Raw genomic sequence first — 52963 nt, 5'->3', positions numbered from 1 at the left:
AATCCGCACGTCCATAGTAGTTCCTCTCTCAATGAACCACCAGCATACACAGACACCCCCAGGTTTTGCCCACTCCCGTCAGCGAGGCCGTCGATGCTATTCGCGGTGATATCCAGCTTGCCCGACGGCTGGACGAACATCATCTGCCAAACTGGCGCGACGATGCCGAGTTCTCGGACATGATCCAGACCCTTATTGCTGCCATGCCACTGGAAAAGAAGTCCAACCTGAAGGTCAAATCTCTCAAGCAGGTCTTGGCACTGACCGGTGGGGTGACCTCGCGCATCTTCGCTCTGGTCAAGGATCTTTCCATCGACGCCATTATCACAGGCGAGGAATGCATCACCGATGACGCAATCGCAAAATGGACGCCGGTTTGGTCGCGCCATGCGAACCCCCATCGGCGGCTCCAGAAGTCCCGGGTGTGAAGCCGCACCCGCTGCCCAAGACTGTCGCGCCGCTGCCAGACGAGTTGTTGTCAGGTTGGTTGTCTCGGCTGGCGGCGGCCAACTACTGTGATGATGCGGAACTACTGGCTCATCTCAGAATCGATACCGCGCATGGCACCGCCTTGGACTTCAACGTCGACGCGGCTGCGGCGGCGAAGATTGCCAACGCCGCACGGGTTAACCCAGATGTTGTTCGATCTTTGACCTTTCCGGCAATGACGCTACGAGAAGCCTCGCTGACGGCTCAGATGCCATTCCAGCATTGCATGCAATGCGCCAGAGAGGGTCTTTCGCTCAGGCATTGGAGGCGGGCCTGGGCATTTGACTGCCAAGTTTGCGGGACGAGACTTGTGCAGACCCTTGGCAAACTCCGTGAGGAACAAATATCTGGAAAACTGATATACCGAGCGCGCCGCGGGGCAGAGATGCTTGAGTGCGCCGCGCGCTCGCGCGGCCCCAAGCAACTTCGGCGCGCAATGCGCGCAGTCACCTTTGCCATGTCACTCAAAACCTTCCGCGGGGATCCGTCGTTCGCTGTCCAGAACCCCAGATCGGAAGTTAGGCTGTTCTGCCTCGCCGCAATCGCCGCCGCTCGATCTCATCCCTTGGCTAAGGCAGCCATCGTCAGCAAAAGCATCGACGACTATGCAAGGGTTGCTCTCTTGCGCGCCTTCGAGAAGGAGCCTCGATTGCTTGCCGCGGTTGATCACATCGCGCAAAGGTGCGCGAGAAACAGGGGCCCCATGACAGCCGTATCTCACAATTAAGGGCAAAAATTGTCGCCAAACGCGTCGCGTCTCAGATTAAAGGGCAACGCGACACAAGCGATGATGCGCGCTGACGATTGTGGCAGTGGTCGATACCCTGTTCGTGTTTTATGCGTAGATTTTTTTGCCTGCTTGCCGGTCTCGGGACCCAGCACCTCATCTACATCATCGCGCGCAAAAAGTGCGCGCGCGAATGTCCGATGCTCTTCGCTTGAACGCGTCTCAAACCGGCGGGCTGGCCCGGTCACCTTCAAATCCATGCCGATGTCTGGTCTACGGCCCGGGCAGGATCCCGGCCGCGAACCCCATAAGAAGCGTGACAAGCACGGTGACTACGACTGTTCCTTGGGCCAGAACAGCGCCCACCTCTGATGGGTGCTCTGTCGAAGAAGTTCGATACATCGGCACCACCAGCCGCAGATAAACCCCGAGCGCCAGCACCGAGTTCAGGATGCCGATGATCGCAAGCCACAGATACCCGGCCTCGACCGCTGCCGAGAGCAGGTAGAACTTGCCCACGAAACCGAAAAGCGGCGGGATGCCGGTCAGTGACAGCAGGAACACCACCATCGCCGCGCCGAGCCACGGATGGGTGCGACCAAAGCCTTCAAGATCGCCCAGATTGCGCCCGGCCAGCAGGACAACCGCAAAGGCGCCGAGGTTCATCGCCACGTAGGCGGCGGCAAAGACCAGAATGCCCGGAACGGCAAAGTCGCTGGCCCCAAGGGCCACGACGCCCATCAGGAAATATCCCGACTGTGCCACCGAGGAATAAGCGATGAGGCGCACAAGGTAGGTCTGCACCAGTGCGGCGAGATAGCCATAGGTCATTGTCGCCGCCGCGATCACCGCCAGTGCCAGAGGCCAGCCACCGTCACGGGGCAGGTCGCGCAGGACCTGTGCGAAGGCGAAAAAGGCGGCCGCCTTGGTGATGACGGACAGGTAGGCCGCGATCGAGACGGGCGCCCCCTGATAGGCGTCCGGTGCCCAGAAATGGAACGGCACCAGAGCTCCCTTGTAACCCAGACCGACGATGATGGCGATCAGCCCGGTGATGATCACAAGTGTCTGGCCCTGCAACTGGCCAAGTTTCGAAAACAGCGTCGAACCGGAGCCCCCAAACCAGAAGGTCAGCCCGTAGATCATCACCGATCCGGTGACCGCCCCGAAGACGAGGTATTTCATCGCCGCTTCGGTGGCCGCATCGTCGCGCGGCCAGGCCACAAGCGCGAAAGAGCCCAGACCGGTGAGCACGACACCGATCACCACCACCATCATGTCGCCCGCCCCCGACAGCATCAGCGCGCCGAGGGTCACCAGCACGACGAGGGATTGAACGCTGCCCTCGCGCCGGCGGCCAGCAATCTCGGCCCGGACCAGCAGCAGGGACAGTGCGGTGCCGGGCAGCAGGATCAGCTTGGCCCAGCCCGAAATCAGGTCGATCCGGTAGGTGCCGCCGAAGACGGTGGCGTCGACGCTCAGCATCGGCAGCGTCAGGATCGTCGCCGCCGCAAGCCCGGCCAGCCCGATGGCCAGCACCAGCCGCGCCGCGCGAAACATCTCCGCAACGATCATCAGCATCGCCGCGGCGGCCAGCGTCAGCTCCGGCGCCAGAAGGGCAAGATCGCGGCCCATCTCCATCAGTTGCCGAGGCCCATCATAGTGGTGTGGATCATGTCAATCAGCCAGCCGGGCGCGACACCGATCAGAACGGTCAGGACGAGAAGCGGCAGGATCACTAGCTTTTCACGCCTATCCAGATCCGGCATGTCGGCCCATTTGTCGTTCATCTCGCCCAGGAAGACGCCGGCGATGGCGCGCAGGTAGAGTGCTGCGGTGATCACGATGGCCAGGATCGCGATCAACCCCCAGGGCATGCCGTTCAGCGTGGCAAGGAAGATCTGGAATTCGGCCGGGAAGTGTGCGAGCCCCGGCAGCCCGAGAGAGGCGAAAGCCGACAGGATGAAGGCCCAGCCAAGCCACGGCACACGGCCCAGCAGCCCGCCGAAATCGCCGATTCCGCGGGTATGGGCCCGGTCCTGCAACATCCCCACAAGGAAAAAGAGCGCGCCCGTGACCAGACCGTGGCTGACCATTTGCAGGGTTGCGCCATCCAATGCGATGGTCCGGATGCGCGGCTCTGTCGCCAGTGCAGCAATGGCGACGCCCATCACCACGTACCCCATATGGTTAACGGACGTGTAGGCGATCATCTTTTTCAGGTCGCTCTGCGCCAGTGCCGCGAAGGCCCCGTATAGCGCGCTGACCACCCCGAAGGCGAGGATCACCTGTCCGGCCTGTGCGAAGGCCTCGGGCGTCATCTGGTAGGCAAAGCGCACAAGCCCGTAGGTACCGAATTTCAGCATCACGCCGGCCAGGATCACGCTGCCCGCCGTGGGCGCCTGCACATGCGCCGCCGGAAGCCAGGTGTGGACCGGGAAGGCCGGGATCTTGACCGCGAAGGTCACGAGCATCGCGATCAGCGCCAGCATGGCAGGAAGCCCGCCCAGTGCGGTGCCCTCGACCCAGACACGCATGTCGAAGGTGCCCGATCCGAGGTAAAGCCCGATGATCGCCAGCAGGAGCGGCAGCGAGCCCAGAAGCGTGTAGAGAAAGAACATGAGTGCGGCCCGCTGACGCTCTTCATAGCCCCAGCCTGCGATCATGAAGTACATGCCGACCAGCGAGACCTCGAAGAAGACGTAGAAGAGCAGGCCGTCAAGCGCCATGAACGTGCCGAGCGAGGCGGTTTCCAGCATCAGCATGAGCACCACATAGGAGGCCGCCCGCTCCCCGATCCGCGCCGAATACAACGCCGACAGGAAAAACAGAAGCGAGGTCAGCAGCACCAGAGGCAGGCTCAATCCGTCCACGCCCAGCCGGTAGGCCGCGCCGATGGCGGGGATCCAGGCGATTTCCTCGACCTGGGCGAAGTCTCCGGCCACGATGCCGCGCGCCCAGATTGCCAGTGTGATCAGGAACACGGCCCCCGTGGCGGCGATGGACACCGCATGTGCCGTTCGCGTGGACCGGTCGGGCAGCGCCATGAGCGCGAGACCGGCAAGGATGGGCAGGAAGGTGGCAATGGTCAGAAGCGGCATGGGCGCGATCCTCAGAAGTAGAACGGGGCGGCGAGGAGTACGCCGGTGACGAGAGCGATTCCGGCGACGGTCAGCGCCATTTCGCGGTGGATAAGGCCGCTTTGCAGACGGCGGGCGCGGGTGCCGAGAGCGATTGTGCGATCGACAAGGCCAAAGATCGCACGATCGATGGTGTCGCGGTCAAAACGCAGGCTGGCCAGCCCGAGGGACAGGTTGAGCCTGCCCACCGCGTTGAGCAGCGCCAGAAGACTGTCTTCGGCGCGTTCGATCCGGCGTGACAATGCTTGTGTACCTGCGACGATGCCGCCCAGCACGACACGGCGGATGATCCAGGCATCCAGGCGGTCGCAGAGCCGTGCCAGGGCCAGCGTCGGGCGGACCACGAGGGCGTCCATGCCACCTGCGAGCGGGAAGCCGTTTCGTGCTGGCGCAAGCAGCGGACCCAGAAGGCGGGCGGGGGCCAGCAGCCAGCCAAGCGCCAGCCCGGCCAGACCCACCGCCAGCCCCATGGCCGGGACGATCCAGCCGGGCTCGGCCAGATGCGCGCCCAGCATCGCCTCCAGCGGTTTGAAAGCGAAGCCCAGAGTCGCGGCGAGTATCACGAGAACGCCCATGCCGACGGCCATGAGCGGCACCTTATCGCGGGGCTTCTCCGGCGTGCCGGACCACAGCACCTTCAATGCCCGGCCCATATAAGCCCCGGTCAGCACCGACCCAGCAAGGGCCAGCGGCAGAAACCACGCGGCAGAGGGGCTATCGAGAGCCGCGGCGAGGATTGCGTCCTTGGAATAGAAGGCGGCGAGCGGTGGCAGCCCGGCCAGCGCCAGCGCGGCCAGTGCAAAGCCCGCAAAAATGCCGGGCCGGGCGCGGCCCGCGCCGGCAAGCGTGTCCAGATCGGTGCTCTCGCGGTCGTGCTGAAAGACGCCTGCGCCGAGAAAGAGCGCCGATTTGATCGCGGCATGCGCGATCAGATGCAAAAGCGCGGCAACGGGCGCGCCGGCCCCCACCGCGATCAGCATCAGCCCGTACTGGCTGGCGGTCGAGGCGGCGAGCAGACGCTTGAGGTCTGTTGCGGCCAGTGCCATCAGCCCGGCAATCACCGCCGTCGCCCCGCCGACAATCCCGATGGCCAGAAGCGCGCCGCCGGGCAGCATCGGCGCGGTCCGGATCAGCAGGATCGCCCCCGCCGCCACCAGCGTGGCCGAGTGGAGCAGGGCAGACACCGGCGTTGGCCCCGCCATCGCCCGCATCAGCCAGTCCTGCATCGGCACCTGCGCCGACTTCCCCATCGCCGCAAACAAGAGCAGCAGCCCTGCGATCAGCGCCGGGGTGCCGGTGGTGGAAAGCGTGGCCGAAATCTCGGAGGTTCCGGCGATACCGATCAGCAGGAAGGCCGCGAGGTAGAGGCCCAGATCGGCCGTCCGGGTATAGAGGAATGCCCGCATGGCCGCTCCGGGCACGCCCTTTCGCCTATGCCAGAAGCCGATCAGAAGGTAGGAGGCAAAACCAATCATCTCCCACGCGGCCAGCAGGGTGATCCAGTCCCCCGACAGCACCAGAAGCTGCATCGCGGCCACGAACATCAGCATGGTGCCGAAAAAGCGGGGGCGCTCGGGGTCATGGGACATGTAACCCGCCGCATAGGTCAGGACCATCGCCGCGACGGTCGCGACGACCAGCGCCAGCGTTGCCGTCAGCGGGTTGGCCACCAGCCGGATCGGCAGGTCCGGCAGGAAGGGCAGGGTGGCCGTGACATCCGCACCGCCCGCCACCCCGGCCAACAGAGCAATCGCCCCGGCAAGGCCCAAGGCCGCACCGGTCAGCGCAATCGCCTCGGGCATGCGCCGGAGCGCAAGTGTCGTCAGGCCCGCGCCCAAAGGCGCGAGGATCGTCAGCGAAAGCCAGATCACCCCCTGAGCTCCCGCGCTTCTTCCATCTCGACCGACCCGCGCGAGCGGAACCGGGCGATGGCGATGCCGAAACCCACGGCCATCTCGACCGCCATCACCGCCATGACGATCAGCACGAACATCTTCGCCGCTGTCACATCGGGGTGCAGATAGCGCCAGAACGCCACGAGATTGAGCAGTGCCGCGGCAAGGATCAACTCGACCCCCATGATGATCATCACAAGGTTGGTCTGGCTGAGCGCACCATAGAGGCCAACGCCGAAAAGCGCCGCACCGACGCTGAGCGCGATCATGAGTTCCGGGATCATTGGCTATCCTTTTCTTGCGGGGCGATCGCGACCATGGTCGCCGCGATCATCGCGGTCAGGATCATCAGCGCCGCGCTTTCAAAAATGAACATGGAGCGGCCCAGCAGTTCGCGGCCCAGCAAGCGCGCCTGTTCATCGGCCCCGGGCACGTCGGGCACGGGGCCTTGCCAGCCGGCGGTCCAGATCACCACCAGTGCGGCGACCAAGCCAATCCCGCCCGCCCAGAGCGACAGGCGTTTCTGGTGCGTCATGTCCATCTTGCCCATGCCGCCGGGGTCCATCATGAACATGACCATGAAAATCGCCATGACGCTCATCTCCGTGGCCATCATCATGATCTGGAGCACGCCCAGAAATTCGGCCTGCATGACAAGGAACATCGCCCCGATGGCGGTCTGACTGAACAGGAGCGCAATGGCCGAACGCACCATCGAATGTGTGCGAAAGACGACCACCCCGAACCAGATCGCGGCGGTGCCGAAAAAGGCGAGAAACAGAGCGGTGGCAAGGCTCATATCGGCACCACGAGGGCGATGACGCCCACAAGGAAGATATTGGCCAGCGCCAGGGTGATGCCGAGCTTCCAGCTCAGTTCCAGATACTTCGCCTCGCGCAGGCGCGGCAGGCGCGGCCCGAGCATCAGCATCGCGGCCGCTACACCAAGTGTCTTGAGCGCAGTCCAGGCCCAGCCCGGCAGCCACGGTCCAAGCCAGCCGCCGAGGTAGAAGGTAACGGTCGCGCTGGCCAGTGCGACGATGATCACAAGCCGCGCCAGTCGCAGGACGGCCAGCCGCGCGCCGGTGTATTCGGCCTCGACTCCACCCGCCAGATCGCCGCCGCCGGTGGGCAGGTCGATGGGCGGCAGCCAGGCGACACCCATCGCCGCGATGACGAACAGGACGAAGCCGATGGGCTGATAGGCGACGTTCCACAAGGCCGCCTGCGACAGGACGATCTGCGTGGTGGAGAGCGACTCGGCCCGCATCGCAACTGCCGTTATGGGCATCACGATCAGCATGGCATAGGCGACGAACTGGCCCAGAAAGCGCCAGCCGCCGATCATCCCGTAGGCCCCGTTCGGCCCCCAGCCGGCCATGATAAGCGCAACCAGCACGTAAGCCAGCGCGGCGTTCAGAAACAACGCGCCGATGGCCAGATCGGTGATGATCAGCCCCGGTGCCAGTGGGATAACGGCGACTGACAACAGGCCCGCGACCAGCAAGAGGACCGGGCCAGCCTCGAAAAACAGCCTGTCAGATGTGCGCGGCAGGATCTGTTCGCGGCCCAGCAGCGCTAGCGCCGAGGTCGCCGGCCGTGTGAGGCTGAGGCGTCCATGGACGGCCCAGCCTTCCAGAACGGCCACGGCGTAGCAGCCGATCGCGAGAGCGAGGATAATCACCGCGATGCTCATTGGGTCGCGCTCCAGGGATCGAGATCGAGCGAGGCGATTGCGGTCAGTGCGTCGGCAAGTTCCATCTGCTTTATCAGGTCGGGCACATGCGCGGCGAGGTCGGAGAACGGCGTCTTCAGATGGGCCGAGGCGACTGTACCGCCCTTTAATGTCAGGTGCAGCGTTGCGGGTCCGCGCGGTGTTTCCAACGTTGCCGTGCCGTGGCCGTCGCCTGTTGCACGCGGCATCTCTGGCATCGCGGTCGCGCCCGCCGCCGATATCAGGTGAAGGCTTTGCCCGATTTCTGCGCAGCGCTGGCGGAGCCGCGCCATGGCGTCGCCTTCATCCTGCGTGATCGGTTCGAAACCTAATTCGTCGTAGACCCCGTCGCCGTGTCTGGCATCGGACGCATGGTCCGCCGCACGTGCCACAGGACCTTCCGATGCTCCCTGAAGCGTCCCGATCCCGGTCAGTTTTGGTCCCATAAGTGATCGGTTGAGTGCACCGTACAGAAGGCTCGTTATAGAAGTTGCTTGCTCTGCCACCTCATCCGCTTTAGCCGTCCGGACGCGGTGTTCCATGGCCGCCGCCCGGCGCCCCAGCGGTGCAAGGCCCGCTTGTCGAGCCAACCCGGCCAGCCAGTTGAGATGGCTTGCAATCCGTTCGCGTTCCACTGCTGCGGCGCGGGCGGCCAGAGTGTCCTTGGGTGCAGTTTGTCCGGTAGCCTTCTCGGCAGCACGGCAAGCCAGTTCGCGCATTGCCACCGGCGACAAGGGCACCGCGTCCGCAAGATGATCAGCGAAGTCTTCGAGAGCAACGCCTGATGGCAGCGCCGCCATCTTCATCCCTCTGACCGCGGTGCCCGCGACGCTGTCTCCATCGAGGGTCAGGTCCAGGTGCAGACCGCCCGGAAGACCCGGGAAGAAGGGGCCAAAGGGCGCGTCTATCCATTCCATGACCAATCCGTCGGGGCTGACCGGTTTGCCTTCGGTGAGTTCGACCATTGACATGAAATGCGGTTCGATCCCCGGGATGTCTGGCGCCGCGCCGTGGCCTGTGTGGCCATGATGCGCGCCATGCGCATCCTGCTGTTCGTGGGCGCCATGCGCGGCGTGCTCTCCTTGGCCCTCTTGCGCTGGCATGTCCTTGTGGTGCTTGTGACCGCCATGTCCACCATGCGCATGCTTTCCGGCCTCGGCCTGCTGGACGAGGTCCATGCCACACTTGGGGCAGGAACCCGGTGTGTCGGAGGCGACATCCGGGTGCATGGGGCAGGTGTAGGGGCCTGTCGGCTCCGTGGCCGGTTCGGCGTGATGGCCGTGGCCGTGGTCCGCATGTTTCCCGGCCTCGGCCTGCGGGACGAGGTCCATGCCGCACTTAGGGCAGGACCCGGGTGTGTCGGAAGTCACCTCCGGGTGCATCGGGCAGATGTAGGGGCCTTTCGGCTCTGCGGCCGGTTCGGCGTGATGGCCATGTTCGTGATGCGCGTGTTCCCCGGCCTCGGCCTGCGGGACGAGGTCCATGCCGCATTTCGGGCAGGAGCCGGGCGTGTCAGAGGTGACCTCCGGGTGCATGGGGCAGGTATAGGGGCCTGTCGGCTCCGTGGCCGGTTCGGCGTGATGGCCGTGGTGCACGTGCTCTCCGGCCTCGGCCTGCGGGACGAGGTCCATGCCGCATTTTGGACAGGAACCGGGCGTGTCCGAGGTCACTTCCGGGTGCATCGGGCAAACATAGGAGGCGGACGTCTCGGCGCTTGTCACAGCATCCGACTGATGATGGGCTTTTTCTGCTTGCGTGGAAACCGCGGACGATTTTTCATGGCCCTCATGGCCCTCATGGCCCTCATGGCCCTCATGGCCCTCATGGCCCTCATGGCCCTCATGGCCCTCATGGCCCTCATGGCCCTCATGGCCCTCATGGCCCTCATGGCCGTGCGACGCCGCGCCGGAAACGCGGCGTTCCACAAGGAACATCCCGCATTTCGGGCATTTGCCGGGTTCGTCCGAAATGACTTCCGGATGCATGGGGCAGGTGTATTCGATCCGCTCCGACAGGGCAGGCGCATCAAATTCCGCGATGTCTGGTGCAAAAGCCCCATTGCAGAGCAGTTTGCGCAGATCCTCCAGTCCGGAGATCAGGCCCGCCTGCGACATCTCCGCCGTCACGTCGGCAGTGGGCAGAGGGCCAAGATCGGCCTCACCAAGCGCGAGAATGCACCGGGGTCGCGGCATCTGGGCCCAGACGACGCTGGCCGCATCGGCCAGCGCAGTGGGCAAGGGCCCCGCGATCAGCAAGACGTTCGCGTGGCGCGGCGTCACCGCGCGGATCAGCCCTGCGGCGTCCAGATCGAGACCAAGCGCATTCGCGACGTCCTCTCCAGGCACCACGAACGCGCGCAAATCCCGCGCCATGGCCCCGGCGACCAACCCGCGGAAACCGCGCAACAGACCCTGACGTGCCCCGGACAAATCCATCATTGCCGCCTCAGCGCGCCCTGGCTCCATCCATAGAGCAGGCCGAGAAACAGGATCGCGAGAAAAACGCCCATGTCGAGCAGGGCGACCAGCCCCTCTTCGCGGTAAACGACCGCCCAGGGGTACATGAAGGCCATCTCCATATCGAAGGCCAGAAACAGGAGCGCATAGCCGTAATACTTGGCGTGGTATCGGACCCAGACCGGATCGCGCGCCAAAGTGCCGGCGGTTGCGGGCACATCCTTGGCCGGTTCCGCCCGCGCCCGCCCGATCGCACGGGCGAGGGCATAGAGGCTCAGGACCAGCCCGACCGTGCCAAGCGTCAGGCCGAGCAGAATGGCGTATTGCGTCAGTTCACTCATGTCCGCCCTGGCTCCTGTCGTGCTTGGCCGGTTTTTCCCGTTCGGGTGCTGCGCCCCAATCAGGTGCGCGCCGTCCGTTTTTGACCACGTTTAGTCGAAGACGCCCAAAAAGAAAAACGATTACAAGAAATTTCTTCTCGAAGCTGAAGATGTTAGGGTCAGGACTCATTCTCTCGTCATAGCCAGAACATGACGGTTGCGGCGAGGGCGACGGCGGAGAGGAAGACCTTCGGGCACCTGTCGTAGCGCGTGGCAACCCTGCGCCAGTCCTTCAGGCGGCCGAACATGATCTCGATCCTGTTGCGGCGTTTGTAGCGGCGCTTATCGTATTTGACAGGCTTGCCGCGCGACTTCCTGCCCGGGATGCAGGGCTTTATCCCCTTGTCTTTCAACGCATCTCTGAACCAGTCGGCATCATAGCCGCGGTCGGCGAGCAGCCATTCTGCAGATGGCAAGCTATCCAGCAGGGCCGCAGCACCCGTGTAGTCGCTGACCTGGCCTGCGGTCATGAAGAAGCGGATCGGACGTCCATCGGCATCGGTAACGGCGTGCAGTTTGGTGTTCATGCCGCCCTTGGTCCGGCCGATCAAACGACCCCTCTGATCGCTTGGCCCCCCTTTTTCGACCGCAGGCTGGTCGCCGTGCGGTGCGCCTTCAGATAGGTCGCGTCGATCATCACCGTCCTCGGAACGGCCGCCTCGGAGGCCAGCCCCTCCATCATCCGGGCAAAGACACCCTTGTCGCCCCATCGCTTCCAACGGTTGTAGAGGGTCTTGGGTGGACCATACTCCTTCGGTGCATCACACCACCGCAAGCCATTGCGATTGATGAAGATAATGCCGCTCAGCACTCGCCGGTCATCGACACGCGGCTTGCCATGGCTCTTGGGAAAGAATGGTTCCAGACGGGCCATCTGCGCATCCGTCAGCCAGAAAAGGTTGCTCATTGATCGGTCTCCTTGCGGAGGCTGAATCATGCCGAAAAAGGAAGATCAATGGGTCCTGACCCTAGCCAATTCGTGAAATCGAAGGGCTTGAAGTACGATCCGTCAAAAATCCCGTTGCGGTTGTGAAACGCATGCCAGACAGCGAGTATTCCGGAAAGAATGTAAAGTGAGCGGAAGATCGACCAGAAACTTGGCGATTGAATGCGTTTGAAGCGCGAGAGCGGCAGTTTGTCTGCATCTGCGCCATAGAGCAATTGCTGGAGTATGCTCCGCTCAATCTCCTGCCTGGTCACTGTGCGTTGTTCATCGCCTGCTTCGGGCAAAAAGGCGGCAAGCGAGATGTGCAAGGCCTTGCGGGGATAGGATTTCAGGAACGAACGGATGATGCTGCTTTTGCCAGAACCATAAGGCCCAGTAAGAGCGATGTTTGAAACGTCAGGGCTCTCAGTCGCGAACGCCAAGGCGGCCGAATACACCCCTCCTTGGTCTGCTTCATCGGTGGGGGCAAGATCGACGAACTTCGCGGGCCCCTTTCCAGATGCAGATATTCGGCGCAACGTCTCGGCTAATTTGAAGAGCTTATCGGAGATCCAGAGGAAGATTTTGGCGCGACTTATATACATGAAAAACAGTCTACCATGTCCACAAAATTTTCCCAGCCAAGTTATGGACTTAGTCGACAACGCTAGTGAAATTCTGAAGCTTGGCGCGGCCGCAGCGAAATCGCGCTTCGTCCCGAGTCTGTGAGTTCGCTCATCTCCAGATTTCGCACGCGCGGCAAATGGCCGGTAAGCGGGCTGCGGATGCAGCATCTTGACTGGTCGGTGAACGTAAGCATTGGGCCGACCACGTCTGGCGTACGGCTTCAGTCCAGATCGACGCCGCCAAGGCGCGGCGCATGTACATGCGTTCGGATTAGGAACGCAGCGCCCGCGCCCGCGATGGCGCCGAAGAGATGTGCCTCCCACGACACGCCGGGTTGGCCCGGAAGAACGCCCCAGAGAATAGAGCCATAGAGGACACCGACCACCAGTGCCGCGCCCAGCGTGATCGGGGAGCGATCCACAAGACCGCGCGCGATGAGGAAGCCAAACCAGCCGAAGATCAGCCCCGACGCACCGATATGGATCGCCGAGCCGCCGAACAACCACACGAGACCGCCCCCAAGGCCGATCACCACGGCGTTCAGGGACAGCAAGGCTCGCGTGGTTGTTGCCACCAGCAGTCCACCCATCACCAGGAGCGGCGGCGTGTTGGCCATCAGGTGCGAGAAGCTCCCATGCAGGAGGGGCATGGCGATGACACCATCCAATCCGCTGACATGCCGGGGGATCAGGCCGAAGGCCGGGTTCAGGCCGTAACCGAAGATCCAATTGACGACCTGGACCGCCCAGAGCAGCGCTACAAAGGCGACAAGCGCCGCGGTGCGCCCAAAGAAGACGCGCATGTGATCCCGGTTCATCATGTTGGCGACAGTAGACGTCACCACAGTGCCTTCAATGGTTTTCGCGCGCAGCACAGGGTGCCACCTCCGGGAAAGGGGGTCGCGGCGGCCAACCTCGGTAGGGCTCAAGCCAAGAGAATGGCTCCGATCTTAAACGGTGTTCCCAGGCCGCCGCGGCATGATTTCACGCTCGGGGCGCTTCAGGGCTTCGGCGTATTTACGGGCATTGTCGTCAATCGTGCTGTGCCAGAGCTTTGAGACAAAGGCCTGGGCGTCTTGAACGGTCATGTCTTTCAGCGAAGAGGACAGCACCATGAATAGCTCATCTTCGCTAATCGAGGCGGCGCGGTGCATGGCATCCGCGTAAAATGACGGGTCGTTGAGAACCTGCTCGCGCAGCGGCATCCGCGCGAGATTCTCCTCCGGGATCGCCATGAAGATCGTGTCCTGCAGGTCGGTCAGATACGCACGCCGCGATGTGGACACCGGCTTTCCCGCAGCCTTGGCCTCCAGAACTGCCTGCCTTGTCCTGTCGAGCTTTGCCCTTGCATGGGTCATGAGGACATCACGCTGTCGTTCAGGCAGCGCAAATCCGGTGCAACGCTCGATATGAGCAAGAAGCTCTGCAACCTCTGCGTCTACATCAAAGCTCTCGAACCACGGAGCTTTTCCCAGTCTCGCCACCATGCGCCTACCCTCGTCCATTCAATAATATATTATCGTATATCATAGTCAGCAGATCGCAAGCGGGTGGCGTCCTTGACGCAAACGGACATGGGAAAAGGGGAACCGTGGTCCCACGGCTCCCCTTTCGGTACGTATCGTCTAACTGCGTGCGCTAACTACGCGACCAGCGACAGCCCCGCGCCCGCGTCCTGCGGCTGCTCACCGCTGTCGATGAACGGGATGATCGAGAAGGTCTGCCCGCCGCGCTGCTCTTCGTTCTGCACGGCGTTGACGCGCAGGTCCCCATCAGGCGTGTTGATCAGCAGCGACAAGTAGTCATTGCCCGTGCGGCTGCTCTTGGCCATCCAGGCCGAGCCGACGCGGATCGGCGTGCCCCGGGGCGAGCTGACCTCGATCCGGTAGTCGGGGTGGGTCTCCTCGGTCTTGTAGCTGTTCTCGATCAGGATGAACTCCAGATCGAACATCATGTTGGCGATGTAGCCGGTGAAGGCGTTGTCGGCGTCCATGGCGGTGAGCTCGCCCGAGAGCGAGCCGGATTTCATCAGGCCGTTCGAGACCAGAGGGATGATCTCGAACGCGCCACTCTGGGCCGCGCGCGCCTCTTTCGTCTGCACCGCGTTGACCCGGAACGGGCCGAGGCCCACATCGATCTGCATCGAGATATAGGGGTTTCCGCTGGTATTGCCCGTCTCGTTCCAGGCCGTGCCGATGCGGACCTTGCGGCCCGATTTGTTGACGGCCGTCACGTCGTAATCCGGACTGCGCGCGGACATCTTGGCCCGTGCCTCAAGCTGGATGGCGATGTCAAAGCGTGACGAGTGGATCATGCCGGTGTACTCGGCGGCTGCGGTTTCGGCATTGCGGGTGAGGTTTCCTGCGAACATGGGATGGTTCCTTTTGGATTGGCCGGTGCCTGACGTCCTTGCCAGCGCATCCGGGATTGCTTTCTCGACCCCTTGAGGGATCACAAATCAGAAAGCTTGCTTTCCCTTTATGCCCCGCCCCCGGCTTCGCGATGCCGTCTGAGTAGGTGTGCCGCCGCGCCCCCGGGTGCTGCGCCCCTCTCCTGCCCGTCTGATCTTGATTGGCGGCCCGGATTTTCCGCAGCGTCCTTCGATTGCGCGATGAAGAACTCCGCCTCTTTGCCATTCAACTGTTGCCCTTCCCGGTCGGTCAGACCGATGCAGCTGCCGTTCGGCAGAAAGCTAATCAGGTACTGACCGAGCCGGTCCTTATGGACAACGTAGCCGGTATTGGCCCAGTGCACAGTCTGGCCGGCATCGACGGCCGCCTTGATTTCATCGAGTGTCATGTGACCCTCCTCAAGTAGAATGGTGGGGAAACGACGCAAGAAGCCCGATCTTCCAACCGGGCTTCCGTGCGGCATTCAATTGGCAAAAAGCCGGGTCCTGTCAGGCACTCTGCGCCACTTGCATCGCGCGCGCCGCCATCCAATCTTTCAGGCCAAGAACCGTTCTGCCGGCGGCGACTTCAGATGCCCAGGCGGCCCTTGGGTCGCCGCAGGGCTCATCGCCGGAATGCCGGTCGATGTGGCCATTGGCCATCCATGGCTCGGGCTGGATCCGCCGCAGCCAGTCCGCCATGCTCGGGATACGGCCTTGGCAGTCTTCACGGATATGCTGCTCGCCGATCCAGCGCACGGGGATGTCCCGACCTGCGCTATTGGTCAGGGTCAGACCGAAGACACGTTCAGCATCGAACAGACCTTGGGTATGGTGGCGCAAGGCCCGGTGCGTGAAAAGCGCGAGGTGCTCTTTCGAGGCGTCAAACCAATCGTGGACGGCCTGATAGTCAGACGGCACCCCGCCGAACTTCCGGGCAGAGCTTTCGGCATGATGAAGCGGATGGGCCATCTCAAAGCCCCTCGTCATAGCTGTGCGAGCATTCGACATAGCGGTCGGCGTGATCGAGGGTGATGCTGTCTGCTGCAATGTCCCAGGTCAGCGTGCCATAGCCGCCCTCGTTGTTCTCGAACCCCGGATGATGGTGATAGGCGAGCGACCAGGCGAAATCGCCCACCTCTGTCGCAAGCGGTTCCGGCAGTTTGACCTCCGCAGGCTGCACGGTCACATCCTCGACATTGCCGGAGTCGCCATAGCCTTCGTATTCGGCAGTGACCTCGCTGATGCCAAGTGCACGTAGTTGCGCAAGCAGCTCCGTTCGGGTTGCTTTCAGGGTGGTTTCGCGCTCGGCGCGCCACTGAGCCGCCATTGCGGCATAGTCCATTTGGGGATTGGTCATGGTTCTGTCCTCTTGTCAGATGTTGGGGGGGCCGGGCGTGGCATTGGCCCGCGCGCGGCTCGAACGCGCAGACCGGTCAAATCCCGATCCGCGACGCCCCACCCTAAGCCCACTTTGACTTTTCAGGCGGCTTGGTCTGCCGTGTTGGCATTCCCCTGACCCACGATCTGGGCCAGAATGCTCCCCGTGTCGACACCGTTCCCATGCGGCAGGAACACCCTCAGCTGAAAGGCGATGATCTCGGTGAAGCAGCCGAGGGCCTTGAGGCCCTCGATCATCCCCCGATCCGCACCAGAGAGCTCGAGGCGCATCTCGCCTGCGACACGGCGACGGGTCAGGGTGAGACCCCGGCCCAGATCGACCGGCGCGGTGGTGCCGAGGGCGGCAGTCAGCATCTCTTGCGGCGTTTGCGGGTTGGAGACGAGGAAGCGGGCGCGCAAGGCCGCTGCCCCTTCCTCGCTCAGCGTGCGCCCGATCATGGCGGTCGCCCCGTCGGGCGTGACCCTGTAGATGCGTTCATTCGTGGTCGGAATGTCCTTCCAGATCGGCAACAGCAGCCCGGTCAGCAGGTAGAGCTTGGTCGTGGTGGTTTTCGGCAGGGATGCGGCCTCGGCATCCCAAAGCCCTGCAAACTCAGGCTTGCCGATATCTTCCCAGGCCGAGGACGCGAACCGCACCTCTTCAAGATAGCTCGACCCGTTGGGCCGCACGGTCTTGCGCATGAGGGTGACGATATCCTCGTCGTACATCTGCATGGGCCGCGCCGAGATGAGCGCCGCGCGGCCGGAGGCGCGATTAACCATGGGCAGCTTGTCCGGATTGCGCGACAGGGCGTCATCTGCCGACAGCACATGGACCGGATCGGTGACCTCGAGCCCAATGATCCGCGTGACCGCACCGGATTTCGGGCAGGTCCAGAGATCCTCTGTGGAAACCTGCTCGATCTTTTCACCGCGCAGGGTTTCGACGCCGAGATCGAGCGTGCCCGCCGCGCGCGCCCGTTCGGTCTGATAAGCGATCCGGCGCATGAACTCGGCAAAGAGCGCGTTCTGCATGTGGATGGGAAGCGCCAGCACCCGGTTCAGAAACCGCTGGATCGGCGGCAGCTCCTCAAGGAGCACGCCGTCCTTGTCGATCAGCCGCAGGGCTGTCCAGTCGGTGAAGCTCTCGTAGCTCATCGCCTCGGCCCGCCCGGCGGCAAGATCGGCGAAATACCCACGCAGCGCCGCTCGCGCGATCGGGCTTTCCAAATTATCCTCATCGCGGAACATGCCCTGCGAGCCGGTCTCGCGCTGGCCCTTGGTGAGCGCCCCCAGCTGGTCGAGGCGTTTGGCGATCGTCGAGGTGAAGCGCTTCTCGCCATGCACATCCGAGGTGCAGACCCGGAAGAACGGCGCGCTGACCTCAGCCGAGCGATGCGTGCGACCAAGCCCCTGGATGGCCGCATCGGCGCGCCAGCCGGGCTCCAGCAGGTAGTGCCGCCGCCGTTTCTGGTTCTTCGCCGTTTGCGCCGCATGGTAGGATCGGCCCGTCCCGCCCGCATCGGAGAAGATAAGGATATCCTTCTCGCCGTCCATGAAGGCTTGGGTTTCGGACGAATTGCTGCTGGCGGCGCGCTTTTCGATGAAGAGATGACCATCCTCGGCCTTGAGGGGCCGGATCGACCACCCCGTGACTTCTGCCACGGCCTCGTCGCCAAAGGCCCAGAGGATCTGGTCGAGCGCCGAGGGGATCGGGGCGAGCGTCATCAACTCCATCATGGCCGCATCGCGCAGGGCGAGCGCCTCGCGCGAGACAACGAGCGCGCCGGTCTCATCCCGCAAGGGTTCCGCCACCATGTTACCGTCGATCTCGACCAGCTTTTGCGCATGGATCGGGAAGGCCTGTTCCAGGTAGCCCAGAACATAGTCGCGCGGCGTCAAGGCACCCTCAACGAGCTCGTCTTCCGCGTCCATCGTTTCAAGCCGACGTTTCAGCAGGCTCTCGCCGGTCGAAACCACCTGGATGACGCACGCGTGGCCCGTTGCCAGATCATCCTCGATCGCGCGGATGATGGTCGGTGCCTTCATGCCCATCAGGAGATGGTTGAAGAAGCGCTGCTTCGTGCTCTCGAAGCGAGATTTGGCCGAGGCACGTGCGGCCGAGGCATTGGTCTCCCCCGAGGCGTCATTGACACCGGTGGCTGTCAGCGCAGCTTCAAGATTGTGGTGGATCGTCCGGAACGCACCCGCATAGGCGTCGTAGATCTCGATCTGGGCCGGGGTGAGCGCGTGTTCCAGCACGTCATACTCCACCCCATCAAAGCTGAGGGCACGCGCCGTGTAGAGGCCGAGCGTCTTGAGATCGCGCGCCACTACCTCCATGGCGGCGACACCGCCTGCCTCCATCGCCGAGACGAAACTCTCGCGGCTTGGGAAGGGGTATTCGGGGCCCTGCCCCCAGAGTCCGAGCCGCGCGGCATAGGCCAGGTTGTGCACGCTCGTGGCACCCGTGGCCGAGATGTAGAAGACGCGAGCGCGGGGTGCTGCCAGTTGCAGCCGCAGGCCAGCAAGGCCCTGCTGGGAGGGTTTGACCCCCCTGCCCTGCTCGGACCCTGCCGCATTCTGCATGGCATGGGCTTCATCAAATGCGAGGACGCCTTCGAAGTCTTCACCCATCCAGTCGAGAACCTGGCTCAGTCGCGTGGTACCGCATTTGCCCGCGGACCGCAGCGTGGCGTAGGTGACGAAGAGGATTCCGTCGCCCATCGGGACGGGCTGATCGGGTTTCCATTTGGAAAGTGGCTGAATGTCGGCAGGCGAGCCGCCGAGATCGGTCCAGTCGCGGATCGCGTCCTCGATAAGCGTGGCGGATTTGGAGACCCAGATCGCCTTCCTGCGCCCGGAAAGCCAGTTCACGAGAATGAGCCCCGCGCATTCGCGGCCCTTGCCGCAACCGGTGCCGTCGCCGAGGAAATAGCCAAGGCGATAGGCCCGTGCATCCGGGTCATCATCGGCGCGCGTCAGCTTGGTCTGGTCGTCATCGATGGTGAACCGACCTGGCAAGTTACGCACATGGGCATCATGCGCCATGATGATGGTTTCGAGCTGCGCCTCTGAGAGATGTCCCTCCTCGATCAGCCTGGCGGGCAGACGCAAGTCATCACTGCCCGTGTTTGAGGGCATGGGCGGGGCAACCGAGGCCATGGCGATGCTTTCGACGAGCGGCGTGGGATGTTCTTGCGCACCCGCGATCTCGATCCGCTGCGGACGGTAGCGCGCATAGATGTCCGAGACGGGCGTGTTGTCGCGCGGGGCCTCAAGGCTTGTGAAAGTGAGCGGTATGGCGGCGTTGGTCTGAGCGTTGGACGCCGCAACTTTGGCAACTGGGCGCTTGCGCGTGACAAGTAGTGGACCGACCGATCGCGCATGAGGGTTTGTCGCCGCCCGTTGGACGGGGCGCGTCTCAGGCCGGTTTGCGGCCACGGTGTCAACAAAAGGAAGGGCTTCCTCCAGATCCTGAACCGCGGCGCGGATCATCTCGCCGTCCTCCTGCACCTTGTCGAAGACCATCAGCTGGGTTTCCACAGTTGTGCCGAGCTTGCGGTAGACCTGCCCCGGTATCGTCAAGGCCAGTCGCGGCGTCAGGAGACCGCAGGCGCGGGACCAATGCGCGGCATCGCGCTCCGTGCTGAACCCCTGCGGCATGATCGCCACCAGCCGGCCACCGGGTGCCAAGCGCTTGGCAGCCGCAATGAGATGTTTGGCAGCGGTGTGCTTGTCTCGCGAGCGATCGACCGAGGAGGCAAAGGGCGGGTTCATCGCCACGACGTCAGGCAGGACCGGTGTCGGCATCAGATCGTCGATATGCTCGCCGTCATGGCCCGTCACCTCGCCACCGAAAACCGCGCGCAGGAGGTGCTGGCGAAAGGGGTCGATTTCATTGAGCAAAAGCGTGGCACCGGCCCGGGCGGCGAAACCGGCCAGGGCACCAGTGCCGGCGGACGGCTCCAGCACGGTCTCGCCCTTGCGGATCGCCGCGGCCCGTATGACCAACGCCGCGAATGGCAGCGGCGTGGAAAACTGCTGCAGCCGGATCTGCTGCTCCGACCGGCGTGTTTCCGTCAGAAGCCGCGAGGCGAGCAGCTTTGCAACGGCGATGTCGCCTGCCGCGCCGTCCCCACGTAGCAGCATCTGAATGGCGGCTGCCTGCATCAGGTCATAGGCCATGCGCCAGTCCCAGGCGCCGCCAGCATCGCTGCCATGAAACGACTCGCGCATGATGCGCGCGAGCGCTGAGCTGCGCAGGGGTAGGTGGTCGACCTCCGCGCCGATTTGCGCCAGCGCAGAGACGAGATTAGCGTCGGAGATTGAGAGAGCCGGATTTGCTGGTTTGGGCCTGGACATGGGGATCTTCCTTTGGATCAGGGTCTGAGTTCCAAAGGATAAAAAGCCCACTTTCGCTTTTCAGGGTGACGGGATCAGACCGCGCTGACCTCCAAGGCTTGGTCAGGACTTGGGTTCGATCTGCCGCTTCGCATCAATCAATGCCTGTGCGGCCTGCATCACCTTAACCTGAGATGTTCCCGTACGTGCATCCTCCAGCGCGGCCTGTACCTGCGCGCGAAACAACGCGTCATACGAATTGACATCAGCCGCCACGGAAATGCTCCTCGAAACCGAGGTGCGGCTGTTCCTTACCCGTTGGGTCCATTGCGCTTTCTCCGACTATACTATGGGTCGATGCTACATCACCCACAGTGGTGCCGTAAACGGCAAGGCCGTAAGGTTCACAGCTAACGGGGCCACTTACCGATCGGTCGCCGCTTCAAGAGACGTCTCGAACCGCTTGTCCGCCGCCGCCGCTTCTTTCAAGAGCGCGTCAAAATTTTCAGGTGGGTTGCCATCTTCCAGCATCCCTTTGAACGTCGCGTAGGCATCCGTCTTGCTGCCATAGGCGCGCAGGGTCTTGTCGTCGTTCACCCAGGCCACCACGATGACCTTTGCATCGCTGTTGAACCGGTAGAACAGCCGATACTGCTGGAAGAATTTCGCCCGGAACCAGTGCTTGCGGTGATCGCCGAGTGTGCCGCCTTGCCGGAAGGCGGCGGCACCCGGGTCCGCCGGTATGGCCTCGGTCACCAGCTTGAAGATGGCGGCCAGCCGTTTCGCGGAATTTTTCTTGCGCCAGGTCTTTGGATCGCGAGCCTTACGCGCCTCGAGCTCCAGGATCAGCCCTTCGAGCTGGTCCAGAAAGAGCGGATGCGCATAAATCGTCCATCCGTTTACGACAAGGGGCGCCCCTGCGGGCACGCTATCGCCGCTCATTCATCCTCGAGCGATAGCGGTGCATCGAGATCGACGTCAACGTCTCCGACCAGTGCTGCAAGACGGCCATGCAAAGCCCCATCGAACGCCCGAATGCGATCCGGATGCGCCTTGATATCGGCCTCGACAAAATCGAGAAAGGCGCCGAGCGCGGGATCATCCTCGTCGCTGCGCACGGGCTCGATATAGACCCTGCCACTCGGCTCGGTGCAGTAGCGAATCTGGTCGCCCTTGCCCAGCTTGAGCTGCTTTCGCACACCTGCCGGCACGGTTGTCTGATACCGATCCGTGAGCTTCGAGACATCTTGTGTGAGCACTGTCATGGCAGTCTCCTGAAAGAAAAGGGTCTTTGCTTCCTGCGATAGGTAATGCATTTGCATTGCCTTGTCAAGGCAAGCCGCAGGATCTGCTGTCGTCGGCAGGTCGATGAACCGTCCGGCGCAGCACCTATTCTCGCCCCGCGAAATACTCCGCCAGCACCTGGCTAGCAGCACCTTTCGCGGAGCTGAGCAGCTCCGAGCTGGAAAGCGTCGCTTTCGACAGGCGTACGAGCCCGCCGGTTTCCTCGATCCGGTAGCAGCGGCGTTTTTGCCGCCCGCGTCTGTAGTGCGTCACGGTGACGATCTGGCAGGTGCTGCCATCGGTGAGCGTCACCGGTTTTGCGAGCTTGATCTTGTCGCCTTCCTCGTAGTTCGGGATCGAAGCCCATTCCCGGCAGCGCTGGCGCCAGTCCCGGGCGTAGCTGTCCGGGTCTTTCAGGTCGGAGAGAAGTTCGATCAGCGCAAGGGGCGCGCGCGACGCGTTCGGGCCAGCGCTTTCCTCCATATCCTTGTAGCCCCAACACCCATCGTCGTAGGCGGTGAGGAAGACGGCGGCGAAAGTGATCGAGCCGTCAGGATCGGTGACATAGGTCGCGTCCTCGACAGGGGTGCCATCGCGATTGGTAACCCTAGCCGCCGCATACCAGGTGGAGCCGACCTTACAGGCCTTGACCAGGTCCGTTTTGCGCGTGTCGCCCTCAAAGGTGCAAAGCCGGGTGATCTCTGCTTTCTCATCCGCGTAGGATTTGACGCGGCCGTCGGTGTAGAAGAGCCAACCCATTTCAGAGTCCTTTCTCTCGTAGGGAAAATTGTTGTCGCCAATGTCCCAAGAGGGCCGCAGGCCCGGCAGGGTATTGGCGATGCTTGTTTGAGAAAGGGCGCGTTAAGCCGCCCTCCGGTCATCGATTTCCATCAGCGCATCGAGCGGCACGCGGTAGGGCTGCATGGCGTCGAAATCCTCGCAGTTCCCAGCGTTCTGCACGATTGCGAAGGTGTCGCAGGCATCCTTGAGAATGACCCGGAAGGTGCCGCCGAGGCCCGAGGGCACCTCGTAGGTCCCGCCGATGAGATAATCCGAGGCCCGGCGCACGAAGACGCGGATACTGTGGCCATCGGTGGCGAGCCGGATCGCACCCCGCCCCCGGTCGATGAGCACCTGCACGTCATCCAGGATGTCGGTGTAGAACTGGCCGGTCAGATCGCGAAACGCCATGCGACGCTGCGCCATCCAATCTGTGTCCCGAAACGGGTTCATGCCATCGGCGAAAGCAAAGGACGGATCCGCCTGCTCGGTGGTGACGATGCGGGTGGTCTTGCCATCGATCCCGTTCGAGCGCAGATGCACACCATTGCCGACGATGAGGATCAGGGCCGGCCTGTCCACCGGTCCGTTCCAGTTGGGCAGGAAGGTTTTGCAGGCGCGCGCATGTGCGATCTGCGCTGCGACAGCGGAAGCGGAGAACTTGAGAATAGCCATTGGGATGTCTTTCCGTTGGGTATGAGAGGATCGACCCGCGCGGCCGGAAGGGCTTGCGCGGGTCGTATGATGGCTCAGGCCGCTTGCGCGACCTCGCTGTCAGGCTCGGGGGTTTCCGCAGTGGGCTCCGCCTCATCACAGGCGACACCGGCGGTCTGCATCATCGGCGGGCACCAGGCGGCCACGGCAGCGCGCTGCGCATCTGTGAGCGTGGCGAAGGGTTCGGCAAAAAGCTTGTCGCAGAAGGCGACGATCTCCTTCTTGCTTGACGAGGCCAGCGTCACAGCCTCCTGGGCGAGACCCAGATCCTCGCCGAGGATCTTCAGCAGCCAGGCCTTCTTGAAGCGGTTGAAGAGCGCCGCATTCGGCGTCCAATGCGCGCGGATATCGGGCATGATCTCGATCTCGAAGTCATGCATCAGGCTGTCGCGCTGGCGGTCCCGCGCGAAGCAGGACTGCGTCGTGCTTGCGGCGGCATACGCGACGAGCTTGGCCTTCTCGCCTGCCTCCAGCGCGCGAAACGCCGCGAACTGATCAGCAGGGGACCGGGTGTCATCGAGCCAGGAGAGGTCCAGCGCATCATGCGCCGCCGCCACCTGCTCAAGCGAGGTTGCGTCGATCTCGTCCATCTTGGCATGGCTGCGGTATTCCTTGCGGACATCGATCTTGATCGCCTGCGTGACGCTCATACCGCTGGCCAGAACATCACTGACCAGCTTGAAGAGCGTCAGATCGAGCGTGGCCTCGGGATGCAGCGCCATTGCGGCGCCAAGGGCCATGGCCCGCTCGGTCTTGAGGTCCTCTGCCAGCGAGGCCGGGTAGGTGATTTCGCCAGCGTCGGGGGCCTCCTCTCCGGTGGTGTTGGTCGACGAACCGCGCGCGCCCTCCTCTTTCACGGTGTCCTCGGGGCGCACGAGGCCGATATGGAGCATAATCTTTCCACCCTGCCACAACGCGATCACCCCGGACCGCGCGAGGTCCTCGGCGCTATAGGCCTCCTGCAGATCGCGCGCTTCGTCTTCCAGAGCGTCCACGCGCTCGTAAAGGGCATTGTAGGCATCGTCTTCGAGCCCCTCATCCTCCATCTCGAGCTGCAGTTTCTCAAGCTCGGCGGTGATCTCATCGATGCGCTTCTGGCTCGCCTCATCCGGCTCGATCGGGCTGGGATAGACTCGGCCATAGTCGGCCATGGTCGCGTAATCGTAGCGGACCACCGAATCGGCCCAAGCAAAGCCCAGCTTTATGCGGGCCTCCTCGGCGGCGGCCGCGAGCTTCTCGAGCAGGATGGTTTCGACCAGCGCAGCGTCTTCCAGCACCGAATGCTCTTCCAGGAGATCGGCCGCGATCGCTCCGCCGCGGGCCTCGTATTCCTCGCGCACGAAGGTACCGATGTCGTCGCTGACCTGCACCCCGCGCGATTTGAGCGCCTGACGGACGGTGTAGGCCTGCAAGTAGCTGTCTTCCTTGGTGAGCGCCTCGAAGACCTCGCGCTGCACTTCCTGGCTCGGATGCTCAGCAAAGGCCTTCATCGTGTCGAGTGTGATTGTCTTCGCGCGAGCCGCCGCGCGAATGTCGGGATGAATGAGACCGTAGCGCAGGCGGCCTTTCACGGCAGCGACTGTGGTGCCGAAGGTCCTGGCGATGGTCTCGGGGGTCTGGCCATCGACCTCCATCATCCGCGCGAAGGCCTCGAACTCGTCAATCGCGTTCATCGGGGCTTGCGTGATGTTCTCGGCGAGCGACAAGGCCGTGGTGACGTCGCAGTCGTCCCGGACGAGACGGCAGTCCACCTTGGTTTTCGCCGTGAACCCCTTGACGGCCTTGTCCGCGACCAGCTCTTTCAGCGCGGCATGGCGCCGGCCACCGGCAAGCACGGCATATTTGCCGTCGAGCTTCTGGACAAGGAGCGGCTGGAGCAGGCCCAGTACGGCGATGCTGGCCTTCAGATGGGCGATGTTCTCGGGGTCGTAGGTTTCCGGGGAGTTGCTACGCACATTGGCTGGATGGGCAGTCAGATCGCCGATGGCGACGGAGACGGGTTTGAAGCTTGCGGTCATGGGATGTCCTTTTCGATGGGTATGGTGAGATCCGCGCGTTCACGCACGTGACCAATCCCCGGCTTCGGGGATCAAAAGGACAAAAGGCCCACTCTCCCTTTGAGGGGTCGGTGGGCCTTCATTGCCTGAGATGTCGGGGAGGAGTCCCCTGCCCTTCTACCAGTCGCGCGCCAGCATGATGGTCAGCACGCGCGTGGTGGTCGTGGGGTTGTCCGGGGTCTCGGCTCCGTAGCGAAAGTCGGAATCCGCTTCATACAGATCGATTTTCCAGAACACGGTCTCGCCGCGGACCGTGACCGACCCGAAATCATGCCATCCCTCCGGGTCGTTCTCGGGCTCGAACACATCAAACTCCCCGGTCGCCTTCACCGCCTCGGCCATGAAGCCGTCACCAGCCTCCATGAGCGAACGGGTAACATGCATCCGGCCTTGGATGGGCTGCGCGGGCGGCACTCCAAGGCACGCGAGTTTGCGGAACGCGTCGTTCTGCGCCGCGATCACGGTCGGATCCGGACGGTCTGACTGGGGTTGAACGGTCATGGACATGGGTCTTTCCTTTGAGAAGTTGAAACACCCTTCCCAAAGCCTGCTTTTTCTTTTCCGCGGGGCGGAGGAACCGAAGCAGAAGGTGCCCTACCCGAACAGCCCCTTGGGTCTGTAATTCGGGTTGGGGATGGTTTCGATCCAGCCGCCCTGGTCCTTGATGCTCTCAAGTGCCGCCGAGAGCGGATAAGCGCCCTCAGACGCGCTCCACCAATAGGCACCGCGTTTGAAGGTGATGATCTTGCGGCCGCCGTCTTCGAAGCAGGCCACCCGCAGCGTCTTGGGTTCCTTGCGTGACATGCGAGTCTCCGTTCTCCGTGTGGTCAGGCGGCCTCGGCACTGCGCCCTGCCCTGCCCGTCTCCGATCTGGCGATCAGATAGTCGCAGGCGCGCTGCGCATCCGCGGCGTGCTTGAAGATCGCACCCTTGTCCGACCGAAGGACCCGTAACCAGTTGTGGAGATAGGCGGCATTCATCTCGAGCGTATGGGCCGTGAAGCCGAGCGTCTGACCCAGGAAAACCGAGGTCAATTCCGCGACGATCTCCTCGCGCGCATAGGAGGTGTTGCCGAACTTCGAGAACCCGAAATCACGGTTCAGTCGATGGGGGGCTTTCGTGGCATGGGCCAGCTCATGCGCCCAGACCCCGTAGAAGTTCCGCGGGTTTTCGAACCGCGCGATCGACGGCATGAAGACCTTGTCCACGGGCGGCAAATAGTAGGCTTCTGTTCCCGTGAAAACAGTCGTGATGTCGATAGCATCGAAAAACGCCTGCATGTGCGGGATGGGCTCGGACGGCGGATGCTCGGGCACGGGCTCCGGGTCGGGGAAGAAGCTGTCGGGCAAGCCATCGATCTGGCAGGCGTTGAACACGCGGTAGGATTTCTGGAAGCGGAATACGCGGGCCTCCTCGGAGCGATCATCCCTCTCCCCGTGGTCATCCTCGCCGCCGGCGTCCCTCCGGCTTTGACCGTAGTAAACGACGACAGAGGACTTCTCGCCCTTGCGGACCTTCGCATCCAACGCATTGGCTTGCGGCAGCGTCATCCAGAAGGGCGAGCTGTGCCCCGCCATCACGGTGCGCATGGTCAGCAGGAAGTTGTTCACGCCCTGATAGGGTTCGCCGCCCACGCGCAGGGGGCGAGAGCTGCCACCTGCGGTCCATGGCTTGCGCCACGGCAAGACGCCGCGCTCGATGATGCGGATGATTTCGTTTGTGATGACCTCGGAGGCGTCGAATTTGGGTGTGCGGGATCGGGCCATGGCTGGCCTCCTTTCGAGTGTTGGTGAGAGGGAATGGTGATCAGGTTGACTGGCGGGGGCGCGGATCGTTGGCGATCCTGGCACCGAGGGCTTCGACCATGTCGACGTAGGTGGTCAGCGAGACGGGCCAGCCGGCACCTGAAAGGTCAGGGTCGACAGATCCGTCCCGCGCCACCCGCGGCAGGTTGGCGAACGCAATGACATCCGTGACGGGTCGGATATCGATGAAGGGCGTCCCTCGTGCGACCGCAAGAGAGGCCAAGGGAAAGCGCTCGATCGGCGCGAAGGACGACACGGTGGTCCAACCGAGATGGAGGAATGTCCCACCGCCTCCACAGATCACATGCGCATTTGGCAATGACGCGGCCTGCTTGAGATAGCCGAGATCGCGGAGAACGGCTTTCCGCTCGAGCTGCCGTGCCAGCTCCTTCTCGCCGGTTCGGCGCAGCTCTCTGTGCCGCCACCAAGAGGCAGCGGTCGCGCGCAGCACGCGCAAGACACCTGTTTGCATGGGAATAACCTTCATCCGGAACGGCAGACCGGAACCCGGCCCGGACCCGTCCGAGGCACCCCAAGGTCCCTCATCCGTCAGTCACAAAACCCGAAGGCCACTTTACCTTTCTGCCAACCCGGAAGCACAGGCCGAGGATTTCCAAGGCCGTCAGCTCCACTGATCACCTTCACCGCACTCTGTACCTCAAGATCGGCAACGTACATCGGCAAAGAAATGATGGAACCTGATGATTATCAAACCTTATCAGAGGCTTAGTATTCTTCACAGACCGGCAAACCTCACCGGTACTTGGCTGATACTTCCTTGCAGTCGGCGTTTCGGGCTTCGCCTCTGACAAGCCTCTTTAAATCGCTGTCAGGGAATAGCTTGTGCTACGTCCACCCGCCTCATCTTTCGCCAGTGCGCCCAAGTCGATGAGATCGAGGATGTCGCGATAGGCCGTGTCTTGTGAGCACTTTTCGATCTTCGCGTATTTCGACGTCGTGAGCTTTCCTTCGAATCCATCCAGCAGGCGGTTGAGCATGTCCCGCTGACGGTCGTTTATGTTCGCCGCTCCGTATTTCTCCCAGAACCGCGCCTTCCGGAACACGGCCTCAAGGATGATCTCGGCACCATCGAATGCGCGGTCCAGGCAAGCCAGGAACCAAACGAGCCACGCCGTGACATCAATCCCGCCTTTCTGCGTCTTCTCGAGCATGTCGTAATAGTCGCTCCGCTCCTGCCGAATTTGCGTCGACATGCTGTAGAACCGCTGGGCGCTGCCTTCCGATCGCGCCAAGGCCATGTCTGCGATCGCGCGCGCTATGCGCCCATTGCCATCATCGAAGGGGTGGATGGTGACAAACCACAGATGAGCGATGGCGGCATGTATGACGGGATCCGCCTCGGAGGACTGATTAAACCAAGTCAGGAAGCGCGCCATTTCAGGGTCTAACCGTTCAGCGCCCGGCGCCTCAAAATGCACGCGTTCGCGGCCATAAGGTCCTGATACAACCTCCATAGGACCATCACGCCACCCCCCTACCCTGATCCGAGTCATTCCGCTTCGCCCGGTTGGAAAGAGAGCCGCATGCCAGCCGAACAGACGCTCCGCGTCCAGTGGCTGGTGATACGCTTGGGTCGCGTCCAGCATCATCTCGACAACTCCATCAACATGGCGATCAGACGGGATCAGTCCGCCAATTTCCAGACCCAACCGCTTTGCGATAGATGAGCGAACCTGATCATTGTCGAGCGTTTCCCCCTCGATCTCGCTGCTTTTCACGACATCACTGGTCAGTGTTCTGAGCATCGCCTCGTTGCGAAGATCGAAGCCAAGACCCTCCATGCGCCCCAAGAGCTTGCCTTGGCGGTGACGGACCGCAGCAAGTTGGGACGACAGCTTGGCCTTGTCCCAGGTAAACTGGGGCCAATCAGGGAGTTCGTGAATGTAGGTCATATTTTACGCATTCCTTGCGGAGATTATACGGCATAATCTCCGCAAGACAACTGTAAGCACCGCAGAGGGTGCGGAGAATAAGAGCGGCAATCTCCGCGTGCTCGACCTGGAACTTCAAACGCGGGACACCTTCTTCCCTTCCCATTACGCCGCCTGTCCGCTCAACCGGCCATAGAAGCTGCGCTCGAGATGCAGCTCCCCTGCCCCAGCCTTCTCGACCATACCCCGCAGATATCCACCCGGAGACGCCACTTCGCCGGCGCAATGCTTGTCAAACGTGAGAACGAGCGCTGCTGTCGCGACTTGGGGCCCGAGACGGTCCTGAGCGAGGTTCCAAGCGTGCTCTGAGACACCGATCATCGGCCTGAGCTGCCCGACAACCCGATGCAGATCGCCCCAATCCTTCAAATACCCGCCCATATTGCGGGCCCAGGACGCGAATTCAGGACAAGCCTGCATCACAGTCGGCAAATCAAGCGCTGCACCACGTTTCTTACGTGTTTCAACCACCCAGTCTTCCAGCTCCGTATCGACCTTCTCTTCCGGTGGCGCATTTGGCACCACGGCCGCCGCTTGCTCAGTTTCTGAGCGACTACAGGTTACAGGATTTAGTTGAGTTGTAATTAGTATATGAGGTTCAGAAATGACCTCCCTGGGGTCCATTTCTTGAGTCTCTTTAGGCTCTTGTTCAGTGGTTGCCGGCATGTTTTCCACAACTTCCTCCGCTCGAACTGCCTTGAGATAGGTCGCCTCGACACGCTCCTGAAGTTCTCTGAACCAACCTAGGAGCCGCTCAAGCGCCTCAGAGGCCGTGTTCCGACGTGGCAAGCGGTCCAGAAGATCCTCAAAGAGGCTTGAGAGCTGTGTCCAGGGGCCACTCAGAGCGCCCCCCTGGGCCGCTTCGATCCTTGCGCGGATCATTCGGCGCGCAACTGTGATCTGGCGTTTCAGGCGCTGGCAGAGTTCACGTTCAGCCTGCAGTTCAGCATGCAGATGCTCAAACTCTTCGGCGCGGGCCGACAGCGGCGATAAATCAAAGCCATAGGCCTCGATGATACGACCGTCAGCGTCCCTGTGGCCCCACCGCTTGCCATTGGGGCTGTCCTTGAAGGCAATCACGCCGATCTCGGCCAAACGCCGGGCATGGCGCTTGAGCGCCGAGAGCGAGAAGCCTGTTTGCTCCATCAGATAAGAGTTGGAAGCCCAGACGATCGGACGCTGTCCCTCCTCCCAGTCCTGGGCTTGTGTGAAGGCTCCAAGCGTGTCGAGAAGCAGCATGTCACCAGCCTTGAGGCCTATATGCGCACCAACGCGTTTCACGGCGACAAAGGCCTGTGTCTTGGGTACGGCTGCTCTTTCACCAGCCTGAGCGTGCTGTTCAGCAACCGCCAGTCCGACCGTCGCTTTGCGCCATCCCGAGAGTTGGTTGGAATTAGATACACCTCTACCGTTCTGAGGCATGACTGTCCCAGTCGCTCCATGCGGAGCCTCATTGAATTTTGTCATTTTATGTTAGCGGCAAAGAAATCCCGTTCGCTCAGAAGCGTTTTCTCTTGTGTGGTGATTCGTTGGCTGCTAGATTCTAGGTGTCTAATCTAAGAATTGCGCTCTGCGCAGCAGCCCTCGAAGCTCCGGTTTCGGGGGTTTTCTTTGTTTGCCGTTCCTCCTTTCTGCTCGTCCTCAGTTGTCATCCACTGGATTTACATCTGTAAATTCAGCATAGGATTGCTTGATTATCTCCGCGAGATTACTCTCAAGCCAGGTTGCAAACTCAGCGTTTGCGCCGGACTTCTTCACGGAAAGTGACAGTGTTGCGCGACCAGCTTTGATGGTCACTCCCTCTACAGGCGTGATCTCCAGAACTTCGCGCGAGTTCTTCGCGCCGCGCTTTGTCGCTTCCTTGATGAGCGTTTCAAGGCGTTCGTCTGAGCTCAATGTTGTGCTGATTTTGGCCAGGATTTCGAGAGCCGTACGTTCGGTGAGCTTCTTACAGTGAAAGAGCTCGGCCAACTCCGTCCACCTAGGACGGCCGGACTTCGGTGCTGCGCCAATAAGGTCACCGATCTTTTCTGGGACATTCTGCGTCACCTTCGTAAGGTGTGATTGACCTGACGCCGATATGTTTAGAACCTGCCGAACAGTTGCTCCATCGTGGCCAGCGGTTTGGATGGCCTCGGCGAACCTTGCCTTCTCGTAAAAAGACAGGTTGCGACGTGCTGCATTTTCCAATCCTTTCGCCAGCAAGGCCGTCGCATCATCGATGTCTTGAACGTTCGCACGCACCTTAATGCCGAGTTCGCGGCAGGCCTTTAAGCGGCGCCTCCCGTAGATTGCTTCAAAGCGCCCTTCAGCGCCTTTTGATCGCCGAACGAGTATAGGCACTTGCTGGCCGCCTTCGCGGATGCTGCTCTTTAATCGTTCAAAGCTCTCGTCGTCGTCTTCAACGTTTACAGCTGTAAACTCTTCAAGCCGGTCTACTGGCCCCCAATCGTCGATCAGATTGGGATCAATCTCACGGATAGATGCCAAAGAGCCTTGAAGGGCGCCCAAAGCCGGAGCGCTGGTCTTAGGCGGTCTCTCGGGCTGCGATCCGCCGGAACGGGCGATCGTGTTGGCAATTCCCGACATATCGCGAAGAGATTTCCTAGCCATTACTTACGCCCCCACGATTGATGCACCATCGTTTCCACTTCGCGCCCGACCGCATCCATCGAGCCCTTGGCCCGATCATATGTGGCGCGTGTCATCTCCGAACGCACCACTTCGTAAATCGACTGTTTGAGCATGGTGGCGTCACTGATTGCTGTGCTCTTCAAAGCAGTTGCCGACATGACCCGGTCTTGAAAAAGAGCCCGCATGAAAGAGGTCAGCTGCTGAGAAGGCACGTCTGTAGGTTCGTCTCGGGTAATGAGAAACTTAAAGAAATCATACTGCAGAGTTGCGCCAGCATCTTCGATCACGCCCATGTAAGCCCCAGCTAGTTCGAGAAACTGAGCTGTAGAGGAAACGTCCAACATCGATGGAGTTAGAGGAACGATCAGAGAGCTGGCGGCAGCCATCCCTGCGATGGTCAAGAAACCGAGTTGTGGCGGACTATCCATGAGAACAATATCAAAATCATCCTCGACCTGCGCCAAGGCATTCCGGATGCGCGTAAAGAATGGCTGGTCCGGGTTCGAGTGAACGGCCGACTCTGTTTCAAATTCCGACAACATTAAGCGAGAAGGCGCTACCGAGAGCCCCGGGAAATATGTCGGGACCACAACCTCTGCCATGCTGACCGGATCGTCATAGCGGATTGCATCATAAACAGTCAGTCCATCAAACTCGATCTCAGGGCTAATCCCACACATTGATGTGAGAGACCCCTGTGGATCTAGGTCCAAGGCCAAGACCCGATAACCCCGAAGGGCAAAGTAATGGGCGAGGTGGACGCTCGTTGTGCTTTTACTGGAACCGCCTTTGAAGTTCATCAGCTGCCAAATCTGCAGTTTTTCCTCGCCGAAGCGGCGAGGCATATACCGTCCCTTCTTCCGTGAGGTTTTTTCCAGGACTTCACGGGCATCCCATATTTCTTGGGCTGTGTAGTAGCGCCTGCCACCCCGGATATCTTCAGGCTCCGGAAGTGTCCCTTCGGCGTGGACCTTTCGCATGAATTGCCCGGACACACCCAAGAGTTCAGCAGTCTCTGGGGCCGAAAAAGAACGTAGCGCTTTTGAATTGTCTGGGGCAAAAGCAGAGAGCAGGTGCTCTCTGATGGCGGCGTTGAGTCGTTCGGATATCTCGGTCGCAAGTGCCGATGGACGCTCATTTGCCAATGGTGTTACAGGAATCATTTGGTTGCCTCAATTTCCAAAATGTGGCCTTTTTCGCGCCACTTGGGGATAAGAGCAGCGATTCACACGGCTAAGTCAAGATTTTTCCTCTATTTAGTGTCTAACACGCAGCGGGAGACTATATCCACTAACGCCGTCCAGTCCGAGTTTACAGCTGTAAACTCGGCGACAACGAGCATTTACATCTTATCCTATGCGCCCTCACGCCCTTCAGGCCTCGCATTCGTCCTTGAGATCAACGTCGAGAAGCAGCCGGCAAACGTGGGCAGTTCGAACTCTCCACCATCTGTCGTCGATCTATTCGTTCATTCTTGAAAGCTCGATGTGCAGCAGCCAGGTGGCTAAACGAACTTGAGCCACGCCGGGCACGAAGCGCCGCGGTGCAGGGGAGGAGAGTCGACGACAATCGACTAGGATTTGCCGAATGCTGCGACCGGAAACTCATGCGACACAGCCAGAACGGAAGGCATATCGAGGACGAAAGAAGCCGTCCACGAGTGACTACCATTCATTCGGTGATATTGCTGAGTAACGGAAGCACACTCATGACTAGGTCTAGTACATCAAAAGCAGTTGCCTTACGGGAGAACCTGCGCTGCGCTAAGCACATATGCGACGAATGCCTTGAACGGACTAAAGCTTGCCTTTTGATAGTTTTGGATATACATACTCGGATGTTTATCCATACCTGCGAGGACAAGATGCAAGTTGCCAAATGGGGAAACTCCCTTGCAGTCCGGCTACCCGCGGATCTTGTGCGGGAACTCGGCTTGAAGGAAGGCGACCAGGTCGATCTGGTAAAGGACGACGGAACCATTCTTGTCAGGCGCCAACCTCGCGCCGATGAAGTCCTGCAAGGGCTAAGGCGCTTTCGCGGAAAACTGCCCAAGGACGCGCGTCTAAGCCGCGACGCCGCGCATGAGCGCTGAATTCGCAGACACGAATGTTGTACTCTACCTGCTCGACGATGGTGCAAAGGCTGAGAGGGCAGAGGAGATCTTGGGGCAGGGACCCCGGGTCAGCGTCCAAGTCCTGAACGAAACGATGGTAAATTGCCGGCGCAAAGCTGGGCTCAGTTGGGAAGATACCGGAGCAATTCTTGAGGCTATCCAGTCTCTTTGCCCGGTCGAGGACCTGACGGTTCAAACCCATCAAGTCGGTCGCGCGTTGGCAGAGAAGTACCAGTTATCGGTCTATGACGCGATGATCGTGTCTGCCGCGCTGATCGCTGGGTGCACGACGTTGTGGACTGAGGACACGCACGACGGATTGCTGGTCGAGGATCGGCTGCGCATCGTCAATCCATTTGCCTGACCAGCAACCCAAGTCGCTCCGCCCGTTCCAACAGCATCCTGACGGATGACGGTTGCCAGCTTGTACGTCCCCGTGGAGTCCGCTCACGCATGGCTTCCAACCGGTCGCAGATCGCCTGTAGCGTGATATCCGGGTCCGACCCTTTGATGGCCGCCACGATGGCCGGCAGGCGGTCATCGGTCTCGCGCCGTCCGGCGCGGCCAAGCACTTCATCGGGCAGAAACCCGTCGCGCACATAGGCCTTCACGGCACGGAGCAGTCGGCTTTGTGTCCAATGGCGATCTGGGGGCAGGGGGCCATTGATGATCCGCAGGACGTCCTCCCAAGCCATATCGGGGCGCAGGCGGCGCACATGGGGCACCCAATCGTGCGCGGACTCGTTCAGCCGCTCCATGTAGCCGTCGTGTCGCGCCAGCCGGACCTTGCGCAGCGCAGCGGGGTCCCTGGCACGAAGCCCAGGATTTCCGCCCACGCGGCCCTTGGCGCGCGCCGAGGCAAGTCCCGCCTTTGTCCGCTCGCGGATTAGAGCGCGCTCGAACTCGGCCGCGGCGCCCAGAACCTGCAGCGTAAATTTTCCTTGAGGGGAGGCGGTGTCGATTGGATCCTGCAGCGAACGGAAGAAGGCGCCCTTGGCCTCCAGACGTTCGATCACCTCCAGCAAGTGCGACAGAGACCGCGCAAGCCGGTCGATCCGAACGACGACCAGCGTATCGCCGCTCTGGACACGTTCGAGCACGCGCGCAAGCACAGGACGCGCGCGATTGCCGCCGGAGGCTTGCTCTTCGAATATCTCGACGCAACCCACAGTTTGCAGGGCCTCAGACTGGGGCAGGGGGGTCTGATCCTCTGTGGAAACACGGGCGTAGCCTATCAGGGGCATGAAAAAGAGCCGTTTGCAATTAAAGGTATCGCTAATAAACGACCGTTTGTAAACAAATGCAAGTAGGTGCTCTCTCGTCGTGCTCGTCCAAAAACCTTTGGTTTCCTTGCGCTGAAAGCGATCTGCGAGGTTTCACCTGCAGTCGCGCGCTCGTACTATATAAAGGGCGCAGGCAGCGGCCACGAAAACGCCTGGGCAATGTGCAAAAAATCAGTATTTTGCACACATGATGACGCAAGCCTCTTCTTTGAATGATGATTACGACGACCCCCTTATCACCATCGAGGAGGATGAAGAGGCTCACGAAGACGATCTCTGGTTTCTACCTAGGTCACTTGAAGAAGAACCGGATGATTTGCCTCCAGGGCCACGGGCGGAACCGCCCGACACTGCTGTCGTCGAAGACTGGGCAAAAGCAGAAGGCGTTCACGCTGCGCGACTGGCAAGAGTGGCTGGACGCCTGGGAGCTCTGGATGACCGGCTGCTGCGTGGCCCGGAAGGCTGGCGGCATCGCCTCGCTCTTATCGAGGCAGCGGATCTCAGCTGGTTCGCAGGGGATCGGGTGAGTTCTGATCGTCTGGCGCTCTGGATATCGATGCGGCTGTCAGGTGCACAGGATGACCCAAATGCACTGGCAAGAGTTGGATGGGCTGTTCGGCGCCTAACAGGCGGTCCTGGACCGAAAGCTGACTTGGCCGCCTTCCTGGATCGCCGCGATCCCGAGAACATTGAAGACAGCGCTGAGCGTTTCGAGGATCGCGCGGGTGGGTGGCTGGACGTCATGGCAGCCGCAAAGGGTCTCCACCCGATCACGCGGGCGTGCATGGGGTATCACCTGTGGAGCTTGGCGGGCCTCGGACGCCACGGCGACCAGATCGAAGCTGCCGTCACCGCGTCCAGGATCGCGACCAGCGATGGAAGCGGTGCCATCTTCGCGCCGCTCGCTATGGCCGGGGCCGGGGGGCTGCGCGTTTCGGGCTTGCCACCCGAGCGTTTGGCCCGCTGGTTGGATGGGATGAACAGCGCAATTCTAACGGCGATGCGAACACTTGATGATATTGAAGTGTGGATCGGGCGGGCAGAAAACGTCATGGCGCAATTATCTGGCCGCACGCCGGTTGCCTTGCGAAAGGTTTTCACGGAATGGCCCTTGGTCTCCGCCCCGATGGCTGAGGCCATGACCGGAGCCAGCCGCGCCGCCGTTCAGCGCAATCTCGCATGGATGGAGGCAAGCGGTTTGATCCGCGAGGTGACGGGGCACGGGAGGTATCGCATGTGGAAAGCTGACCTAATATAGGTCATTTGTCGAGGCTGACACCGGCTTGACCTGGCACGCTTTAGTGCCGCCCCAGATGATCGTTTAAGCCACTTTCCGTTCGAATGCGACAAGGCTTTTCCAGCCCAAAGCGTTCGTTAGCCATTCGTCTCACGTTTTTGTGACAATTGATCGCTTGAAGCTCCAGTGGGTGAAGGTTGTAACGGGGCGAAATAACGGAATGAGAGCCGGAGCCAGAGATGGCATCGTAGCATTTGCGAGTGGCGTAAGTTCCCTGTGCCGTGACGTTCCCGATCTCATGGTCGCGATATCGAAGCCGCTGTGCCTAAATTTCCAGACAATCTGCGACTTAACGAATTGTCGCTGCGCAACTTCGGAACAGGTATCGTGCGAGCAGTTTTCTCCTCCCTAGCAAACTGGAAACTGCAAGGATCGCATGTTTACTTACGAAAATTTGCCCTTGAACCTCTAGCCACTAGAAGTCCTATCTGTTCAAGGAGAACACATACCGTTCTTGCCATCAATCGCCGGTGAGAACCGAAAGGGTACGAAATGCTGACAAGACGACACTTCATTCAGACAACAACGGCGCTTTTTTCGGTGACCGGTCCCGGTATGGCTTTTGCCGACACTTGGCCCACCGAGGCTCAGAAGGCTGAATGGGACGCACAGGTGACGCCTCAGGGTTATGTTGCCGAGACTTCCAACCCATGGGGATTGCACCCGCGGTTCCTACCGCAACGTGTGGTCGCGAAGGCCGGTCTCGTGCCGGGAGATATCCATGTCGACGCGGTCGCACGATATCTTTACCACATTGAAGAGGGTGGAACCGCGATGCGCTACGGCGTGGCCATCGCGCGGGGGAACCTCTACGAGCCGGGTGTCTATACCATCAAGCGCAAGGTCAGGTGGCCGCACTGGCAACCGACACAGAGCATGATCAATCGCGACCCCGAACTTTATGCTGACATTGCCGATGGCATGGAACCGGGACCGGAAAACGCGCTTGGATCGAGGGCGCTGTATCTCTACGTCGGGGATCGCGATACCCTTTTGCGCATCCATGGCACTCCGAGCCCACGGAGTATCGGTGGCCGCGCAAGTTCGGGCTGCGTACGGATGGTCATGGCTCATATCAATGATCTTTACCCGAACGTCGAGACCGGCTCTACGGCCTATCTTTACTCGGCGGAGGACAGCGTGACTGCCCGCAGCTAAGCCAAGCAGCGGACGGCAAACGCAATTAAGTTTCGCGAGGGGTGCAGATACGATTGCCGTTCGCCGTGCGCAGCGGCAGCAAGGTTGTTTCTACGGGGCCGCTGTGTTTGTACCAGTAGCACCCGTCTTCCGGTACCAAGCGCGCAGTTGCAACATCCTGATCCGGGGCAGCCATTGCAATCACGGCTTCGGGAACGTTGCCCCCCTGTTTTGCCGCGTCGCCCGGTCCAGTCGGCTGGACTGCGCACCCGGCCGTGAGCGACAGCGCCACTGCAACCATCATTTTTTGCTTCAGAATCAAAACCCGCATTAAGTTTCCTTTCGTGACTGTTTTTCTTTGCAGCGGCTGTTCATGCCTCAAGGCGTGATAGAGCCAGTCACCGCATCCTCTAGCAATAAAACAATCTGAAATACCACCGTATTTTGCTCTTGAAGCTCTAGCCACTGTAGGGGCTATGTCATGGTAAAGCACCCGAATCCAGAGGTCCATTCATGCCGTCCGACACCCATCGTCACGACCACGATCACGCCGAAGATGCCCAGACAAGCGGCGGCAGCTGCTGCGGGAGCGCCGCAACGTGCGGCGACATCGTTCCGGCGACCCCCGCGCCAGCGGGCGGGCGCAGTTTTCAGGTGTCCGGCCTCGATTGCGCCGAGGAGGTAGCAATCCTGAACAAGGTGGTCGGCCCGAAGATCGGCGGGGCCGAACATCTTGCGTTCGACGTGATCAATGGACGGATGACTATCCTCGACAGCGCCAAGAGTGTATCGGACGGCGAAATTGCAGAACTGGTCGCAAGCACCGGCATGACCGCCAAGCCCTGGGATGCCGAAAACGCGTCGGTCGACCAGGCGGCCCATCTTGCACGCCAGCGGCTGTTTACGGCGCTCAGTGGTGGCTTCTGGGCCGCGGGATTTCTGTGGCACATCATCGAGACCGGCATGGGGGGGGCACTTGGCCTCTTCGCAGGGCACGGCGAAGCGCCGATGCCACTGGTCGAGGCAGGGCTATTCGCGGTCGCGATCCTGTTCGGTGTTTGGCTCGTGGCGCCCAAGGCATGGTCGTCCGCACGGCGGCTGTCGCCCGACATGAACCTGCTCATGGTCGTCGCAGTCGCGGGTGCAATTGGCCTCGGCGAATTTTTCGAGGCGGCGACGGTTGCGTTCTTCTTCTCGCTCTCGCTTTTCCTCGAAAGCTGGAGCGTCGGGCGTGCGAGGAATGCGGTTTCAGCTCTGCTGGACCTGGCGCCGCCGACGGCAAGAATTCTTTATGATGACGGTTCGGAAGCGGACGTACCGGCTTCCGCGGTTGCTATCAACGCACGTTTCGTCGTGCGCGGCGGAGATCGCATCCCATTGGATGGTGAGGTTGTCGATGGGGCAGGGGCCGTCGATCAGGCGCCAATCACCGGAGAGAGTGCGCTGGTCCCAAAGGAACGGGGCGACGAAGTCTATGCCGGTACGATCAACGGCGAAGGCACACTGACGGTGCGCGCCACGAAGGCCGCCTCGGACACCGTGTTGGCCAAGATTATCCGCATGGTCGGCGACGCCCATGCCCGGCGTGCGCCGGTGGAGCAGTGGGTGGCGAAGTTCGCCCGCATCTACACGCCTATCGTCATGGCTCTCGCCATTGCAATTGCCCTGCTGCCGCCGCTCATTTTCGGGGGGGCCTGGGATTATTGGTTCTACAATGCACTCGTGCTGCTGGTGATCGCTTGCCCATGCGCTCTGGTCATCTCGACACCGGTCTCCATCGTCGCTGCACTCACCGCCTCAGCGCGGGCCGGGGTGCTGATCAAGGGCGGTGCATATGTTGAGGCACCGGGCAAGACCACTGCACTGGCCATGGACAAGACCGGCACGATCACCATGGGCGAGCCCGAGGTGGCGGCGGTGCATCCGTTGGGCAAAGCATCGGCGCAAGATCTGATGACCCTCGCCGCTGGGCTGGAGGCACGTTCCTCGCATCCCTTGGCGCGCGCCATTCTCGCGCGGGCAGAAGCCGACGGCATCAATGTGTCCGCCGCGGAAGATACTCGAACCGTTCCCGGTAGGGGACTTGAAGGACGCACTGACGGCCGGTCGATCTGGCTAGGGTCGGACCGGTTTGCCGAGGAGAAGGGTTTCGGCGACGCCATTCCGAAGGATTTGCGCGACCGCATCGAAGGGGCCGGCAGCACCCTTGTTGCCGTGGGCGATGAATCCGGTGTGAGCGGCATTCTGGAATTGCGCGACCGTATTCGCCCCGACGCCAAGGGCATCGTGGCACAGCTCCACGCGCAGGGCGTGAAGACCATCGTCATGTTGACGGGCGACAACGAGCGGACAGCGCGCGCCGTTGCAGCCGAGGTCGGCATCGACGAGGTCCGTGCCGAGCTTCTGCCCGAAGACAAGGTGACAGCCATCGAAGAACTGGTCGAAACGCATGACATGGTGGCCATGATCGGCGACGGGGTCAACGACGCCCCCGCCATGGCGCGCGCGCATTACGCCATCGCAATGGGTGCCGTTGGTTCGGACGCGGCAATCGAGACGGCGGATATTGCCCTGATGACCGACGACCTCAGCAAGGTGCCTTGGCTGATCGGTCATTCGCGCAGGACAATGTCGATTATCCATCAGAACATCGGTATTTCCTTGGCGACCAAGGGCGTCTTCGTTGTCGCTACCGCTTTCGGAGTGGCATCGATGTGGGGCGCTATTGCAGCCGATGTAGGAGTGTCATTGCTGGTGGTGGCCAACGCCTTGCGCATGCTGAACAGCCAAGTGGCCAAGGCACCGCCGTCCGGCGGTGAACAGGTTGGTCCACAGATGGCAAAGGCCGCGCTGGCCCACGGACATTGATCACGCAGCATTTGCAAGGTAACGTAATGTCCATATCAGACCTCACGAAAGAGGCATCGAGCAGTGAAAACCATCCGATTTCCCCGCCGCGCCGTCCTGTTGGGCGGGTTGGCAGCGTTTTTGTCCGGCTGTGCCAGCAAGTTCCGCAGCTATGGCGGACCCGAGGTGACCCGTGTTCGGCTTTATAAGGGGCAGCGCTTGCTTGTTCTCGACGGAGCCGATCGCGTATTGCAAACCTATCCGGTCGGGCTGGGTTTCGCTCCTGAGGGTCACAAGCAATTCGAGGGAGACGGCCGGACCCCGGAGGGCACCTACATAGTAGATAAGCGCAACCCTGAAAGTACGTATCATCTTTCAGTTGGCATCTCTTATCCGAATGAGGCCGACATCGCTTTTGCCGAGGCGCAGGGCCGATCCCCCGGGGGCGACATCTTCATCCATGGTGGTCCACGACCCGGCATCGACCCAACGGACGTCCGCGACTGGACAGCTGGCTGCATCGCGGTCACAGATCGGCAGATCGAGGACATCTATGCAATGGTGAAGGACGGAACACCTATCCACATCTTTGCATGACGGTCCTTCTCATGCGGCGGTAGCGCGCCGTCGCATTGGTCGCCATTGCCCAGCTCCACGAAGCCAAGATGAGCGCCAGCAGCATCCAGTCCCCGAAGCTCGCGTAGAGTGTCGGCGGTCGCGCGGAGGGCAGGCTAGCGTCGATGATGCCCGTTTCGCCGGTATCGAGCCGCGCAATGATCTCTCCGCTCGTGTCGATGACCGCAGAAATGCCCGTATTCGCGGCTCGAATGACAGGAAGGCCTTCCTCTACGGCGCGCATACGTGCGGAAGCCAGATGCTGCTCAGGTCCGATGCTGGTGCCAAACCAGGCGTCGTTGGTGGCGTTGAAGATCCAGTCTGGCCTGAACAGGTCGTCGACCACATGGCTTGGGAAGATGATCTCATAGCAGATCGCCACGGCGACCAGCGGCACACCCGGAAGCGCAAGCGTTCGCGGGCCCGGTCCGGGCGTAAAATCGCCCAGACCCGCCGTGAGCCGCTCGATGGGCAACCAGCCACGGAATGGCACATATTCGCCGAAGGGTACGAGATGGTGTTTCGCGTATCCGGTCAGGATTCTGCCGGTCGCGCCAAAAGCCTGGACCGTGTTGAAATATCGGGTGCCATCCTCGCTCGGTACATGGTCCGGCACACCGGTGAGCAGCACCCTGCCCTCTGTGAGCGCAGCGGCAATGCGATCCCGTGCCTCCGTATCCTCATCGAGGAAACCCGGAAAGGCGGTTTCCGGCCAGAGAAGAACGTCGAAATCGCCGCGCCGGGTTGAAAGCTCAAGATAGCGCGCGAACGTCGCCTCGCGGTTCTCGGGCGCCCATTTTTCCTCTTGTGGAATGTTGCCCTGGACGATGCGCAGGTCGACACCGGGTGGCTGTTGTGCATCCGACTGGAGGCGCAGCGTGCCGACAGCCCACATCGTCGCGATTCCGGCCAGCGCCATGAGCGAGATGGTCAATCGTTGCCGCCCGGACGCCATGGCAGCCGCGCCGGGGAGTACCGCGACGAACACGGTGAGAAAGCTTAACCCATAGCTTCCGACCCAGGCGGCGGTCTGGCGAAGGGCGGCGTAGTCTACAAGTGCGTAACCGGCCAGATTCCAGGGAAACCCTGTCAGAACGTGACCACGCAACCACTCGGCCACGGTCCAGGAGGTCGCGAACAGGAGGCAGGCCAAGAGACTGCCCATGGCTCCGCGCCGCGCGATTTCGGCAAAAAGCGCAGCGGCAATGGCTGGGAAAATCGCGAGACCCGCGGACAATCCCGCGACCGCCGGAATCGCCATCGTCCCAAACCGCTCGGCCTCGACGTAGAAACTTTCCGCGATCCACCAAATCCCGAAACCGAACTGGCCAAGACCAAACGCCCAGCCGACGAGGAAAGCGCGCCCGAAGGAGAGATCGCGAAGACCGACAAACAACGCGGAATAGGCAATGGGAACAAGCAAGAGAAGCGAGAAAGGCGGGAAAGTCAGAACGGTCAGCGCCCCGGCGACGAAACCGAGCGTCATCCGCGAAAGAAAACGGTGGCGAAGAGCGATGCGGTTCAGAATTTCCGGCTTCACGACTTGATCGAACGCCGCGCGCTGATCCATGGCGTGGCGAGCAAGAGCCCCACGCCACTGACGACAAATACATCGGCCAAGTTGAAGGCAGGCCAATGTGTTGTGCCAATGTAGAAATCGAGAAAGTCTGTTACAGCCCGATACCGCACACGATCGATGACATTGCCCAGGGCTCCGCCAATGATCGCACCGTAGGCAAGCGTTTCCACCGCATTGTCGGCGCGAAACAGCATAACCCCCAGCCAAACACAGATGGCAAGAGCGAAAGCGATGAGGCTCCACCACGGCGCGCCGCCCAACATCCCGAAAGTCACGCCGTCATTACGATAAAAGACGAGGTTGAATCCCGGAAACACGGGAATTCCGGCGCTTAAAGTGACGGCATTCGCAACGACAATGGCTTTGGTGATCTGATCGATCGCGAACGCAGCAAGTGCTGCGAAGACGCCGATCATCGGAGATACCTTGTTTAGTGACATTGCCTCATCCCAACCAGACATCAAGGAACAGCATCAGAACGAGCCCGACTGCGAGACCGAGCGTCGCCCTGTTCTGATGGCCGCTGCGATGGGTTTCGGGGATGATTTCGTGGCTAATGACGTAGAGCATTGCGCCCGCCGCAAAGGCCAGACCCCATGGAAGCAGCGGTTCCGACAGTGTGATGATGCCGGCCCCGAGCAAACCGCCAATCGGCTCGACCATGCCCGTCAGCGCCGCGATGCCCCAGGCGCGCAGCTTCGGATATCCCTCGCCCAGCAGAGATACAGCGACGGCCAATCCTTCGGGCGCATTCTGAAGCCCGATGCCGATGGCGAGCGGCAGACCGCCCTCCATACCTCCGGATCCGAAGCCGACCCCCACGGCAAGGCCTTCGGGGAAGTTGTGGATCGTGATCGCAATGATGAACAACCAGACCCGCCGCAAAGACGCCGCTTCGGGCCCTTCGCGTCCCGTCTTGAAGTGCTCGTGCGGCAGCTTTTCGTTCATCAGGGCGACAGCCCCCATGCCCAGAAGAATCGAAACGCATACGATGGCCGCAGGCATCGCGCCGTTTTCGAACATCGGCTCCGCCGCATCCAATGCCGGGATGATCAGCGAAAAGAAAGAAGCGGCGAGCATCACACCGGCAGCGAAGCCGAGCGACAGATCGCGTGTGGCCCGAGACGGGATGCGCCCGAACAGCACGGGAACTGCTCCGACTGCTGTGAGCGATCCGGCGGCAAGACTTCCGAGAAAGCCGAGCATTATCGGAGACAGATTTTCCATGGGCGGGCCAGATTATCCTTCGGCGTAGCTCGAAAAGACTTCCGTCGACCCGTCCTTGCGGATGAGGAAGACATCATAGGCCTCGCGGTCGTCTTCTGGCCCCATGCCGGGCGAGCCATAGGGCATCCCCGGAACAGCGAGGCCGACGGCGTCCGGGCGCTCCTCGAGAAGGCGGCGGATGTCAGCGGCCGGTACATGGCCCTCGATCACGTAGCCGTCAATGAGCGCGGTGTGGCAGGAGACCATGCGCTGCGGCACGCCGTTGTCTAGCTTGAAGCGCACGAGAAGCCCGCCGAACATGTCCTGGCCGGTCGGCACAAACCCGTTCTCTTCGAGATGTTTCATCCACGAGAGGCAGCAGCCGCATCCGTTGGTCTTGCGGACGTCGATCGCCGTTGCCTCTGCGAGGGCCTGGGCCGCTGGGAACAGGGCGAGCGTGATGGCAAGAGCTTGGGTCATGCGTTTCATGGGTCAGAGCCTTTCGGTTGTCGTTTTGGCAATCTCGCTGCCGAGGTTTTCATTCAGAAGCGCCCGCGCCTCGGCCAGACGCGAGAGCGCGGCGGTATCATCCGCATCGCTCTCGGCCGCTTCGGCGAGCCGGTCGTCAGAGAGGGGGTCAGTCGGGCGCCCATCCACGAGCACCTCATAGTGCAGGTTCGGACCTGTCGCCGTGCCAGTCGCGCCGACGCGGCCGATCACGTCTCCCGCCGCAACGCGTTGGCCTTGTGCCAAGTCTTCCGGCACGGCGCTCAGATGCGCGTAGCGCGTCATGGTGTCGGAGCCGTGCAAGATTTCGACCACGCGACCATATCCGCCGCGCCAGCCGATGAAATTGACCCGCCCCGGTGCCGTCGCTTGAACCGGTGTCCCACGTGCCGCTGCAAAATCGACGCCGGTGTGCATCCGGACGTTGCCAAAGACCGGATGCGTGCGGCGTCCGAACACCGAGCTGAGGCGCGCACCCTCGACCGGCTGTGCGAAGACGCGCAGCACCTCGCCATCGACGTAGATCGTCGCCTGACCGCTGCCGTCGTCAGGCCATACGATCTCGTAGAGCGAACCGCCGATGTCCAGTGCGGCGAAGGCGAGTTCGGGCTGTCCGATCCTGTCCTCGCCGACCCGCGCCTCACGCCAGAGAAGCCTTAGTGTTTCGCCGCCGGCCATCTCGCGGCGGAAATCCACGGTCCCACCCAGCATCTGCGCAAGGTCCACGGAAAAACGGGCGGGTATGCCGGCTTCGTCGAGTGCCGCGAAGATCGAGCTGTCGATCACGGCTTCGCCGGCAAGGGTTACGATCTCCGGATCCGGAGCCACGACCTGTGTGGACAACTGCTCGCCGAAAACCACCTCGATCCGAACCCCGTCCTCGACGGCGAGTGAGACGGTGCGGGGGCTGCCGTCCATGGTCGAAGCAACAGTGACCGAGTGCCCCGGCCGCAGCCGTCGCAGATCGTATTCCGCGCCAAGCGCGAGGGCAACTTCGGCTCTGTCAGGTGCCGCAAGACCAGCTTCAGACAGCAAGAAATCGAGCGTCTCGCCAGGTGCAATGTTGCGCGACCATGTCGACAGGGGTGGCTCGATCGCCTGCACGGGCCTGTCGGCAAACGCGACCTGCAGAAGGGGCAGGGGGCCGAGGTCGGGTGCATCTTCTGCCCATGCCGTCGCGGGCAGCGTCACGAGGATGTCAACGTTTTGGGGAGCTTTAGGACCTTGGGGCATCCATTTACCTGCCGAGGCAAGTTCCGGCGGCACGGGTTCTTTCGACATGAAATCAGAGAGGGCGATAGCCGCTCCCGAAACCATCCCCGCAATTGCGACACAAGCCGCCATAGTTCTGAGCCTCATGTCGCCCCCTCCGTTTCTTCTTCCAGCGCGCGGCGAATTTTCGGCACCGCGAATTCTCTGGGTTCGTGATAGTCGATCATGGTGACGAACCGCCCAGAGGCTGCGAACAGGAAGACGCTCGCGCTGTGGTTCATCGTGTAATCGCCGCTCTCCGTCGGCACCCTTTCGTAGGTGGCGCGGAAGCCGTCCGCGACGCGCGCTATCTGCTCTTCCGGTCCCGTCCAGCCGCGGATCGCCGGATGGAAGTAGCCGACATATTCGGCCATCGTTTCGACAGTGTCGCGCTCGGGATCGACCGTGATGAAAACCACGTTCATCTCGTCGGCCTCGTCTCCCAGATCATCGAGCCATCCCGAAATGTCCGAGAGCGTGGTCGGGCAGACATCGGGACAGTAGGTGAAGCCGAAGAACGCCATCGTCGGGCGACCGATCAGGGTTTCTGGCCCGACCGCGTTGCCCTCATGATCCGTCAGACGGAAATCCATCTCGGTAAGGGTCACAGGCCGCTGCCCGACAGGTGCGGGTGCACCGGGTCCGTCGACCCGCCACCAACCGACGAAGAGCATCAGGGCGACCGCCCCGACACCAGCCGCGCCGTACCCCAGGATCGCCCGTCGCTGCATCAGTCCTCTGGCCCCCGCGCGGCGATGCCGAGGATCGGAACCTCGACCGTCACTTCGCCTCCGTCGTCGAAAAGCAGTGTCAGCGGAAAAGTGTCCCCTTCCGTCATTGGTTCTTGCAGCCGCATCAGCATTGCGTGCAGGCCCCCCGGTTCGAGCGCGATGCTCTCGCCCGGGGCGATCACGATCTCCCCCGCCGAGCTCATGGAGCTCACACCTTCGGCATTGGTCTTCGTCTCGTGAATTTCGGGCATCATCGCGAGCGGTGTTGCAAGGCCGATCAGCGTCACCGGCTCGTCGCCGGTGTTGCTTATCGTCATGTATGCGGCCCCGGGGCGGTTCATCCCGATGGAGGCGCGGGACCACGCGTTCTCGACGACAACATCCTCGGGTCCGGCCAGCGCGGGCACCGAGAGCCCTCCTAGGGTCAAAAGCGCAGTCAATGTGCCGGTCAAAATATGCTTTTTCATCGTTTTGATCCTGTCTTTTCCATTCAGCTTTGCGCGGAAGCGACTTCGGCAGCCACCAGACGACGCAATTCTGCCTCCCCGAACGGATCGAGCGGCTTGCCGTTCACGAAGAATGTGGGCGTCTGGCGAACTCCCACGGTCTCGACGTCAGCACGATCCTGGTTCAGGATCGCCACGACTTCGGGTGCCAGCACTTGCGTGCGCGCGGCCTCGGCATCGAGTCCGACCGTGGCGGCGATCTGAAGGATCAGGCCGGGCTCCGGGGCACCGTGCGACGCCCATCTCGGCTGTTCCCGCAGAACGGCCTCAAGCACCGGCTCGTAAACGTCCTGCATGCGCGCCGCCTCGAGCACACGGATGGCTTCCTCGGATGCCGCGCCGTGGAAGGGCGTGTAGCGGATCACGACGCGGACAGCATCCCCATGCTCGGCCATGATGTCCTTCACGATGGGATGAAAGGCGCGACAGGCCTCGCAGGCCGGATCGAAGAATTCGACGATGGTGATGGGCGCATCGGAAGGCCCGAGGATGGGTGAGTAGGGCCGGATCATCGCGTCCGCGAGTTCCGGAGCAACGGGCTCCACTTCGGCCACGGGGCCGGGGCGGTTTGCAAACCAGGTCGCTCCGCCGAAACCGGCGACGCCGAGGGCGAGAACGGACAGGATCAGGCCGCGTCGGTTCATGTTCGTGTGTCCTTCAATGAAAGGGCCGACAGCGCCCCGATCAGCGCGAAGGCGGCGAGCGCCATCAGCGGGATCGGGATGCCGAAGACCAGTTGGTTGTCATCGGTGCAAGAGGGGCCGGTGGCCGTGCAGGGCTGGATGCGTTCGGGAACAAGACCGACGTACAGCCCCATGTGCCAGAGGGCGATTGCGCCGCCGCCAAGCGCCAATGCGATGCCGTAGCGCCCCACGCGGCCGTCCCGCCACCAAAGGCCGAGCCCGAGGATAATGGCCAAGGGGAACATGAAGGCGCGCTGGAACCAGCACAGCACACAGGGCGTCTGCCCCAGCACCTCACCGATGAAAAGCACGGCAAGCGAGGCGACGAGCGCGATGATCCACGCCAGCCCGAGGGCTGTTTCTCCGGATATGCGGTTCATTTCGGTCAGATCCTCTCTTCCAGATCGGCGAGGATCTCCTCGGCGGAGGTGCCGTAGGGCCAGGAGTCGGCAAAGCCTGCCTCGGGGTCGAAGAGGAACAGATGCGACGTGTGGCCGATGGTGTACCCATCCGGCGCTGCGGCCTCTTCGACGCGCTCAAAGAAGATTGGAAACGTCTCGGACGTGGCGGCGATCTGTTCCGGCGTGCCCGTCAGCCCGATGATGCCCGCACCGAACAGCGGGACGTATTCGGCGAGTGCTGGGGGCGTGTCTCGTTCAGGGTCGATTGTTATGAAAATCGGCTGGACCTTGGCGGCATCGTCGCCCAGACCGTCCATCACCGCCGCGACCTCAGATAGGGTCGTCGGGCAGACGTCGGGGCAGTTGGTAAACCCGAAAAAAACCAAGATCCAGCGCCCAGCGAAGTCCTCCTCGGTTTGAACCATACCCCGGTGGTCCGTTAGTTCGAACTCAGCGAAAAAAGGCGGCTCGGTGTCGGTTCGGGCGCTGTCGGCACGATAGTCAGACCAGAGCAAAAGCCATACGAAGGCAAGCGCTGCCACGCCTGCCAAAACCCAAAGAAACTTCTGTGCCGATGTAAGGGACAATCCTGTTCGTCTGTTTTTGATTCTAATTGCATGTGCGGATACATCCTCTAGCCGCTAGAGGTTCAAGCACGAAATCATGGTATAGCTTGAACTCACGCGTCTGTGAATCCGACACTTGTTTATTCCGACGGCAAAACCTACACAAACTGTATCTTTTTCATGGAGGCGAAAATGCTCACGATCGGTACTCTGTCAAAGAAGACTGGCACAAAAGTGCAGACCATCCGGTACTACGAACAGATCGGACTCATGCCCGAACCTGGCAGGACCGAAGGCGGACAGAGGCGCTACGACAATGCACAGCTTGATCGACTGTCCTTCATCCGCCACTCGCGACAACTCGGTTTCTCGCTCGATGCGATCCGCGAGCTGCTCGACCTCAGCGACCATCCCAACCGGCCCTGTGATGAGGCTGATGCCATCGCGCGTCGCCAGCTCAAACAGGTGGAGCAGCGCATGGCCCGCCTGAAGGCGCTGCGCACGGAACTGAAACGCATGGTTCACGAATGCAGCGGCGCGCGGACGGGAGATTGCAAGGTGCTTGAGGTGTTGCGGGACCATTCGGAATGCTTGACCGAACACGAGGAAATCGGGGCCTGAAGGAATTCAGCCAACATTCCGGCTGGAACGCAGATCAGCCGCAGAAGTTAATGTGTCGTACAACACAAGCTGGAACCACAAAATGGCCGCTAGACAAGATTCAATGGAGAGACGGACGCTTTGGATCGTTCTTGCGCTCAATATCGGTTTGGCCGTGGCCTTTTTCGCAACAGGCGCCTTCGGCGACTCAAGTGCCCTGATCGCCAACGGGCTCGATAACCTCTCCGACAGCTTCGTCTACGCGATCAGCCTTTTCGCTTTGTCCCGATCCGACAAATGGAAACGCGGGGCGGCGAACGTTTCCGGCGGGCTGCTGATTCTGTTCGCCGCTGGTATCCTTTACGATGCATGGCGCCGCTACATCGGCGGGTCAGATCCGCTCGGGACGATCATGATCGCCATGGCCCTGATCGCGGCGGCTATCAACGCAGTCTGCGTCTGGCTGCTCGCTAAGCTCAAAGATCCGGACGTCAACATCCGCGCGGCCAACACCTTCAGTTACAACGATTTCGCCGCGAACCTCGGAATCGTCGTGGCTGGCGGCCTCGTCGCCTGGCTGGGAACCAACTGGCCGGACCTCGTCGTCGGCGTGATTGTCGCCGGGATCGCGGCCTGGGGAGGTATCGACATTCTGCGCGACGCACACGGCGAACACCACAAAGCGGTTCACACGGACAAATAGTTGCGGGAGATTCTTTCTGAAAGAAAGGATTGAAGCTACAGTGACTATAGCAATTAGTTTTGTTCCAAGACGATTCGAGGAGCGACCCGTTGCATATGACCGACCCCCTACTTGTACCCACCAAACTACTAGATTTTGATGCCGCGCCTCTTGCGCATCTAATAGAGAACCGCAGCTGGCGCGACTTGTCCGAATACGATCGGATCGGAGCAGTCTATGATTTCGTTCGGGATGAAACCGCGTTCGGATACAATCGAGCTGACGACATCCCCGCATCCGAGGTGTTTTCCGACGGCTACGGGCAGTGCAATACCAAAGGCACGCTCTTGATGGCGCTGCTGCGTGGTGTCGGCATTCGTTGCCGGTTGCATGGGTTTACGATCCACAAAGGCTTGCAGCGCGGTGTTGTCCCTGAGCTGGTGTATCCGCTTGCTCCGCAGGAAATTCTCCACTCATGGGTAGAGATCGAATATCAAGGTGCCTGGATTAACCTTGAAGGCTTCATCCTGGATGACGCTTTCCTAAAAGTCCTGCAAACGTCTTTCTCGAACACAGACAGTCTCTGCGGTTATGGCGCGGGCACGGATTGCCTTGGCGCGCCTCCCGTCGCCTGGAACGGAGAAGATACCTACATTCAGAAAACCGGTATTGTGCAAGATTTTGGCGTGTACGATACGCCGGACGCCTTCTATTTGTCCCATGAGCAATCCTTTGGATGGCTGCGTGGTGCCCTTTACTGTCATATAATACGCCACTGGATGAATGCGCGCGTACGTGGTTTCCGCAGCGGCCGCCTGAAGACTGACCGACGCGCGACACACGCGCACGCGGAGCCTGCCAATGCCACATGACCACGGGCACGCGCATATCGATCCGAATTCTGGGGACCGGCGGGTTGCCATCGCCATCTGGGCGAACGGGCTTCTTACCGTTGCGCAAGTCGTCGGGGGCATATTCTCGGGCAGTCTGGCACTGATCGCCGATGCGCTGCACAACTTTTCCGATATGGCCTCGCTTGTCATTGCCTTCGCCGCACGCAAGATCGCGCGCCGCCCGGCCGATGAGCGCATGACCTTCGGCTATGGCCGGGTCGAAATCGTCGCGGCCCTGATCAACTACACCACCCTCATCGTGATCGGCTTCTATCTGATCTACGAAGGTGGCATGCGCATGATTGATCCACCCGAAGTCATGGGGTGGACCGTAGTCATTCTCGGTGGAATCGCGCTTGTGGTCGACACGCTGACCGCAATGCTGACCTATTCGATGCAGAAGGGGAGCGTGAACATCCGTGCGCTTTTTCTCCACAACCTTTCGGATGCGTTGGCTTCAGTGGCCGTCATAGTCGGCGGGACGCTCATAATACTCTATGATATGCGTTGGGTTGATCCGGCCATCACTATCGGCATCGCGCTCTACATCCTGTATTTGTCCTTCACCGAAATAGGGGGCCCAATTCGAACCCTGATGCTTGGGAGCCCACCAGATATTGATGGAAATGACGTGGTCAGAGCGATCCAGAGTGTCGATGGCGTTGTGGACGTGCATCATGTCCACCTGTGGCAAATGCAGGAGCACGCTGCGGCATTGGACTGCCATATTGTCGTCGAACGCGAATGGATGGGTGAGGCCGACAAGATTAAAGAAAACGTCAAATCGGTGCTGCATGAACGTTTCTCAATCGAGCATTCCACGCTTGAATTCGAAGCGAAGGACAATGCGCATCAGGAGGCGCAGGTGTTCGGACACCGCTCATGACGATTGCCCAAGGCATACTAGTGGTCGTTGGCCTGCTATCCGGTCTGGTTTTGATTGGTGCGCTCCTTTGGTCGATCGCCCGCCCGTCCAAGCGCATCTGGCCTCCAAACAGAGAGCATTCAGTCATACCAAACATTGCATGGGGTCTCACATTGGCCGTGTTTGGGGCGGTGATCGGTTTGGGCATCTTGGATTGGAAATCCGCTTCTATGGCCAACCCACTCCGTTGGGCGGTCGGGCCGTTCTTGATCGCAACCGGAAATCTGATTGTCTGGTGGGGGGCATTCAGCATTGGACTGAAAGCCACCAGCGGTGCGAAAGACGAGCTGATCACTTCGGGTCTCTACCGTTTCTCTCGGCATCCGCAGTACCTTGCCGACATGGCCATCCTGATAGGTTTTGGTCTTCTCTTCGCCTCATCTTGGGTTTGGCCTATCGTCATCGTTGGAGTTGCCGCGCTGGCCCTTGCCCCGCTCGCGGAAGAGCCATGGCTGCATGAACAATACGGCTCCAAGTATCGCGATTATTGCGCTGAAACGCGTCGATACCTGTAAACTCGCGACCTCACGAGAACGTCATCGTTTTTCAGTTGAACCTCTAGCTTCTAGAATGTCCTCATTCGAGCAAGTTGTCAGCGAAATTGCAGTTGCTTGTAAACCTGGCGCGCTGATTGTCGATGTTGGCTCGGTCAAAGTCGTTCCTTCCGAAATCATGCTGCGCCGGTTCCCGAACTACGTAGACATCGTCGCAACGCACCCTTTGTTCGGTCCTCAAAGTGCGATGGAAGGTATTGAAGGCCTGAAAATTGCGGTCTGCCCCATTCAGGGAAAACGACATGCGAGGCTGGCTGCGTTTTTACGCGTAGCTCTTAGGCTGACTGTCATCATGACAACACCAGAAGATCACGACCGAGAAGCAGCAGTTGTCCAAGGGCTCACGCATCTCATCGCCAAAGTGCTGCTTGGAATGGGCCCGCTACCAACGCGCATGACAACGGAGAGCTTTGACCTGTTATCTGAGGCGATTTCCATGGTGCAGGATGATGCGCCGGAAGTATTTGAAGCGATCGAAAAGGCTAATCCTTACGCCGAGACCGTAAGACGACAGTTTTTTGACTTGGCCGCGAGATTGAGTGTCGATCCGGAAACAGCATCGAGAATACCGCTGCACAATGAGACCGGACATTGATGGAGCAGCACCTAACGGAAGCAAAGTCCCGCGTTGCAGTCGTTGCTGAGCCAATCGATCGAGGTCCGGCGTGCGGACAGAGTGAGCTCTCGCTGCGATGGCGCGAACGGCCGCTTTGGCGAAACCTGTAGCAGGAATTTGGGGCCGAATGACCAGCCTAGCGCTCGAAGTCCGCTACCAAGCTGTTTCCCATGCGAATCGTTGCCGCAAGCTTTGACTGAGCAATGGGAGTGGGCAAAACTTGGGGGTTATGCGGCTGCTCTTTGGTACGCGCCGGTTAGCCGACCGTCGAGAACGGCGGC

At 61.2% G+C, this 52963-nt stretch carries 58 protein-coding genes and 1 pseudogene; 14 read left to right on the top strand and 45 right to left on the bottom strand.

The features are described from left to right. The first annotated feature begins 65 nt into the window (after positions 1 to 65). Positions 66 to 428 (top strand): TniB family NTP-binding protein, encoded by a 363-nt coding sequence (locus B6V73_RS18785; RefSeq protein ID WP_240504186.1) that lies wholly within the window; start codon positions 66 to 68, stop codon positions 426 to 428. Next, on the top strand, positions 425 to 1216 hold the full coding sequence (locus tag B6V73_RS18780) for a TniQ family protein (protein WP_088726117.1): 792 nt from the start codon (positions 425 to 427) through the stop codon (positions 1214 to 1216). The genes B6V73_RS18785 and B6V73_RS18780 overlap by 4 nt, the downstream gene beginning before the upstream one ends. Here the strand turns inward: B6V73_RS18780 and B6V73_RS20585 are convergent. The 32 genes from B6V73_RS20585 to repA form a co-directional block, all read right to left on the bottom strand. Beyond that, positions 1213 to 1476 carry a hypothetical protein gene (locus tag B6V73_RS20585; protein ID WP_143597946.1) on the bottom strand — a complete coding sequence of 88 codons (264 nt, stop codon included), beginning with the start codon at positions 1474 to 1476 and terminating at the stop codon, positions 1213 to 1215. The genes B6V73_RS18780 and B6V73_RS20585 overlap by 4 nt on opposite strands. 13 nt (positions 1477 to 1489) lie before the next feature. Beyond that, entirely contained in the window at positions 1490 to 2851 is a 1362-nt protein-coding gene (locus tag B6V73_RS18775) for an NADH-quinone oxidoreductase subunit N (RefSeq protein WP_088726123.1), read from the bottom strand. A 5-nt stretch (positions 2852 to 2856) separates the two neighbouring features. Further along, positions 2857 to 4317: an NADH-quinone oxidoreductase subunit M gene (locus tag B6V73_RS18770; protein WP_088665108.1), complete on the bottom strand. Its 1461-nt coding sequence runs from the start codon at positions 4315 to 4317 to the stop codon at positions 2857 to 2859. 11 nt (positions 4318 to 4328) lie between these two features. After that, positions 4329 to 6227, bottom strand: coding sequence for a proton-conducting transporter membrane subunit (locus B6V73_RS18765; RefSeq protein WP_088665109.1), 1899 nt, complete (start codon positions 6225 to 6227; stop codon positions 4329 to 4331). After that, the gene (gene nuoK, locus B6V73_RS18760) at positions 6224 to 6535 is read right to left on the bottom strand and encodes an NADH-quinone oxidoreductase subunit NuoK (RefSeq protein ID WP_088665110.1); all 312 of its coding nucleotides are present in this window, start codon (positions 6533 to 6535) and stop codon (positions 6224 to 6226) included. The genes B6V73_RS18765 and nuoK overlap by 4 nt, the downstream gene beginning before the upstream one ends. Next, positions 6532 to 7050 carry an NADH-quinone oxidoreductase subunit J gene (locus tag B6V73_RS18755; protein WP_017469393.1) on the bottom strand — a complete coding sequence of 173 codons (519 nt, stop codon included), beginning with the start codon at positions 7048 to 7050 and terminating at the stop codon, positions 6532 to 6534. Before B6V73_RS18755 ends, nuoK begins: the two co-directional genes overlap by 4 nt. Beyond that, entirely contained in the window at positions 7047 to 7946 is a 900-nt protein-coding gene (locus B6V73_RS18750) for a complex I subunit 1 family protein (RefSeq protein WP_088665111.1), read from the bottom strand. Before B6V73_RS18750 ends, B6V73_RS18755 begins: the two co-directional genes overlap by 4 nt. Then, positions 7943 to 10402: a heavy metal-binding domain-containing protein gene (locus B6V73_RS20985; RefSeq protein ID WP_206185610.1), complete on the bottom strand. Its 2460-nt coding sequence runs from the start codon at positions 10400 to 10402 to the stop codon at positions 7943 to 7945. Before B6V73_RS20985 ends, B6V73_RS18750 begins: the two co-directional genes overlap by 4 nt. Further along, a complete protein-coding gene (locus B6V73_RS18735; RefSeq protein WP_017468394.1) occupies positions 10399 to 10761 on the bottom strand; it encodes an NADH-quinone oxidoreductase subunit A in 363 nt (120 codons plus the stop codon). The genes B6V73_RS20985 and B6V73_RS18735 overlap by 4 nt, the downstream gene beginning before the upstream one ends. A gap of 176 nt (positions 10762 to 10937) precedes the next feature. Continuing rightward, positions 10938 to 11707, bottom strand: a protein-coding gene (locus B6V73_RS18730) for an IS5 family transposase (protein ID WP_240504185.1) whose coding sequence is annotated in 2 segments (ribosomal slippage) — positions 10938 to 11371 and positions 11371 to 11707 — 771 coding nt in all. Because the reading frame shifts where the segments join, the coding sequence is not laid out codon by codon here. Between the two features lie 26 nt (positions 11708 to 11733). Further along, positions 11734 to 12330 carry a hypothetical protein gene (locus B6V73_RS18725; RefSeq protein ID WP_206185609.1) on the bottom strand — a complete coding sequence of 199 codons (597 nt, stop codon included), beginning with the start codon at positions 12328 to 12330 and terminating at the stop codon, positions 11734 to 11736. 242 nt (positions 12331 to 12572) lie between these two features. Then, positions 12573 to 13172 (bottom strand): rhomboid family intramembrane serine protease, encoded by a 600-nt coding sequence (locus B6V73_RS18720; RefSeq protein ID WP_088726121.1) that lies wholly within the window; start codon positions 13170 to 13172, stop codon positions 12573 to 12575. Between the two features lie 129 nt (positions 13173 to 13301). Continuing rightward, entirely contained in the window at positions 13302 to 13838 is a 537-nt protein-coding gene (locus tag B6V73_RS18715) for a hypothetical protein (RefSeq protein WP_240504184.1), read from the bottom strand. Between the two features lie 155 nt (positions 13839 to 13993). Beyond that, on the bottom strand, positions 13994 to 14722 hold the full coding sequence (locus B6V73_RS18710) for a DUF736 family protein (RefSeq protein WP_088726116.1): 729 nt from the start codon (positions 14720 to 14722) through the stop codon (positions 13994 to 13996). A 107-nt stretch (positions 14723 to 14829) separates the two neighbouring features. Beyond that, positions 14830 to 15150, bottom strand: a complete 321-nt coding sequence (locus B6V73_RS18705) for a hypothetical protein (RefSeq protein WP_088726115.1) — start codon at positions 15148 to 15150, stop codon at positions 14830 to 14832. A gap of 100 nt (positions 15151 to 15250) precedes the next feature. Next, positions 15251 to 15712 carry a hypothetical protein gene (locus tag B6V73_RS18700; RefSeq protein ID WP_088726114.1) on the bottom strand — a complete coding sequence of 154 codons (462 nt, stop codon included), beginning with the start codon at positions 15710 to 15712 and terminating at the stop codon, positions 15251 to 15253. Position 15713: 1 nt separating this feature from the next. Next, entirely contained in the window at positions 15714 to 16100 is a 387-nt protein-coding gene (locus B6V73_RS18695) for a DUF6878 family protein (protein ID WP_088726113.1), read from the bottom strand. Positions 16101 to 16222: 122 nt separating this feature from the next. Continuing rightward, complete coding sequence (locus tag B6V73_RS18690) at positions 16223 to 20485, bottom strand: strawberry notch-like NTP hydrolase domain-containing protein (RefSeq protein ID WP_088726112.1); 4263 nt, start codon at positions 20483 to 20485, stop codon at positions 16223 to 16225. A 102-nt stretch (positions 20486 to 20587) separates the two neighbouring features. Next, positions 20588 to 20740, bottom strand: a complete 153-nt coding sequence (locus B6V73_RS18685; protein ID WP_075777220.1) for a StaA — start codon at positions 20738 to 20740, stop codon at positions 20588 to 20590. A gap of 147 nt (positions 20741 to 20887) precedes the next feature. Further along, on the bottom strand, positions 20888 to 21406 hold the full coding sequence (locus B6V73_RS18680) for a type II toxin-antitoxin system YhaV family toxin (RefSeq protein WP_088726111.1): 519 nt from the start codon (positions 21404 to 21406) through the stop codon (positions 20888 to 20890). Continuing rightward, entirely contained in the window at positions 21403 to 21729 is a 327-nt protein-coding gene (locus tag B6V73_RS18675; RefSeq protein ID WP_088726120.1) for a type II toxin-antitoxin system PrlF family antitoxin, read from the bottom strand. The genes B6V73_RS18680 and B6V73_RS18675 overlap by 4 nt, the downstream gene beginning before the upstream one ends. 124 nt (positions 21730 to 21853) lie before the next feature. Then, a complete protein-coding gene (locus tag B6V73_RS18670; RefSeq protein WP_075777222.1) occupies positions 21854 to 22507 on the bottom strand; it encodes a hypothetical protein in 654 nt (217 codons plus the stop codon). Positions 22508 to 22609: 102 nt separating this feature from the next. Then, positions 22610 to 23203, bottom strand: a complete 594-nt coding sequence (locus B6V73_RS18665) for a regulator (protein ID WP_088726110.1) — start codon at positions 23201 to 23203, stop codon at positions 22610 to 22612. Between the two features lie 74 nt (positions 23204 to 23277). Next, complete coding sequence (locus B6V73_RS18660; RefSeq protein ID WP_088726109.1) at positions 23278 to 25260, bottom strand: ParB/RepB/Spo0J family partition protein; 1983 nt, start codon at positions 25258 to 25260, stop codon at positions 23278 to 23280. A 156-nt stretch (positions 25261 to 25416) separates the two neighbouring features. After that, positions 25417 to 25806: a DUF3768 domain-containing protein gene (locus B6V73_RS18655; RefSeq protein WP_088726108.1), complete on the bottom strand. Its 390-nt coding sequence runs from the start codon at positions 25804 to 25806 to the stop codon at positions 25417 to 25419. 87 nt (positions 25807 to 25893) lie between these two features. Continuing rightward, entirely contained in the window at positions 25894 to 26103 is a 210-nt protein-coding gene (locus tag B6V73_RS18650; protein WP_088726107.1) for a DUF6330 family protein, read from the bottom strand. Positions 26104 to 26126: 23 nt separating this feature from the next. Then, positions 26127 to 27065 carry a zincin-like metallopeptidase domain-containing protein gene (locus tag B6V73_RS18645; protein ID WP_088726106.1) on the bottom strand — a complete coding sequence of 313 codons (939 nt, stop codon included), beginning with the start codon at positions 27063 to 27065 and terminating at the stop codon, positions 26127 to 26129. A gap of 40 nt (positions 27066 to 27105) precedes the next feature. Next, the gene (locus tag B6V73_RS18640) at positions 27106 to 27591 is read right to left on the bottom strand and encodes a hypothetical protein (RefSeq protein WP_088726105.1); all 486 of its coding nucleotides are present in this window, start codon (positions 27589 to 27591) and stop codon (positions 27106 to 27108) included. A gap of 331 nt (positions 27592 to 27922) precedes the next feature. Next, positions 27923 to 29017 carry a Fic family protein gene (locus B6V73_RS18635; protein ID WP_088726104.1) on the bottom strand — a complete coding sequence of 365 codons (1095 nt, stop codon included), beginning with the start codon at positions 29015 to 29017 and terminating at the stop codon, positions 27923 to 27925. A 144-nt stretch (positions 29018 to 29161) separates the two neighbouring features. Then, the gene (repC, locus tag B6V73_RS18630; protein ID WP_088726103.1) at positions 29162 to 30478 is read right to left on the bottom strand and encodes a plasmid replication protein RepC; all 1317 of its coding nucleotides are present in this window, start codon (positions 30476 to 30478) and stop codon (positions 29162 to 29164) included. A gap of 219 nt (positions 30479 to 30697) precedes the next feature. Beyond that, a complete protein-coding gene (gene repB, locus B6V73_RS18625; protein ID WP_240504181.1) occupies positions 30698 to 31645 on the bottom strand; it encodes a plasmid partitioning protein RepB in 948 nt (315 codons plus the stop codon). A gap of 23 nt (positions 31646 to 31668) precedes the next feature. Then, positions 31669 to 32853: a plasmid partitioning protein RepA gene (repA, locus tag B6V73_RS18620; protein WP_088726101.1), complete on the bottom strand. Its 1185-nt coding sequence runs from the start codon at positions 32851 to 32853 to the stop codon at positions 31669 to 31671. Between the two features lie 701 nt (positions 32854 to 33554). Between repA and B6V73_RS18615 the strand changes: the two genes are divergently transcribed. Together B6V73_RS18615 and B6V73_RS18610 are read left to right on the top strand one after the other, a co-directional pair. Next, positions 33555 to 33782, top strand: a complete 228-nt coding sequence (locus B6V73_RS18615) for an AbrB/MazE/SpoVT family DNA-binding domain-containing protein (protein WP_009815510.1) — start codon at positions 33555 to 33557, stop codon at positions 33780 to 33782. Beyond that, a complete protein-coding gene (locus B6V73_RS18610) occupies positions 33772 to 34167 on the top strand; it encodes a PIN domain-containing protein (RefSeq protein ID WP_088726100.1) in 396 nt (131 codons plus the stop codon). Before B6V73_RS18615 ends, B6V73_RS18610 begins: the two co-directional genes overlap by 11 nt. On the opposite strand, the gene B6V73_RS18605 is transcribed toward B6V73_RS18610, so the two are convergent. Next, positions 34151 to 35047, bottom strand: coding sequence for a recombinase family protein (locus tag B6V73_RS18605; protein ID WP_088726099.1), 897 nt, complete (start codon positions 35045 to 35047; stop codon positions 34151 to 34153). The genes B6V73_RS18610 and B6V73_RS18605 overlap by 17 nt on opposite strands. Before the next feature lie 226 nt (positions 35048 to 35273). Here B6V73_RS18605 and B6V73_RS18600 point away from each other — a divergent pair, with 226 nt between their 5' ends. Beyond that, the gene (locus B6V73_RS18600) at positions 35274 to 36344 is read left to right on the top strand and encodes a hypothetical protein (protein WP_088726098.1); all 1071 of its coding nucleotides are present in this window, start codon (positions 35274 to 35276) and stop codon (positions 36342 to 36344) included. Positions 36345 to 36519: 175 nt separating this feature from the next. On the opposite strand, the pseudogene B6V73_RS21195 reads toward B6V73_RS18600, so the two are convergent. Then, positions 36520 to 36627 (bottom strand): annotated as a pseudogene (locus B6V73_RS21195) (IS5/IS1182 family transposase); the annotation flags it as partial. A gap of 248 nt (positions 36628 to 36875) precedes the next feature. Here B6V73_RS21195 and B6V73_RS18595 point away from each other — a divergent pair. After that, positions 36876 to 37541 (top strand): L,D-transpeptidase, encoded by a 666-nt coding sequence (locus tag B6V73_RS18595; protein WP_026155629.1) that lies wholly within the window; start codon positions 36876 to 36878, stop codon positions 37539 to 37541. Positions 37542 to 37566: 25 nt separating this feature from the next. Here the strand turns inward: B6V73_RS18595 and B6V73_RS18590 are convergent, their stop codons facing one another. Beyond that, positions 37567 to 37851, bottom strand: a complete 285-nt coding sequence (locus tag B6V73_RS18590; RefSeq protein WP_071974144.1) for a hypothetical protein — start codon at positions 37849 to 37851, stop codon at positions 37567 to 37569. A gap of 182 nt (positions 37852 to 38033) precedes the next feature. Between B6V73_RS18590 and B6V73_RS18585 the strand changes: the two genes are divergently transcribed. Continuing rightward, positions 38034 to 40388 carry a cation-translocating P-type ATPase gene (locus tag B6V73_RS18585; protein WP_088726097.1) on the top strand — a complete coding sequence of 785 codons (2355 nt, stop codon included), beginning with the start codon at positions 38034 to 38036 and terminating at the stop codon, positions 40386 to 40388. A gap of 63 nt (positions 40389 to 40451) precedes the next feature. Then, positions 40452 to 40964 carry a L,D-transpeptidase family protein gene (locus tag B6V73_RS18580; protein WP_088726096.1) on the top strand — a complete coding sequence of 171 codons (513 nt, stop codon included), beginning with the start codon at positions 40452 to 40454 and terminating at the stop codon, positions 40962 to 40964. On the opposite strand, the gene lnt is transcribed toward B6V73_RS18580, so the two are convergent. The 10 genes from lnt to B6V73_RS18530 are packed head-to-tail and all read right to left on the bottom strand — an operon-like array spanning position 40945 to position 48397. Then, entirely contained in the window at positions 40945 to 42552 is a 1608-nt protein-coding gene (gene lnt / locus B6V73_RS18575; RefSeq protein ID WP_088726095.1) for an apolipoprotein N-acyltransferase, read from the bottom strand. The genes B6V73_RS18580 and lnt overlap by 20 nt on opposite strands. Then, positions 42519 to 42977 (bottom strand): signal peptidase II, encoded by a 459-nt coding sequence (gene lspA, locus B6V73_RS18570; protein WP_088726094.1) that lies wholly within the window; start codon positions 42975 to 42977, stop codon positions 42519 to 42521. Before lspA ends, lnt begins: the two co-directional genes overlap by 34 nt. Before the next feature lie 28 nt (positions 42978 to 43005). Next, positions 43006 to 43788 (bottom strand): ZIP family metal transporter, encoded by a 783-nt coding sequence (locus B6V73_RS18565; protein ID WP_038008344.1) that lies wholly within the window; start codon positions 43786 to 43788, stop codon positions 43006 to 43008. 12 nt (positions 43789 to 43800) lie between these two features. Then, on the bottom strand, positions 43801 to 44256 hold the full coding sequence (locus tag B6V73_RS18560) for a DUF411 domain-containing protein (RefSeq protein ID WP_043772538.1): 456 nt from the start codon (positions 44254 to 44256) through the stop codon (positions 43801 to 43803). Positions 44257 to 44259: 3 nt separating this feature from the next. Beyond that, positions 44260 to 45633 carry a M23 family metallopeptidase gene (locus B6V73_RS18555; RefSeq protein WP_088726093.1) on the bottom strand — a complete coding sequence of 458 codons (1374 nt, stop codon included), beginning with the start codon at positions 45631 to 45633 and terminating at the stop codon, positions 44260 to 44262. Continuing rightward, a complete protein-coding gene (locus B6V73_RS18550) occupies positions 45630 to 46256 on the bottom strand; it encodes an SCO family protein (RefSeq protein ID WP_088726092.1) in 627 nt (208 codons plus the stop codon). The genes B6V73_RS18555 and B6V73_RS18550 overlap by 4 nt, the downstream gene beginning before the upstream one ends. Continuing rightward, entirely contained in the window at positions 46256 to 46723 is a 468-nt protein-coding gene (locus tag B6V73_RS18545; RefSeq protein WP_088726091.1) for a copper chaperone PCu(A)C, read from the bottom strand. The genes B6V73_RS18550 and B6V73_RS18545 overlap by 1 nt, the downstream gene beginning before the upstream one ends. A gap of 23 nt (positions 46724 to 46746) precedes the next feature. Continuing rightward, a complete protein-coding gene (locus tag B6V73_RS18540) occupies positions 46747 to 47406 on the bottom strand; it encodes a thioredoxin domain-containing protein (RefSeq protein ID WP_088726090.1) in 660 nt (219 codons plus the stop codon). Next, entirely contained in the window at positions 47403 to 47825 is a 423-nt protein-coding gene (locus B6V73_RS18535) for a disulfide bond formation protein B (protein ID WP_088726089.1), read from the bottom strand. Before B6V73_RS18535 ends, B6V73_RS18540 begins: the two co-directional genes overlap by 4 nt. 5 nt (positions 47826 to 47830) lie before the next feature. Beyond that, a complete protein-coding gene (locus B6V73_RS18530) occupies positions 47831 to 48397 on the bottom strand; it encodes an SCO family protein (RefSeq protein ID WP_088726119.1) in 567 nt (188 codons plus the stop codon). A gap of 207 nt (positions 48398 to 48604) precedes the next feature. Between B6V73_RS18530 and B6V73_RS18525 the strand changes: the two genes are divergently transcribed. The 6 genes from B6V73_RS18525 to B6V73_RS18500 all read left to right on the top strand — a co-directional run bounded on the left by B6V73_RS18525 (position 48605) and on the right by B6V73_RS18500 (position 52661). Further along, on the top strand, positions 48605 to 49033 hold the full coding sequence (locus B6V73_RS18525; protein ID WP_088726118.1) for a helix-turn-helix domain-containing protein: 429 nt from the start codon (positions 48605 to 48607) through the stop codon (positions 49031 to 49033). A 103-nt stretch (positions 49034 to 49136) separates the two neighbouring features. Next, positions 49137 to 49715, top strand: coding sequence for a cation transporter (locus tag B6V73_RS18520; protein WP_088726088.1), 579 nt, complete (start codon positions 49137 to 49139; stop codon positions 49713 to 49715). 95 nt (positions 49716 to 49810) lie between these two features. Then, positions 49811 to 50566 carry a transglutaminase family protein gene (locus tag B6V73_RS18515; protein ID WP_088726087.1) on the top strand — a complete coding sequence of 252 codons (756 nt, stop codon included), beginning with the start codon at positions 49811 to 49813 and terminating at the stop codon, positions 50564 to 50566. Further along, a complete protein-coding gene (locus tag B6V73_RS18510; RefSeq protein ID WP_088726086.1) occupies positions 50556 to 51473 on the top strand; it encodes a cation diffusion facilitator family transporter in 918 nt (305 codons plus the stop codon). Before B6V73_RS18515 ends, B6V73_RS18510 begins: the two co-directional genes overlap by 11 nt. Further along, the gene (locus tag B6V73_RS18505; RefSeq protein ID WP_088726085.1) at positions 51470 to 52027 is read left to right on the top strand and encodes a methyltransferase; all 558 of its coding nucleotides are present in this window, start codon (positions 51470 to 51472) and stop codon (positions 52025 to 52027) included. The genes B6V73_RS18510 and B6V73_RS18505 overlap by 4 nt, the downstream gene beginning before the upstream one ends. Then, on the top strand, positions 51969 to 52661 hold the full coding sequence (locus B6V73_RS18500; RefSeq protein ID WP_088726084.1) for a prephenate dehydrogenase/arogenate dehydrogenase family protein: 693 nt from the start codon (positions 51969 to 51971) through the stop codon (positions 52659 to 52661). Before B6V73_RS18505 ends, B6V73_RS18500 begins: the two co-directional genes overlap by 59 nt. Positions 52662 to 52963 lie beyond the last annotated feature (302 nt).

Origin of the sequence: Thioclava sp. JM3, assembly GCF_002213185.1 — a bacterium.
Taxonomy (GTDB): domain Bacteria; phylum Pseudomonadota; class Alphaproteobacteria; order Rhodobacterales; family Rhodobacteraceae; genus Thioclava; species Thioclava nitratireducens.
The sequence above is the reverse complement of the archived record's forward strand: the minus strand, read 5'-3'. Positions and strand labels throughout refer to the sequence as shown.

Coding starts and splice junctions, on each gene's coding strand:
- B6V73_RS18600 (WP_088726098.1), top strand. CDS start 35,274: ATGATGACGCAAGCCTCTTCTTTGAATGATGATTACGACGACCCCCTT.
- B6V73_RS18635 (WP_088726104.1), bottom strand. CDS start 29,017: ATGACCTACATTCACGAACTCCCTGATTGGCCCCAGTTTACCTGGGAC.
- B6V73_RS18520 (WP_088726088.1), top strand. CDS start 49,137: ATGGAGAGACGGACGCTTTGGATCGTTCTTGCGCTCAATATCGGTTTG.
- B6V73_RS18660 (WP_088726109.1), bottom strand. CDS start 25,260: ATGACCGCAAGCTTCAAACCCGTCTCCGTCGCCATCGGCGATCTGACT.
- B6V73_RS18525 (WP_088726118.1), top strand. CDS start 48,605: ATGCTCACGATCGGTACTCTGTCAAAGAAGACTGGCACAAAAGTGCAG.
- B6V73_RS18665 (WP_088726110.1), bottom strand. CDS start 23,203: ATGGCTATTCTCAAGTTCTCCGCTTCCGCTGTCGCAGCGCAGATCGCA.
- B6V73_RS18505 (WP_088726085.1), top strand. CDS start 51,470: ATGACGATTGCCCAAGGCATACTAGTGGTCGTTGGCCTGCTATCCGGT.
- B6V73_RS20585 (WP_143597946.1), bottom strand. CDS start 1,476: ATGGATTTGAAGGTGACCGGGCCAGCCCGCCGGTTTGAGACGCGTTCA.
- B6V73_RS18605 (WP_088726099.1), bottom strand. CDS start 35,047: ATGCCCCTGATAGGCTACGCCCGTGTTTCCACAGAGGATCAGACCCCC.
- B6V73_RS18655 (WP_088726108.1), bottom strand. CDS start 25,806: ATGTCCATGACCGTTCAACCCCAGTCAGACCGTCCGGATCCGACCGTG.
- B6V73_RS18735 (WP_017468394.1), bottom strand. CDS start 10,761: ATGAGTGAACTGACGCAATACGCCATTCTGCTCGGCCTGACGCTTGGC.
- B6V73_RS18510 (WP_088726086.1), top strand. CDS start 50,556: ATGCCACATGACCACGGGCACGCGCATATCGATCCGAATTCTGGGGAC.
- B6V73_RS18755 (WP_017469393.1), bottom strand. CDS start 7,050: ATGAGCCTTGCCACCGCTCTGTTTCTCGCCTTTTTCGGCACCGCCGCG.
- B6V73_RS18750 (WP_088665111.1), bottom strand. CDS start 7,946: ATGAGCATCGCGGTGATTATCCTCGCTCTCGCGATCGGCTGCTACGCC.
- repC (WP_088726103.1), bottom strand. CDS start 30,478: ATGCCTCAGAACGGTAGAGGTGTATCTAATTCCAACCAACTCTCGGGA.
- B6V73_RS18640 (WP_088726105.1), bottom strand. CDS start 27,591: ATGAAGGTTATTCCCATGCAAACAGGTGTCTTGCGCGTGCTGCGCGCG.
- B6V73_RS18670 (WP_075777222.1), bottom strand. CDS start 22,507: ATGGGTTGGCTCTTCTACACCGACGGCCGCGTCAAATCCTACGCGGAT.
- B6V73_RS18675 (WP_088726120.1), bottom strand. CDS start 21,729: ATGACAGTGCTCACACAAGATGTCTCGAAGCTCACGGATCGGTATCAG.
- B6V73_RS18590 (WP_071974144.1), bottom strand. CDS start 37,851: ATGCGGGTTTTGATTCTGAAGCAAAAAATGATGGTTGCAGTGGCGCTG.
- B6V73_RS18695 (WP_088726113.1), bottom strand. CDS start 16,100: ATGACCAATCCCCAAATGGACTATGCCGCAATGGCGGCTCAGTGGCGC.
- lspA (WP_088726094.1), bottom strand. CDS start 42,977: ATGATCGGCGTCTTCGCAGCACTTGCTGCGTTCGCGATCGATCAGATC.
- B6V73_RS18550 (WP_088726092.1), bottom strand. CDS start 46,256: ATGCAGCGACGGGCGATCCTGGGGTACGGCGCGGCTGGTGTCGGGGCG.
- B6V73_RS18555 (WP_088726093.1), bottom strand. CDS start 45,633: ATGAGGCTCAGAACTATGGCGGCTTGTGTCGCAATTGCGGGGATGGTT.
- B6V73_RS18725 (WP_206185609.1), bottom strand. CDS start 12,330: ATGTATATAAGTCGCGCCAAAATCTTCCTCTGGATCTCCGATAAGCTC.
- B6V73_RS18545 (WP_088726091.1), bottom strand. CDS start 46,723: ATGAAAAAGCATATTTTGACCGGCACATTGACTGCGCTTTTGACCCTA.
- lnt (WP_088726095.1), bottom strand. CDS start 42,552: ATGGATCAGCGCGCGGCGTTCGATCAAGTCGTGAAGCCGGAAATTCTG.
- B6V73_RS18715 (WP_240504184.1), bottom strand. CDS start 13,838: ATGGTGGCGAGACTGGGAAAAGCTCCGTGGTTCGAGAGCTTTGATGTA.
- B6V73_RS18610 (WP_088726100.1), top strand. CDS start 33,772: ATGAGCGCTGAATTCGCAGACACGAATGTTGTACTCTACCTGCTCGAC.
- repA (WP_088726101.1), bottom strand. CDS start 32,853: ATGATTCCTGTAACACCATTGGCAAATGAGCGTCCATCGGCACTTGCG.
- B6V73_RS18710 (WP_088726116.1), bottom strand. CDS start 14,722: ATGTTCGCAGGAAACCTCACCCGCAATGCCGAAACCGCAGCCGCCGAG.
- B6V73_RS18650 (WP_088726107.1), bottom strand. CDS start 26,103: ATGTCACGCAAGGAACCCAAGACGCTGCGGGTGGCCTGCTTCGAAGAC.
- B6V73_RS18560 (WP_043772538.1), bottom strand. CDS start 44,256: ATGAAACGCATGACCCAAGCTCTTGCCATCACGCTCGCCCTGTTCCCA.
- B6V73_RS18515 (WP_088726087.1), top strand. CDS start 49,811: ATGACCGACCCCCTACTTGTACCCACCAAACTACTAGATTTTGATGCC.
- B6V73_RS18645 (WP_088726106.1), bottom strand. CDS start 27,065: ATGGCCCGATCCCGCACACCCAAATTCGACGCCTCCGAGGTCATCACA.
- B6V73_RS18585 (WP_088726097.1), top strand. CDS start 38,034: ATGCCGTCCGACACCCATCGTCACGACCACGATCACGCCGAAGATGCC.
- B6V73_RS18690 (WP_088726112.1), bottom strand. CDS start 20,485: ATGTCCAGGCCCAAACCAGCAAATCCGGCTCTCTCAATCTCCGACGCT.
- B6V73_RS18770 (WP_088665108.1), bottom strand. CDS start 4,317: ATGCCGCTTCTGACCATTGCCACCTTCCTGCCCATCCTTGCCGGTCTC.
- B6V73_RS20985 (WP_206185610.1), bottom strand. CDS start 10,402: ATGATGGATTTGTCCGGGGCACGTCAGGGTCTGTTGCGCGGTTTCCGC.
- B6V73_RS18705 (WP_088726115.1), bottom strand. CDS start 15,150: ATGACACTCGATGAAATCAAGGCGGCCGTCGATGCCGGCCAGACTGTG.
- B6V73_RS18595 (WP_026155629.1), top strand. CDS start 36,876: ATGCTGACAAGACGACACTTCATTCAGACAACAACGGCGCTTTTTTCG.
- nuoK (WP_088665110.1), bottom strand. CDS start 6,535: ATGATCCCGGAACTCATGATCGCGCTCAGCGTCGGTGCGGCGCTTTTC.
- B6V73_RS18680 (WP_088726111.1), bottom strand. CDS start 21,406: ATGAGCGGCGATAGCGTGCCCGCAGGGGCGCCCCTTGTCGTAAACGGA.
- repB (WP_240504181.1), bottom strand. CDS start 31,645: ATGTCGGGAATTGCCAACACGATCGCCCGTTCCGGCGGATCGCAGCCC.
- B6V73_RS18775 (WP_088726123.1), bottom strand. CDS start 2,851: ATGGGCCGCGATCTTGCCCTTCTGGCGCCGGAGCTGACGCTGGCCGCC.
- B6V73_RS18700 (WP_088726114.1), bottom strand. CDS start 15,712: ATGGCCCATCCGCTTCATCATGCCGAAAGCTCTGCCCGGAAGTTCGGC.
- B6V73_RS18535 (WP_088726089.1), bottom strand. CDS start 47,825: ATGAACCGCATATCCGGAGAAACAGCCCTCGGGCTGGCGTGGATCATC.
- B6V73_RS18540 (WP_088726090.1), bottom strand. CDS start 47,406: ATGAACCGACGCGGCCTGATCCTGTCCGTTCTCGCCCTCGGCGTCGCC.
- B6V73_RS18500 (WP_088726084.1), top strand. CDS start 51,969: ATGAACAATACGGCTCCAAGTATCGCGATTATTGCGCTGAAACGCGTC.
- B6V73_RS18565 (WP_038008344.1), bottom strand. CDS start 43,788: ATGGAAAATCTGTCTCCGATAATGCTCGGCTTTCTCGGAAGTCTTGCC.
- B6V73_RS18720 (WP_088726121.1), bottom strand. CDS start 13,172: ATGATGAACCGGGATCACATGCGCGTCTTCTTTGGGCGCACCGCGGCG.
- B6V73_RS18615 (WP_009815510.1), top strand. CDS start 33,555: ATGCAAGTTGCCAAATGGGGAAACTCCCTTGCAGTCCGGCTACCCGCG.